Origin of the sequence: Microbispora bryophytorum (genome assembly GCF_043197435.1) — a bacterium.
Classification (GTDB): Bacteria; Actinomycetota; Actinomycetes; order Streptosporangiales; family Streptosporangiaceae; genus Microbispora; species Microbispora bryophytorum.
Map to the genome: position 1 here is coordinate 246,451 of NZ_JBICTF010000010.1, position 56,061 is coordinate 302,511.

Consider the following 56,061-nt stretch of genomic DNA (forward strand, 5'->3'; position numbering starts at 1 on the left):
CGGGGGGCCCCCCCCCGCGGGGGGGGGGGCCCCCCCCCCCCCGCGGGGGGGGCGGGGGGGGGGGGGGGGGGGGGGGGGGGGGGGGGGGGGGGGCCCCCCCCCCGCCCCCCCCCCCCCCCTCCTCCGGTTTTCCGGCCCTTTTCGCCGGAAAACCGGTACGCGGAAAGGGGGCAGCGGGCGGGACACAAGGGACCTTTGGTGACGATCGTGATCTGAGGGAACCGAAACCCGGACTGATCACGTCAAAGAAGGCATGATCTTCCTTGGCTCGCGCGGATGACCGCTGTGAACCATCCGGTGACACAGCCCGTGCGCCAGTCCGCTCCGACCCAGTCCGCTCCGCCCCGGTCCGCTCCGACCCCGGCCGCGCCGAACGCGGTCCCCGTGCGGGGCGCCGCCGCGGCCGTCAGGAGCCGCCGGCTGGTCGAGCTCGACGTCCTGCGCTTCGTGGCCGCCTTCGCCGTCATGTCCTTCCATTTCATGGCGGCCAGTAAATCGCTGTGGGACGAGTACCCCACCAAGCTCTTCGAGCCGGTCGCCCGCCTGACCACGCTGGGCATCCTCGGCGTCGAGCTGTTCTTCCTCATCAGCGGGTTCGTCATCCTGATGAGCGTCTGGGGGCACTCGGTCGGGGAGTTCGCCGTCTCCCGGGTGTCGCGGCTGTATCCGGCGTACTGGTTCGCCGTGCTCATGATCTTCATCATGTACCGCTTCAGCGGGGTCGCCGGCTTCGACCCCAAGCTCGGCGACGGCGAGTATCTGCTCAACCTGACCATGTTCCAGGGGGCCTTCGGCGTGGGCCATGCCGGTGGCGTCTTCTGGTCCCTCTGGGTGGAGCTGCGGTTCTACGTCCTCATGGCGCTGTTCTCCCTTGTGGGGATCACGCTGCGGCGCTGCCTGGTGTTCCTGACCGCCTGGGTCGGCCTGGCGCTGCTGGCCGAGTTCACCCAGAACGAGACCCTGGTCTTCGTCTTCATGCCGAGGCAGGCGCCGTACTTCATCGCGGGCATGGCCTTCTTCCTGATCCACCGCTTCGGGGTGCGTTCGGGGGCGTTCGTCCCGTGGCTGCTCGTGGCCGCGGGCTACGGAATGTCCCTGTACGCGGCCATGGAGCGCGTGGGGGAGCGGGTGCGCCTGGTCGGCATCAAGCACTACCCGGCGCCTCCCGAGGCCGTCGTCGTCGCGATCACGGTCGTCTACCTCCTGATGGCCGCGGTCGCCCTCGGCTGGCTGCGGTGGGTGCGCTGGCGTCGCCTCGTGACGCTCGGGGCACTCACGTATCCCCTCTATCTCGTGCACCAGACGGTCTCGGCCGTCGTCATCCCCGCGTACCGGGACGTGATCGACCCGTGGCCGCTGGTCGCGATCACGATGGGGATCTCGATCGGACTCGGCTACCTGATCTACCGTATGGTGGACAAGCCTGGTCAGCGCTGGCTTCGCGCCAGGCTGGGGGCCCTGCTCGAACGCTTCCGGGGGTCGCGTCCCCGGGGTCGCGGGGGTAGTTCTCGGACTACGGCGGCCATTCCGGCGCAAAGTCCCGAGGCATCTGTGCCGTAACTGTTCGGTAGCAGGGCATAGAGAAAGGGCTAGGCTCGGATATGACTACGACGGCCTGAAGCAGGCGGGGTGCGAATGACGGTTCGGCGGGTGATGGGCATCGAGACCGAGTACGGCATCGCCGTGCCCGGTCAACCGGGAGCGAACGCGATGGTGACCTCCTCACAGGTCGTCAACGCGTACCTGGCGGCGTCGGCCGCCCGGGCTCGCCGGGCTCGGTGGGACTTCGAGGAGGAGAACCCGCTCCGCGATGCCCGAGGATTCGACCTGGCCCGTGAGGTGGCCGACCAGAGCCAGCTCACCGACGAGGACCTCGGGCTCGCCAACGTGATCCTCACCAACGGCGCGCGCCTCTACGTCGACCACGCGCATCCGGAGTACTCCACACCGGAGTGCACCAACCCCCGGGCCGCGGTGATCTGGGACAAGGCGGGCGAGCGGGTGATGTACGACGCCGCCGTGCGGGCCTCCTCCGTGCCCGGCAACGCCCCGATCCAGCTGTACAAGAACAACACCGACGCCAAGGGCGCGTCGTACGGCTGCCACGAGAACTACCTCATGCGCCGCGCGACGCCGTTCGCCGACATCGTCAGGCACCTCACGCCGTTCTTCGTGTCGCGGCAGGTCGTCTGCGGCGCGGGCAAGGTCGGCATCGGCCAGGACTCGCGCAGCGAGGGCTTCCAGATCAGCCAGCGGGCCGACTTCTTCGAGGTCGAGGTCGGGCTGGAGACCACGCTCAAGCGGCCGATCATCAACACTCGCGACGAGCCGCACGCGGACCCGGAGAAGTACCGGCGGCTGCACGTGATCATCGGCGACGCCAACATGTCGGAAATTTCGACATATTTGAAGCTGGGTACGACGGCGCTGGTCCTGGCGATGATCGAGGAGGGGTTCCTCACCATCGACCTGACCCCCGAGTCGCCGGTCGCGGCGCTGCGCGCGGTCTCCCACGACCCGACCTGCAAGTACGAGATCGCGCTGCGCAACGGGCGGAAGATGACCGCCGTGCAGTTGCAGATGGAATACCTGGAGCAGGCGCGCAAGTACGTCGAGGACCGTTTCGGCTCAGGCGTGGACGACCTCACCAAGGACGTGCTCAACCGCTGGGAGTCGGTGCTCACCCGGCTCGCGGAGGACCCGATGCAGTTGTCCCGGGAGCTCGACTGGGTCGCCAAACTGGAGATCCTGGAGGGCTACCGCACCCGCGACAACCTGCCGTGGTCGCATCCGCGGCTGCAACTGGTCGACCTGCAGTACTCCGACATCCGCCCCGACCGCGGCCTGTACAACCGGCTGGTCGCCCGGGGCCGCATGCAGCGCCTGGTGACCGACGAGGACATCGACCGGGCGGTCGAGATGCCGCCCACCGACACCCGGGCCTACTTCCGCGGGCGGTGCCTGCGGCAGTACAGCGAGTCGGTCGCCGCCGCCTCCTGGGACTCGGTCATCTTCGACATCCCGGGCCGCGAGTCGCTGCAGCGCGTGCCGACCCTGGAGCCGCTGCGCGGCACCAAGGCGCATGTGGGCGATCTGCTCGACCGGTGCCGTACGGCCGCCGACCTCGTCGCCGCCCTCACCGGCGAGAGCTGAGCGAGATCGGCCACTGACCGGGTCATGACCCGCCATGACCCGGTCAGTCGTCGTGCCGGCTGATCCGGGGGACCGGCACGCCGCCGGCGCAGCGCACCTCGATCTCGAGACCGCTCTCGTCCGACTCGAACTTCACCCGGGCGCGGTCGTCCGGCCCCGGGTCGACGTCGTCCACCTCGAAACCCTGGGCCGGGGTCCACGACTGGAGCCGGACCAGCCCGCCGTCGCACCGGGCGATCAGGCTGCCCGCCCCCGTGGAGATGAGCCTGCGTCCTGTCGCGGGCACGGCGCCCGGCGTCTGGCCGCCGGAGACGTCCACCGGCGCCGCGTCGGCGGGAGCGGGGGAGGGCGGGACCGGGGTGTCGCGGGCGAGCGCGAGGCGGATCTCCTCGGCCGTCATCGGCCGCTCCGCCGGGCCCGTCAGCGGCCGGCCGAGCAGGCCGAGCACGGCGACGCCCGTACCGATGGCGAGGGCGGCGGCCAGAAGCCACCCGGCGACGGCGAGTACGAGGCGGCTGTGCACGCCGCTACTGTTCCACCCCGAACGCTAAGGGATTGCTAAGGCCCGGATAACGGACTTATGCCGGTTCCGCCGGGCGGCTACCGTAACGCTCAAATGCCAAGCGTGCTGCTCATCGAAGACGACGCCCCCATCCGCACCTCCCTCACCCGGAGCCTGCGTGATCGCGGCCATGCCGTCTCCTCCGCCCCCACCGCACTCGACGGCCTGCGGTCGGCCGTCGAGGACCGCCCCGACCTGATCGTGCTCGACCTCGGCCTGCCCGACATGGACGGCGCCGACCTGCTGCGCATGCTCCGCGCGGTGAGCCGCGTCCCGGTCATCGTCGCCACCGCCAGGGACGGGGAGGCCGACATGGTCCGCCTGCTCGACGCCGGCGCCGACGACTACGTGGTCAAGCCCTACAGCGCCGCGCAACTCGACGCACGCATCCGCGCCGTGCTGCGCCGGGTCGGCACCGGGCGTACGGACACCTCCCTGTCGGTGGGGACGCTGCGGGTGGACGCGGGCACCAGGGAGGCGACGCTCGACGGCGCGGCGCTGGACCTGACGCCGCGGGAGTTCGACCTGTTGCACTATCTGGCGGCCCGCGCCGGGCAGGTCGTCACCAAACGCGAGCTGCTCACCGAGGTCTGGCGCCTCCCCTACGGAGGCACCGACAAGACGGTCGACGTCCATCTTTCCTGGCTGCGCCGCAAACTCGGCGAGACCGCCCAGCGACCGCGCTATCTCCAGACGGTCCGCGGGGTTGGGGTGCGCCTGACCGCGCCGTCCTCGCCCGGGGAGTGAGCCGATGAGGCGCTGGCTCGCGGTCCTCGTCGCGGCGACCACGTCGCTCGTCCTGGTGTCGCTGCTGGTGCCGCTGGCGTTGCTGGTGCGGTCGGTGGCGCGCAGCGAGGCCGTCGCCTCCGCGAGCCGGGCCGCCGAGTCCGTCGCGGTGGCCGTCGGCGCGATGGACGCCGACGCGGCGGACGAGGAGACGCTGCGGCTGACCGCGGAGCAGGCGGGCGCGTCGAGCGGACATCCCGTCACGGTCTTCCTCGCGGACGGCCGTGTGCTCGGGGCCGCGGCGGCCCGCACCCGCGCCGTCGATCTCGCCGCGCGCGGCCGGAGCCTGACCGCGGCGGCGCCGGGCGGCCGGGAGATCCTGGTGGCGGTCCAGGGGGCGCCGGGCGGCACCGCCGTCGTCCGCGCCTTCCTCGGGGACGGCGACCTCGACCGCGGCGTCCACCGGACGTGGCTCGCGCTGCTGATCCTCGGGGTCGCCCTGGTCGGGCTCGGCATCCTGGTCGCCGACCGCCTCGCCCGCGCCGTCGTGCGGCCCACCACGGCGCTCGCCCAGGTCTCCCACCGCCTCGCGAAGGGCGACCTGACCGCCAGGGCGACCCCGCAGGGTCCGCCCGAGGTCCGTACGGCGGGCCTGGCCCTCAACCACCTCGCGGGACGCATCTCCGACCTGCTCGCGGAGGAGCGCGAGACGGTGGCGGACGTCTCGCATCGGCTCCGCACCCCTCTGACGGGCCTGCGGCTCGAAGCGGAGTCGCTGACCGATCCCGGCGAGGCGGCCAGGATGGAGGCCCGCGTGGACGCGCTGGAGCGAGCGGTCACCGCCGTCATCAACGATGTGCGGCGGCGGTCGCGGGAACGGGCCTCCTGCGACGCCGTCGCGGTCGTGCGCGACAGAGCGGAGTTCTGGTCGGTGCTGGCGGAGGACCAGTCCAGGACCTTCGCACTCGACCTCGTGCCCGGCCCGCTGCCGGTGGCGGTCCCGGCCGAGGACCTGGCCGGCTGCGTCGACGCTCTCCTCGGCAACGTCTTCGCGCACACCCCCGACGGGGCGTCCTTCCGCGTGCGCCTGACCTCCCGGCCGGGTGGCGGGGTGTCCCTGACGATCTCGGACGCCGGGCCCGGCTTCGGCCCGGGCGATCCACCGCGACGCGGGGAGAGCGGCGCGGGCTCGACCGGACTCGGGCTGGACATCGCCCGCCGTGCCGCCGAGGATTCGGGCGGTTCGCTGGCCGTCGGCCGATCGGACCTCGGCGGCGCCGAGGTGCGCCTGCTCCTGGGCAGCCCGGTCGCGCGGGGCGAGCAGCGGCTCGACGGCTGAAGTGCGCGGCCGGCAGGTGCGAGCCAAGCGTTAGGGACCGCTTAGCGCGGCCATAGCATGATCGCCGCGAACCTCGGGGCATGAGACAGACAATCAAGATCGCTCTCACCGCCGCCGTCACCCTCGCCGCCCTGCCCGCAGGGGCAACCGCCGTCGCCGCCGCCCCCGCCGCTTTCTCCTCGACCGCCTCGGCTTCCGTCTCCCAGACCTCGGTCACCCGGAGCCAGGCGATCGCGATCGCGACGAGGCGGGTGCCCGGCGCGCGGGTGACCGAGGTCGAACGCGAGTGGGAGCACGGCTACCGCACCTGGGAGGTCGAGCTGCGCAAGGGCCACAGGGAGTACGAGGTCCACGTCGCGATCGCGACCGGGCGGATCGTCAAGTTCCGCGTCCACCACGACGACTGATCAAGACGGCTGATCGCAGGAAGGCGCGCACGGGCGGCGCCCCGGCCGCGTACCCCGGGGAGTCGTCCGGCGAGTCCCGTCCGTCCCTCGACGCCGCGAACCCGGCCGGCCCGGGGGCCACGGGGGGGCTACGGGGTCTACGGGAGGCGCGGAGGCCCGGGCCGGCGGGGCCCGGTCGTGAGGGCCGGCAAGTAGGGATTGTCCCGGCGGCGGGACTCCGCGTCGTGGAAGTGCCCGGTCGTGAGCTCCCCGGGCGCCAGGGGCCATCCGTGGCCGGAGGAGCGGCCGTGGGGGTGCGCCCCGCTCGGCTTGGGCGCGGTGCGGCTGGGCAACTCGCCGGCGGCCGTACGGCCCGGTGCCGCCGCCGGGATGCCCTGCCGCCGCAACACGTCCACGAGCACGGGCATCGCCTGCTCGACGGTGAGCCGTTCGTCCGGGTCGTGGCGCAGCAGGCCCTCGATCAGGGGTCGCAGGATCCCCGCCCGGCGCGGCGGCTCGGGCTCGCGGCCCAGCAGCGCCGCGTCCGGCAGCGACTCCGTCGCCGGATACGGAGACCGCCCCTCGACACCGCAGTACAGCGTGGCGCCGAACGACCACAGGTCGGCGGCGGGGGCCAGGCCCTTCCCACGCAGCCGCTCGGGGGCGAGGTAGGCGCCGGACCGCCCCACGGGCACGGTCGCCGACCCCCCGGAATCCCGGTCGAAGGCGGCGATGCCGAAGTCGGTCAGGACCACCCGGTCCTCGGTCAGCATGACGTTGGCGGGCCGGATGTCCCCGTGGACGACGCCCATCGCGTGCGCGTGCCGTACGCCCGACAGGAGCTGGAAGCCCACCCAGGCGGTCCAGTGGACCGGCAGCCGGCCGAGGTGGCGGACGGTGGCGCCCAGCGTGAGGCCCCGCAGGAGCTCTGTCACGATCCAGAGCCGGCCCTTGTCCTCCAGCAGGTCGTGCACGGTGATGACGGCCGGGTGACTGAGCCGGGCCGCGGAGCGGGCCTCTCCCAGCGCCTGCCTGCGGGCGGCCGGCAGGTCGGCCACGTCCACGCGGTACGGCGGCTGCACTTCCTTGATCGCGACGTCGCGCTTGAGGCGCAGATCGTGTGCCTGCCACATGATCCCGCCGCCGTCGCGACGGAAGGGCGTCAGCAGCTTGTACCGATCCGCCAGCAGTTGCCGTGCGTGCGATGCCATCGACCACCCGTGCGCTAGGTCGTGCCGTGATCCATCAATTGTCGTCCCGGACGCGGTCGCTCTGCGCCGAAAGGCGGCCACGGGGAGTGTGAGGTCGATAACGATCCGGTCTAACGACGACGGTTCCCGCGGGCCGGTATGCCCGCCGCAGGGCCGCGATCCCCGCGCGTTTGCCTTCCCGGCGCCCACCGGGTTGTGTGGCCACAGGGGTCCGGCCGAAGATCGCACGCTCTTTCGCGCGCATTGTCGGTCGGTTCGGGGAAGATATGGGGAGAGGCGTCCCCCCGAGCAGCGGAGGTGTCAGGGATGGCGACCAAGGAGACCGGCGGCCAGAAGCAGACAGGGCGCCAGGAGCACGAAGTCGAAGAGACCGAGGCGCAGGCGTCCCCGGACGTTCAGGAGCGTCAGGAGAAGCTCACCGACGACGTGGACGCGATCCTGGACGAGATCGACGAGGTCCTCGAGGAGAACGCGGAGGAGTTCGTCCGTTCCTACGTGCAGAAGGGCGGGCAGTAGCCCGGGCGGAAGGCGTCCGGGCCGGTGGCGGCCACGCCGGGGGGAACTTCCCCCGGCAGGGCCGTCGTCGGGCGCGGGAACGCCGTTGAGCGCACTCGCCGCCGCACCGCGATGGCGGGCGCACAAAGCCGCCCTCGGCGACGATGCGACAGACGAGCGCCAGACGACTGATAGCCGAGCGACAGACGAGCGACAGACGAGCGGTAGACGACGCGGCAGACGATGACCCGCTGGGCGACGCCGGCGGGCGGTCCGGTTCCACCGGGCCATGAAGCGGGGCCCCTGAACTGGGCGCGTGAAGTGGGGAGCGGTGCCGGTGAAGCGGTGCCTGTGATGGGGTGCCGTGAAGTGGCCTTATGACTGACCTCGTGACCGCCTCGTCGAGGCGGGGCCGGGCGTCAGGCTCTGCCGAGATGAACGGTCACGATCTCGAAGGGAGTCAGAGGGACGCGCACCGTCCGCCACGACCTTGGGGACCCCGGGCAGCTCGCAGCGCTTGGGGAGTCCGGAGCGTTCGGGGAGCCTGGAGCGCCCGGGGAGTCTGGCGGCCCCGTGGATTCCGCGGGCCCCCGCCCGTCCGCCCCGTCGCCGGGGAACGGCGCGTCGCCGAACAGCTCGTCGCGGGACACCTCCAGAGGGCTCAGGGGAGAGCCCGGCACGCCGGCCGTCCAGGCCGCGGTGAAATCTCCCCGGATGACCGCCTCGGTGGCCCTGGGATGCTCGGCCACCAGGCGGACCTCCAGCCGTCCGTCCCGCTCGCGCAGAGCGGCCATCATGACGCCGTCCCCGCTGATCGCGAGGCGACCGCCTCCGTCCGGGCCGTCCCCGTTCACGTCCATGTCCCCGTTCACGTCCCCCGCCGTGGCGGGGCCGGTGCCCGGTATGCCCGGCAGGTCGTGGCGGAACTCCTCGGCGAGCCTCGGCAGCCCGGCCTCGTACCACTCGCCCGCGTACGGCAGGACGGCGAAGCGCACGGTCAGCGGCCCCTGGCACTGGGCCGCCGGAGTGGGCACCTCGGGCCCGGCGGGCTCGTCCCGGTAGGGGTTGCGGTTCCTGGACAGGTAACCGACGGACCGCACGAGCGTGAGCGCCATCTCGGTCCCGTCCCCGCTGATCTCGTCCCCGCTGACTTCGTCCCGGACGATCTCGTATTCGGTGACGTGGTCGAGCAGCGCGGCCAGGCCGCCGGCGGCGGCGAAGGACTCGGCGGGGAAGGTCGGGATCGGGCGTTCGCCGCCCCCGTTCTCGCCCCCGCCCCCGCCCCCGTTCTCGCTCACGCCCTCGGCCGTCAGGCCGCGCCGCACCACGGCGAACTGCCCTTCGGCGTACGACTCGGCCGCCGCGCGTGGCAGCGGCGCGTGCCAGCGGACGCGGTGGTCGCGGCAGCGCACGTCCATGGTGATCTCACACCGCGCGAACGGCTCGCCCGCCCTGAGCTCCACCAGGGTCGTGACCGCCGTCGGCACGGTCTCGTCGCCGTCGCCTTCGAGGCCGGCCGGCCAGTCGTACACCCGCATGATCTCGTACGCCCCGGTCAGCGGGCCCGCGCAGATCTCCTCGACGACGACCCGGGAGGGCCGGTCGAGGAGCCGGTCGTCCGGTGGGGGCGCGTGGTTGTAGGTGTCCCCGATGTCCCCGCCGTGGACGATCCGACCGACGCCGTGGACCTCCACCCCGTCCGCGCCGCGCAGCGAGAGCGTCCCGTCGTCGGCCACGCGCACCCGCAGCAGCCCGTTGTCCAGCACCGGCTCGAATCCGTACGGGTCGGTCCGCAGGGCGTTCGCGACGGGAGCCGGCCGGGCGGGCGCCGGCGGACGGGGGGTGAGGACGGCACGGCCGAGCGGCGGCACGGTGACCAGCGCCGCCACGGTGACCACGGGCTCGGCCACCGTACGGACGACCCACGGCCCGGGACCGGCGTCGAGGACCGCCCGGCGCAGGTCCTCGTAGGAGTACGCGCCGGAGGCGTGCCTGCTCACGGTGACGGTGAACACGCCGTCCCCGGCGTGCCAGGACACGATCTCCTGGCCGTACAGTTCCCGCTCGTGGACGCGCCCGAGAAGCCGGGAGAGGTCGTCCATGACGGTCTCGTCGAGCAGGGTCGGAGCGTGTTCGAGCCGCTGCACGGGGACGACCCGCCCGGAGGCGTCCACGAGGGACGTGCGGTCCTCCGGCAGGTCGGCGAGCACCAGGCCGGTCCGCTCGAACGGGGACGGGTTGACGACCACCAGCGCGCCCTTCGGCGCGGCCTCGGCGAGGGACGCCGCGACCAGGTCCACGACCGCCTGGGCCGTCTGCCCGGCCTCGGCGATCCTCGCGGCCACCTGCTGGGCCGTCTCGTCCGAACCGCACCCCGTGATCGAGTCGTGCCCGCTGCAGGCGATGACCGACCGCCAGGCCATGTCGATGAGGCGTTCACCGGCGGACCGGTCGGCGAGCCACAGCGCGGACAGCGGTTCCGCGTAGCGGGTGAGGGTCCGCTCGGTGCGGGCCATCGCCTGCTTCAGCGGCACCCGGGCCGAGACCACGCCGGGCAGGATGCAGGCACGCGCGTGTGAGCGCAGCTCGCCCGCCACCCGCGGCACCTCTCCCTCCGCCGGATCGGCGGTCAGGGCCTCGGCGAGGGTGGCGACGCGGAGCCCCGACGCGGTGATCTCGCGGGCCGGCGCCGAGTGGTCCGCGCCGTACATCGCCAGCAGGGTGTCACCGGACGCCCAGCCCTCCGCCGTGGAGACGAAGGCCGCCACGCGGCCGGGCATGCCCTCGGCCGGGCCGGTGAACAGGCCGAAGGCGTTGCCGTAGCCGCCGGGCAGATACCGGGTCCTGATCGTGGTGCCGTCGGCGCCGGTCCAGTCGAAGGCGTCCCGGTCCACGTGCGCGGGCACGCCGCGCCACAGGCACGCCAGGCGCAGCCCCGCCAGCGCCAGCATCTGCGGCATCTGGGCGCAGTGGCCGAACTGGTCGGGCAGATAGCCGATGGGCATCGCGCCGCCGAGCGCGGCGGCGCCCCGCATGCCGTACTCCAGGTTGCGCAGCAGGGTCTCGCCCGAGCACAGGAACTCGTCGGCGAGGATCAGCCAGGGCCCGACGGCCAGCCGTCCCTCGGCGACGAAGCGGGCGACGTCGCCGCGCCGCGCGGGCCGGATCTCCAGGTAGTCCTCGATCGGCGCGAGCTGGCCGTCCATCGTGAAGCGGTAGGCGGGGTCGGCGGCCATGGCGTCCAGGACCTCGTCGAGCACCCGCACCAGCCCGACCCGGAACCGCTGGAAGGGCAGATACCACTCCCGGTCCCAGTGCGTGTGCGGGACCACCACGATCCTGTCGCTATCTGCTGAGGCTCTCCTCGGCGTGACCGCTGGCTCCACTCCCGTCCTCCTCGGCGTAGCCGCTGCCGGTCCCAGTGGCCCGCTCCCGCAGGGCGCCGTCGACCTCCTGGGCGCACTCGCCGCCGATGGGGATGCCCGCCCACCGCGCGTACCGGTGCACGATTCGCTGCGCCGTGACGATATCCTCCAGGGCCCCGCCGAGTCCGGTGAGCGGCGGTTCTTCCTGGGTGACGAAGCGGTGGAAGGCGCGCAACTGGCGTTCGAACGCCTCGGCGACGTCCTCGTTGACGACCGTCCGCTCGGTCGTGCCGATCCGGGAGGTGACCGTCAGCCGGGTGGGCGCGTTCAGCAGATAAGGGGAGGGGAAGCGCAGCTCCAGCGAGCCGTGCTCATGGTGCAGCGTCATGACCTCGTGGTAGGCCGGGTAGCTCGGCAGGTAGTGCCAGCGGATGCCGTACCTGCCGGAGCACTCGCCTCCGAGCGTCCCGCTCACCTCCAGAGACGGCGGGAACGCCTCCACCGGCCACACCGCCACGTGGTCCACCGTGTCGGGAGACCCCGTGAACAGCCGTATCAGCGACAGTTCGTGGCACAGGCTGCTCAGCAGCACCTCGGCGTACAGCCGCCGCAGCCGCTCCGACGAGGTGCCGAGCGCGGCGGTGAGGGCCCGCTCGTCGGCCTCCGCGTAGGGGGCCATCCGCTCGGGCGCGGGATGTCCGGCCCGCGCCCGGGCGAACAGCAACTGCGACTCCTCCGACGGGTGCAGCACGGTGGCGTCCAGATGGCGGACGACCTCCGGCCCGCCGGCCTCGTGCAGCGCCTCCAGCAGTCGCTGGGAGGCCGGGTCGTACTGCTTCATGTAGCCGGTCATCAGCCGTTCGCCGGAAAAGCCGCTCAGCTCGGCCCGGCTGTAGGCGAGGGGCTTTTCGCACAGCACCCACAGGCCGCGTTCGAGTGCGGCCCGCACCAGCGGCCCGTGCGACCCCGGTGTGAGCACGATCAGCGCGTCGAACCCGCCCTTGTCGAGCATCGCCGACGGGTCGTCGTACGCCGGGACGCCCGCCTCCCGGCCGACCGTCTCCGCGTGGCCGCGGTCGAGGTCGCACACGGCCGCGATCCGGAACAGGTCGCGCCGCCGCGCCAGCAGGGGCAGGTAGACGACCTGTGCGACCACGCCGAGCCCGGCGATCCCCACCTTCACCGTCTCCACGTCCTCACCCTCCTCCGCTCGGCGACCTGCCCTGCACCTCCCCATCGGTGGTGGAGCGCAACCCCCGCCACATGCGGCCGGCTACACGTGCCGGCCACACGGCGTCAGCTACACGCTTTCAACTACACGCTTCTAGCTACACGCTTCTAGCTACACAGGGCGACCACCTCGTTGGCGTGCGTCTCCAGCCGGTGCACCCCGGGATGGGCGGGCAGGAGGGCGAGGTCCCCCCTGACCATCCGCCGGGTCTGCGGGCCCCACAGCACCAGCCCGTCGGCGTCAACGGCGAGGAACTCGTCCTCCAGCCGCAGCAGCAGCGGGGCGCCGGGGGAGGCCGACACCGCCGTCCGCCCCTCCGCCACCGCCCGCACGACCGCCCCGGCCGCCTCGGGACCGCGGCCGTCGCCCTCGGCGAGCACCCACGTGGTCGGCGCGCCGGGCAGATGACCCTCCTCGGGCCGGTGGTAGTCGCCGCCTCCCACCACCACCAGATCGCCGTCCGGGTCGCCGGCGAGACCGTGCGTCCAGGCCTGCGCCCAGGCCAGTGGCGCGCCCCGGCTGCGGTCCCACCAGCTCCAGTGCCACAGCTCGACGACCCGCGGCCGGTCGGCCATCGGGTGCCGCCAGGCGCAGTCGGCCGCCACCGGATGATTGACCGACAGCACCCCGCCCCGGTCGCGCACGGCCTTCGCCCACTCGTCGGGGGGCCGCCGGAAGTCGATCCAGCCGACGTCCCCGAGCGCGCCGGCGTGCCCGAGGTCGGTGGTCACCTCCTGCCCCGGCACGAGCACGAGACCGGCCAGCGCCGAGGCCGCCGCCAGCTCCAGGTGGTGGCTGACGGTGTTGTGGTCGGTCACCGCGAGGAAGTCCAGCCCGGCCGCGGCCGCCACACCGGCCAGTTCGTAGACGTTCAGCGTCCCGTCCGAGTGGTCGGTGTGCGCGTGCAGGTCCCCGGCGAGCCAGCGGTATCCCGGCGGCGACGGCAGCCGGCGCCGTACGGCGGCGGGCTCCGGCGGGACGGGCCCCGGCACGCGGGAGAAGCGGGCGCGGCGCCGGCGCGGCCGGGCGGGCGGCCGCACGTGCCTGATCACCCGGATCTCGTACGGCAGGCCGCCGAGGGGCACCCGGTGCAGCCCGACCAGCACCCGCCACACTCCGGGCTCGATCTCGCCGGGCAGGTAGCCGGGGGTGGCCCAGGACGGGGTGATGGTGTATTCGGAGCGCGCGCCACCCGACCAGCCGCGAAACCCGGCAGGCCCGGCGCAGCCGAGGTCGAGCACGCCGGCCGACCGGTCGTAGGACAGGCGCACCGTGAGGGCGGCCGTGCCGGGCCGCACCTCCACCGGCACCTCCGCCACCGGCCCGGCCAGCCGGTCGTCCAGCGTCCACGTCCCGCTGATCGCGGCCCCGGTCGTCACGCGCCACCCACCGGGGCGCCGTCGCGGTGGAGCAGTGCCCGGCCCGGGCGGGGCGCCGCCCGCAGCGGGCGGTCCGTGCACTCCAGCGTGACGAGATGGGCCGTGCCGAGGTTCTCCACCACCGCCACCTTCCCCCGGAAGGCCCCTTCTCTCCGGGCTCCGGGGGTCCGTCACCTCCGGCTCGCACCGCGGGCGCGGCCGTCCGGACCCGACGTACGGACGAACCGACCCTCGCACACGATCATCGACACGTAAAGAAGCGGTTCCGGCGAACGGGCGAGGGACGCGCGCCCGGCCTCTTGCGGGATGTCTGGTTCGCGCTGAGCTGATCGGGAAGAGTGCAAGCAGCGCTGAGACCTGAGTATGGTCGGGCGTAGTGACAACGCATGCTTGGAGGGAGTCGCGTGGCATCTCAGCCAGCCTGGGTGAACAGCCTCTTCACATATACGGGATCGTCGTCGTTCTCGGAGTTCCTAGGCGTGCACGCGCCGAACCTGCATCCCGCCCGCAACGAGTCGCTGGCGGCGCCGGTGGGTGACGAGATCCCGCACGCGACCACCATCGTCGCGGCGACCTGCGCCGGTGGCGTGGTGATGGCGGGCGACAGGCGTGCGACCTCCGGGAACATCATCTCGCAGCGGGACATCGAGAAGGTGTTCCGCACCGACGACTACTCCTGCATGGGCATCGCGGGCACCGCGAGCACCGGCCTGGAGCTGGCCCGGCTCTACCGGGTCGAGCTGGAACACTACGAGAAGACCGAGGGTCGCTCGCTGTCGACCGAGGGCAAGGCGCACCGCCTGGCCACCATGATCCGCGGAAACCTGCCCATGGCCATGCAGGGCCTCGTGGTCGTGCCGCTCTTCGCGGCCTACGACCCGTCCCACGGCACGGGGCGGATCTTCAGCTACGACGTGGGCGGCGGGCCGTACGAGCAGAGGGAGTTCCACTCGATCGGCTCGGGTTCGATCTTCGCCCGGGGCTCGCTCAAGAAGCTCTACCGGGAGAACTCCAGCCCGCAGGACACCGTCCTGGCCTGCCTGCACGCCCTTTACGACGCCGCCGACGACGACTCGGCGACCGGCGGCCCCGACGTGATGCGGAAGATCTGGCCGGTCGTGTCCGTCATCACCGACGACGGCTTCCGTCGCCTCCCGGACGACGAGGTCGCCGAATTCGTGGAGTCCATGCTGGAGAGGCGGATGACCGCCCCCGAAGGCCCGACCGCGCCGCTGCGCTAACCCAAGAGAGGATCACCCCCGGTGTCCATCCCCTTCGGAGGATATGCCTCGCCCGAGCAGATCATGCGGGACAGGGCGGAGTATGCCCGCAAGGGCATCGCGCGCGGTCGCAGCGTGGTCGTGATGCAGTACGCCGACGGCATCCTGTTCGTGGCGCCCAACCCGTCCAAGGCGCTGCACAAGATCAGTGAGATCTACGACCGCATCGGCTTCGCCGCGGTGGGGCGCTACAACGAGTTCGAGTCGCTCCGCCTGGCCGGCATCCGCTACGCGGACATCAACGGCTACACGTTCAACCGCACCGACGTCACCGGCCGCGGCCTGGCGAACCTGTACGCCCAGCACCTCGGCATGATCTTCACCGAGTCGATCAAGTCGTTCGAGGTCGAGATCGTCGTCGCGGAGGTCGGCGAGGCGGCCGAGGACGACCAGATCTACCGGATCACCTTCGACGGCTCCGTCTTCGACGAGCAGGGCATGGCCGTGATCGGCGGCCAGGCCGAGGCCGTCGGAGGGCGCCTGAAGGAGCGTTACAGCGAGGGACTGCCGCTGCCGCAGGCCCTCGACGCCGCGCTGGCGGCTCTGACCGAGCCGGGCGGCGAGCGTCCCCCGGTGACCCAGATCGAGGTCGCCGTCCTCGACAGGGGCAGGGAGCACCGCAAGTTCCTGCGCCTGACCGGGCCCCGTCTGGAAAAGCTCCTGGAGGCCGCCAAGGAGAGCCAGGGGGGCGCGCGGCAGCCCGCCGCCGAGGAGGTCCAGGCAGAGCAGGCACAGCAGGCACAGGCGGAGCAGGCCCCTGACACCGCCCCGCCGATCGCCCCAGACGGAGACATCGACACGGGCTCCGGCGAGTAGCCCGGCCCCCCGTCCGTACGCACGGCGGCGCCGCGCCCCCGGCAGGGGCGCGGCGCCGCCGTGTCATAGGGCCGGCTCGGGCGTTTCGGTCCAGCCAATCCCCGATTTCGCTACCCTCATCCCGTTATGACGACTTCTGATCTCTTCCGGCGAGCGGGCCTTCCGGCCGCCGCCGTCGCCCTCCTGTCGCTGACCGCATGCTCCGGAGCCTCCGGCACCTCGGCCGCGCCCACGGTGACCGCCACCGTGACGGTGACGGCCCCGGCGTCGCCCGCCGAGCCGTCCGCCGACCCGGTGGCCTCCGGCACCCCGGCGGCGGACACGCCCACCGACTCGGGCACCACCGCGCCGACGCAGAAGCCGGTCAAGGCCGGGCCGCCGATCACCGACAAGACCCCGGCGCCGTTCGGCGGGACCCTCCAGTCGGACCCCGGGCACGACTTCACCAAGGGGCTCAGCCCCAGCAGCAACGGTGTCGTACGCGGCCAGCTGGTCGCCATGCACGACGAGAACGTGGCGGAGTACCGGCCCGTCAAGTTCGTCAAGGAGTACGGCGGCAGCACCAGCGGCCACTTCGAGGGGCCGCCGGAGGGCGACGTCACGGCCTTCGCCGCGCCGATCGCGAAGAACGTCGTGTTCCTCAGCGCGGTCGGCTGCGACGGCAAGGACCAGACCATCGACAGCGAGTACCTCGGCACCCAGCGCTGCTCACGGGACAAGCTGGTCCTGCGGGCCGACGCGGGCGACCTTCGGGCGCTCATCACCGTTCAGGGCGGGCAGATCGTCAAGGTCGCGGAGATTTACGCGGCCTGACCTCTCCTTCTCGGCATTCCCACCGCCTGATCACTGTTCGCCCGCCGGTTTATGGGAATAGTGTGAGGTGATGGATCGACGCATATTCGGGCTGGAGAACGAGTACGGCGTCACCTGCACGTTCCGCGGGCAGCGGAGGCTGTCGCCGGACGAGGTGGCGCGGTACCTGTTCCGGCGAGTGGTGTCCTGGGGCCGATCGAGCAACGTCTTCCTGCGCAACGGCGCACGTCTCTACCTGGACGTGGGCAGCCATCCCGAGTACGCCACCCCTGAGTGCGACAACGTCGTGGAGCTGGTCACCCACGACAAGGCGGGGGAGCGAATCCTGGAGGGCCTCCTCGTGGACGCCGAAAAGCGGCTCCGCGAGGAGGGCATCGCGGGAGACATCTACCTGTTCAAGAACAACACCGATTCGGCCGGCAACTCCTACGGCTGCCACGAGAACTACCTCGTGGGCCGGCACGGGGAGTTCGGGCGGCTGGCCGACGTCCTGATCCCCTATCTGGTGACCCGCCAGATCATCTGTGGTGCGGGCAAGGTGCTGCAGACCCCGCGCGGAGCCGTCTACTGCGTCTCCCAGCGGGCCGAGCACATCTGGGAGGGCGTCTCCTCGGCGACCACGCGGTCCCGGCCGATCATCAACACCCGCGACGAGCCGCACGCGGACGCCGAGCGGTTCCGCAGGCTGCACGTCATCGTGGGCGACTCGAACATGAGCGAGACCACGATGCTGCTCAAGGTCGGCGCCACCGACCTGGTGCTGCGCATGATCGAGGCAGGTGTGGTGATGCGCGACCTGTCTCTGGAGAACCCCATCAGGGCGATCCGGGAGGTGTCCCACGACATGACGGGCAGGCGCAGGGTGCGCCTGGCCAACGGCCGTGAGGCCTCGTCGCTGGAGATCCAGCAGGAGTACCTGACCAAGGCGCAGGACTTCGTCGAGCGGCGCGGCGGGGACGCCATCGCCAAGCGGGTGCTGGAGCTGTGGGAGCGCACGCTCCGGGCGGTCGACACGGGCGACCTCGACCTCGTCTCGCGGGAGATCGACTGGGTGACCAAATACCAGATGATTGAACGTTACAGACAGAAGTACGACCTGCCGCTGTCGTCGCCGCGCGTCGCGCAGCTCGATCTGGCCTACCACGACGTCCACCGCAAGCGCGGGCTGTTCTACCTCCTGCAGAAGCGGGGGGCCGTCGAGAGGGTGGCCGACGACGTGCGCATCTTCGAGGCCAAGTCGGTTCCGCCGCAGACCACACGGGCCAAGCTGCGCGGAGAGTTCATCCGCAAGGCCCAGGAGAAGCGGCGCGACTTCACCGTCGACTGGGTCCACCTGAAGCTCAACGACCAGGCCCAGCGGACGGTCCTGTGCAAGGATCCGTTCCGCAGCGTCGACGAGAGAGTCGAGAAGCTCATCGCGGGTATGTGATCTCTTACACCGCTCTGACAGCGGGTTCGGGTAGCCTAGCCCGGACCCGCTGTCTGTTTGAGGATTCCCATATGCGCCGTCGTACGGCACTCGTCGCCGCCCTGCCCTTGTTGCTCGCCGCCGCGTGCGGAACCGCGCAGAAGACCGCGTCCAGCGCGAGCCCCACCTCGAGTGGCCAGGCCGCCGCCTCGGCCATCAAGGTGACGGGAGAGGTCGGCAAGAAGCCCACCCTGACCTTCCCGGCGGGCAAGCCCTCGCTCACGTCGGCCTCCATCAAGGTCATCGAGGGCCAGGGCACCCCGGCCAAGGACGGCGACGTCCTCACCGCCAACGTCACCGTCTACAACTGGGACGGCAAGGAGAACAAGGCGGCAGGCTCCGACTACGACCAGGGCAAGTCGGAGTTCGTCTCGGTCAGCCCGCAGCTGCCCAAGGCGCTGCACGAGGCGCTGGTGGGCGCCAAGCCGGGCGGCCGGGTGATGGCCGTGGTCGCCAAGGACAACCTGAGCGCGGAGCAGGCCGAGCAGGCCAAGCAGCAGGGCCAGGACTTCGACGCCTCGTCCCAGGTGCTGGTCATCGACGTGGTGTCGGCCGCGATGAAGGCCGTCCAGGGCACCGCCGTCGACCCCGCCGTGAACGGTGTGAAGGTCGGGAGCGCCGGCGGAGACAAGGCCCCGGAGCTGACCACCAAGACCAATGAGAAGGCGCCCAAGAAGCTGGTCGTCAAGACCATGATCAAGGGTGGCGGCCCGGAGGTGAAGGCCGGGCAGACGGTCCTCGCCCACTACATCGGCAAGATCTGGGGCACCGACAAGAAGTTCGACTCCAGCTGGGACCGCGGCCAGCCCGCGACGTTCGCCCTCGACCAGGTCGTCAAGGGCTGGGCGCAGGGCCTCACAGGCGTCCCGGTCGGCAGCCGCGTCCTGATCACGATCCCGCCGGACCTCGGCTACGGCAAGGAGGGCAACGCGCAGGGCGGCATCAAGGGCACCGACACGCTTGTCTTCGTCGTGGACGTCCTCGGCGCGGCCTGACGGCGACGCAACGCCAAGAGCCCCTCTCACCGGGTGGTGGGAGGGGCTCTTGCCGTACGGGCGTTCGCGTACGGGCGTCAGCCGAGGATCTGGTAGCTGTCGCCGTAGACCTTCCAGCGCAGCGGCGGGTCGAGGTCGAGGTCGCCGTTCTTGAGGAACACCCGCTGGGCGGTGTCGACCCGGCTGGTGTCGCCGTGCGCCTCCTCGGTCTTCATCGCGGCCTTGCGGGCGTCGAGGAACGCGTTGAGGTAGGCGACCTCGTCGCCGCCCTGCGCCGGGGTCCTCGCCTTCTTCATGGCCGCCTTCCGGATGCCGCCGAAGCTGACCGGGTCGCTGCCGGGGCCGTGCATCACCATGGCGTCGTAGTAGACGAACTGCCCGAGCGCGCGCAGGCCGTCGGCCCTGGCCTGGGCCACGGCGGGATCGAAGTACACGCGGTCGCGCTCGTCGTTCTGCGCCTGCCGGAACACGGGGTCCGCGGCGGCGGCGCGCCAGTCCTTGGGGAAGTGCGGGTCCAGCCCCCGGTGCGAGTCGGTGCCGTTCACCTTCCGCAGCGCGGGCAGGTACTTCGCCAGCACGTTGCCGGGCCTGCGCGCGGTGTAGAGCTCGACCAGGTCGAGCAGGTCGCCGGTGCCCGAGCAGAAGCCGATGATCCCGGCGGTGTAGCCGCGCCCGTCGTCGATGTCCTCGATGTATTTGTACTGGGCCTTCCAGTCGAGTGAGGAGTTCTCCGCGCTGGAGACCAGCTCCATCGCGATCTCCTTCTTCTCCGGGTACGTGAGGTCGGCGGGCACCGCCTCGACCGCCACCTTCACGGTCTCCCCGGCGGCGGCCGGGCCGCCGGTGCCGGCTACCGCCGCGTTCGCGGGGAGTACGGCCGCGGCGGCCACGAGCAGCAGAGCCGCGCGCCCGGGAGTGCGCCTGGTCAGCGGGTCTTTCACGTGCGTCGCTCCGTTCTCCGCCCGCGGCCGTGCGTCGCGGCGGGAAGGGGGCGCGGGCGGGGGTGAGCCCTCGTGAGGGATTTGGTCAGGAAGGTTTCCTGAGAAAAGCAGGGCCGCACGGCGGTGTCAACGGTCCCGGCGACGGCACGACCTAGACTCCGGCTGTGACGAGCGACGACCTGGAGTCGATGACCGTGCTCGGCGATCCCGTACGGCGGGCGCTGTATCGGTTCGTGGCCGAGCAGGGGCGGGACGTGAGCCGCAACGAGGCGGCCGAGGCGGCCGGCGTCCAGCGCACGCTGGCGGCCCACCACCTGGACAAACTGGTCGAGGCGGGCCTGCTGGAGTCGGGGTTCAAGCGGCTGAGCGGCAAGGCCGGCCCCGGCGGCGGTCGCCCGGCGAAGGTCTACCGGCGGGTGCGCGAGGAGCGGACCGTGAGCCTGCCGCCCCGCGACTACCGCACGCTCGCGCTCGTGCTGGCCGAGACCGTCGACCTGCTGGGCGGAGAGGAGAAGGCCGAGGAGGCCGCCCGGCGGACTGGAGAGCGTCTGGCCGCCGGCGAGGCCGCGGATCTCCCCGAGGTGTTGCGTGCGCGCGGCTACGAGCCGTACGAGGAGGACGGACGGGTGCGGTTGCGCAACTGCCCCTTCCATGTGCTGGCCGAAAGCCACCCGCTGCTCGTGTGCTCGATGAACCTCGCGCTCTGCGAGGGGATGCTGGCCGGTCTGGGCGAGACCGGGGTCGCCGCCACGCTCGACCCGAGACCGGGAGAGTGCTGTGTGGCCTTCACGTCTGCCGGAACGTCTTCTAAAAACAACGTAGATTGACATAGAATCGCGGCATGCATCTCGCCCAGCTCAACGTCGCCCATCTCAGGGAACCCCTCGACTCGCCCGCGCTGACCGACTTCCTCGACGCCCTGGCGCCGATCTACCAGGTGTCGGACGCCGCGCCCGGCTTCGTCTGGCGCATGAAGGAGGGCGATGAGCCCACGGACCTGATCCAGCACGACTACGGACCGATGCTGGTCGTGAACCTCTCGGTCTGGGAGTCCCGCGAGACGTTGTGGAACTTCGTCTACCGCAGCGCCCACCTGGAGGTGATGCGGCGCCGCCGGGAGTGGTTCCATCGGATCGCCGAGCCGTACACGGTGATGTGGTGGGTGCCCGAGGGCCACCTGCCGCCGCTCGACGAGGCCGTGGCGCGCCTGGACCTGCTCCGGGCGCAGGGGCCGGGGCCGGAGGCGTTCACGTTCAAGGACTTCTACGACAGCAGCGACGCCGCGTGCCTCCCGGCGGCGGCGGAGGTCAGGAAGTAGGCCAGGTCCCCCTCCAGCCCCCGGCCCATCGTGGACAGCCGCACGGGTGACGCCTTCAGCGCCTCGTGCAGGCCCTCCACCGGCACGGTCACGATCTCGTGGCGCGTGGCCAGGGGCGCGGCCTGCTCGCGCACCGTCGCTCCGAACGCGCCGGGCAGGTCCGGCACCACGACCCGGGCCGGGGCCAGCGCGACCCGGCCGTACGCGGTGAGCGAGTGGTGCGACACCCCGACGTGCCGCTCGCGGAGGTCGCCCTCGCTGACCCGCAGCGCGGCCACGGGCCGCCCGCCCAGCACGGCGGCGGCGTTGACCGCCTCGCCCGCCGCGACGCCGGAGAACCCCCAGCGGGTGCCGGTGCCGAGGTTGCCCGGCCCCTGCGCGACCACGGCGACGTCGGCGCCGAGCACGTGCCGGGCGGCCAGCAGGCCGGTGTGGAGCGTGACGACCTCGACGTCCCCGCCGAAGGACTGCCCGGTCGTCGCCACCCCGCACAGCCAGTCGCGCTCCCGCAGCGTCGCGCACGACATCGAGAACCAGGCCGGCAGCGCCCCGCCGTCCTGCATCACGTACGCCACCCTGATCCCCGGGGAGTCCGCGTAGAGGCCGCACAGGATCGCGGGCAGGGCGGAGTGCAGGTCGGCGACCACCACGGGCATCCCGTCGACGGAGTCGGCCTCCCGCAGCGCCTCGTGGTGCGGGGACCCCTGCTCGTCCGCGCCGAGCACGGTGGCCTGCAACGGGGTGTAGCGTGCTTTCACCAAGTGGCCGGGGCCGGAAGGATCTTGCGGTAAACGGTCCGGGACGGCCACCACCATGGCGTACCCTCCCGTACCGAGACCCATGGCGAGGGCGGTCGTGTTGAGCAGCACGGTGTCGCCCACCTCAGGGCGTCCCACCAGCGGGGGATAGGCGAGCGCCCGGCACTCGCCCTCGGCGACGGCGACGTCGAGTTCCACCGCCCCCGGCCACTCGCGCCGGACCCGCACCACTTCGCCCTTGCGCCATCTGATCACGCCGAAAAGGGTAGCGTTCTCGACTGGAAGGGAGGCCCGATGTCGCGGCGGAAGACCGAGCGGCTGCTCAACCTGGTTATCTGCCTGCTCGCGACGCGGCGGCCGTTGAGCGCGGAGCAGATCCGGCAGGCCGTCCCCGGGTACGACCCGGACAACGACGAGGCCTTCCAGCGCATGTTCGAGCGCGACAAGAACGAGCTTCGCGAGATCGGCATCCCCATCGAGGTCCACAAGGACCCCTGGGAGGACGACCCCGGCTACCGGATCGTACGCGAGGCGTACGAGCTGCCCGAGATCACCCTGGAGCCCGACGAGGCCGCCGTCATCGGCCTGGCCGCGCAGGTGTGGCAGCGGGCCAGCCTCGCCGAGGCGGCCGGCGGGGCGCTGCTGAAGCTGACCGCGGGCGGCGTGCACGCCGACCTCGCCGAAAGCCCGCTGGAGCTGCGGGTGGACACCCGCGACCCCGCGTTCCCCGCGCTGTGGGAGGCCGTGCGGGACCGGCGCGCGGTCGCCTTCGACTACCGCTCGGCCGGCAGCGAGTCGGTGCTGCGGCGCACCGTCGAGCCGTGGGGGGTCGTCAGCAGGCGCGGCCGGTGGTATCTGGCCGGGCACGACCGTGACCGCGGCGCCGCCCGGGTCTTCCGGCTGAGCCGGATCACCGGGGCCGTGTCCACGCTGGGACGGCCGGGGGCGTTCACCGTGCCGGAGGGGCTGGACCTGCGGGCCATGGTGGGCTACCAGGAACTGCCGAACGAGCGGGTCGCCCTGGTGCGCGTGCGCAAGGGCAGCTGCCTCGGCCTGCGGCACGCCGCCCAGGCCGTGCGCACCGGGCCCGGCGAGTGGGACGAGGCCGAGGTGACCTTCGCCGACCCCGAACGGCTGGCGGGGTGGCTGGCCAGTCTTGGCTCCGACGCCGTCGTGGTGGACCCGCCGGACGCGCGCGAGGCCGTGATCCGCCGTCTGAAGGGGGCGTTGCAGTGAGCTCGGACCGGCTGCCGCGGCTGCTCGCGCTCGTGCCCTATCTCATGTCGCATCCGGGCGCGCAGGTGCCCGAGGTGGCACGGCTGTTCGGCCTGTCGGAAAAGCAGCTCGTCGACGACCTTCAGCTCGTGTGGATGTGCGGCCTGCCCGGGCACACGCCCGGCGACCTGATCGACGTCTCGTGGGACGGCGGCGAGATCCTCATCGACAACGCCGAGGCGATCGCCCGGCCGCTCAAGCTCGGCGTGGACGAGGCGAGCGCGCTGCTCGTCGCGTTGCGCATGCTCGACGAACTACCCGAGTTCCAGGGCCGGGACGTGCTCGGCCGGGTCATCGCCAAGCTGGAGCAGGCGGCGGGCGAGGGCGCGGCCACGGTCAGCAGCCAGGTCCAGGTGGAGATCGGCGCGGCCCCGGACGCCCACGCCGTCATCACCGACGCCGCCCGCAGGAGCCGCAGGCTGTCGCTGCGCTACTACGTGCCGGGGCGTGACGAGATCACCCCCAGGGAGGTCGACCCGCTGCGGGTCGTGCTCGTGGACGGGCGGCACTACCTGGAGGGCTGGTGCTACCGCGCCGAGGCGATGCGGATGTTCCGCGTCGACCGGATCATGGACGTCGAGATCCTCGACGTGCCCGCGGACCCGCCGGCCGGGGCCGAGCCGATGGACGTCACCCGTGGCGTGTTCCGGCCGTCGGACAGCGACGAGCTGGTGGAGCTGGAACTGACCCCGGCGGGCCGCTGGGTGGCGGAGTACTACCCCTGCGAGGAGGTCGCCGAGCTCGGTGAGGGCCGCCTGCGCGTCTCGCTGCGGGCCCGCGACCAGTCCTGGCTGGTGCGGCTCGCGCTCCGGCTGGGCGACAGCGGCCGGGTGCTGTCGCCGGCGTCCCTCGCCGAGCGGGTCACGGCCACCGCCAAGCAGGCGCTGGCCAACTACGAGACCGCCTGACACACGGAGGAGGCCGCGATGACATGGATCTTCGCCCTGTCGGCGGTGGCGGTGGCGGGGCTCGCCGTCCTCGTGTGGCCGGCCGTCCGGGTGCTCACCGCGGCGCGGGAACTGCACGCCGAAGTCACGCGGGCCAGGGGGCGGCTCGGCGTGCCGGAATAAGGGGCTTTGCCCACGATTGATGTGGTTTTGAAGCCCGAGGACAGGTGAACTTTGGCGTGCGGTGCGCGTACGATCGGGGGTAGTACCCACGGCCCTCGCGGTAAGGACACGACATGCCCAACCTCGGACCCATGGAATGGATTCTGATCCTCCTGGTTCTGATCCTTCTTTTCGGAGCCAAGAAGCTCCCGGACACCGCGAGGGCCCTTGGGCAGTCGCTGCGCATGTTCAAGAAGGAGACCAGCAAGATGAGCGAGGAGGACGAGGAGCGGCAGACGGTCAAGGCGCAGGCCGAGCCCGTCGCTCCGCCTGCGGCGCAGATCCCGCCGGCCACCCCGTCCGTCGAGGACCGGCTGCGTGTCCTGGAGGAGGAGAACCGGAGGCTGCGGGAAAGCCAGCAGCCGGTGAGCTCGCAGAACGAGCAGCGCTCCAACTAGGCGCCGCACCCCCACTGACCCCAGGACGAACCAGATGGCCCTGTTGAAACGGTCGACTCCCGCCGTCACGGCGGACGACGGGCGGATGACGCTCATGGAGCACATCCGCGAGCTGCGCAACCGGCTGATCAAGGCCATCCTGGCGGTGGTCGTCGGAACCGCCGTCGGGTTCATCTATTTCGAACCCATCTGGAACTTCCTGAAGCAGCCGTACTGCCGGCTGCCGCAGGCCCACCAGTTGAACGGCGACAAGTGCACGCTGGTGGTGAACGGGGTCTTCGACTCGTTCTTCGTCAACCTCAAGGTCGCCGTGATCTTCGGCGTGGTGGTCTCGGCGGTGTTCTGGATCTACCAGCTCTGGGCGTTCGTGACCCCGGGCCTGTACCGGAACGAGCGCCGCTACACCATGGCGTTCCTCGGGCTCTCCGTCCCGCTGTTCACCGCGGGCTCGGCCCTCGCCTACGTCACGATGGACAAGGGCCTGTCCCTGCTGCTCGGCTTCGCCCCCGAGGGCACGCTGACGCTGGTGAGCATCAACGATTACCTCAGCTTCTCGCTCGCGATGCTGATCATCTTCGGCGTCTCCTTCCTGATGCCGTTGCTGCTGGTGTTCCTCAACGTCATCGGGGTGCTCCGGTTCAAGACGGTGTCCAAGCACACCCGCATGGTCGTGTTCCTGATGTTCGTCTTCGCCGCCGTCGCGACGCCGAGCCAGGACCCCATCACCATGCTGGCCCTGGCGGTCCCGATGGTCGTGCTGTTCTTCGTCGCGGAGGCGTTCATGTACTTCCACGACAAGAAGCGCGACGCCGCCGACGCGGCGCACGCACGGGCGATCGAGGAGGAGCTCGACGGGTCGTCCGCCACCGCGGGTACGGCGGACTCGGTCGACGCGAGGGACTGACCGAATCTTCCTCTGGTGTCGCCCGGTGGGCGGCGGTAGGTTCCGCGTATGGCCGATGAGATCGTCGTCCTGGTGAACCCCACCGCCCGCGGCGGCCGTACGCTGCGCCTGCTCGACCCGGTGCTGCGGCGGCTGCGGACAGGCGGCCGCCCGGTCTCGGTGGTCGTCGGGACCTCGGCGGCGGACGCCCTGGGCCGGGCCCGCGACGCCGTCGCCGCCGGCCCGGCCGCGCTCGTCGCCTTCGGCGGCGACGGTCTGGTCCACCTGGCCGTGCAGGCCGTGGCCGGGACGGCCGTGCCGCTCGGGATCCTGCCGGCAGGGACCGGCAACGACATCGCCGCCGCCCTCGGCATCCCGCGCGGGGATCCGCTCGCCGCCGCGGACATCGTGACCGCGGGCGACTGCCGGGTGATCGACGCGGCCAGGCTGGGGACGGGCGAGTGGTTCGCGGGAGTGCTCGCCTGCGGGTTCGACTCCCGCGTCAACGAACGGGCCAACGCCATGACCTGGCCGCCCGGAATGGCGAAGTACCTGGTCGCGCTCGCACGGGAACTGCGGTCGTTCACCCCGATCCCGTTCCGGATCACCCTCGACGGGGAGGCCGTCGAGCGCGAGGCGATGCTGGTGGCGGTGGCCAACACCCGGTCGTACGGCGCCGGGATGCGGGTGTGCCCGCAGGCCCGGCCCGACGACGGTCTGCTCGACGTGCTCGTGGTCGGGGCGTTGTCCACGGGCGGGTTCCTGCGCATCTTCCCCCGCGTCTACCGGGGCAGCCACACCCGGCACCCCGCCGTGACCCTGCGGCGGGCCCGCCGCGTGGAGATCGAGGCCCTGGCCGGGGACGTCGTCGCGTACGCCGACGGCGAGCGGGCCGGCCCCACCCCGCTGACCTGCGCCGTCGAGCCGGGAGCGGTGCGCGTCCTGGCGCCCTGACCCCCCAGCGCTGCGCTACGCCATGAAGGCGGCGCGTAGAAGGATCACCGATGACGGACGCCCGGAATCCCGTTATCGGTAGGGTTGACGGTATGAGTACGCCAGCGGAACGCTACGCCGCCTTCCGTGAGGGGCAGGCCGGCGCCGGACCCGCTCTCGCCTCGTTCCGCGAGCTTTACGACTTCGAGCTCGACGAGTTCCAGATCGACGCCTGCCAGGCGCTGGAGGCCGGTGACGGCGTGCTGGTGGCCGCGCCCACCGGGTCGGGCAAGACGGTGGTGGGAGAGTTCGCCGTCCACCTGGCCCTGGAGCAGGGCCGCAAGTGCTTCTACACGACGCCGATCAAGGCGTTGTCCAACCAGAAGTACAACGACCTGGTCAGGCGCTATGGCGCGGGCAAGGTCGGCCTGCTGACCGGCGACAACAGCGTCAACGGCGAGGCCCCGATCGTGGTCATGACCACCGAGGTCCTGCGCAACATGCTGTACGCGGGCTCGAACACGCTGACCGGCCTCGCGTACGTGGTGATGGACGAGGTCCACTACCTGGCCGACCGGTTCCGCGGCGCGGTCTGGGAAGAGGTCATCATCCACCTGCCGGAGTCGGTGCGGGTGGCGGCCCTGTCGGCCACGGTCAGCAACGCCGAGGAGTTCGGCGAGTGGCTGGGCGAGGTGCGCGGCGACACCACGGTCATCGTGGACGAGCACCGGCCGGTCCCGCTGTGGCAGCACATGCTCGTCGGCAACAAGATGTTCGACCTGTTCGTCGACGAGGGCGACGGCACCCTGCGGGTCAACCCGTCCCTCATGCGGATCTCCCGCGACGAGATGCGGCTGGCCCAGGCCAGGGGCAGGCGGGGCTACTCGCGGCCCGGCCGGGGCACGACGTCGAGCCGGTCGGACGTGATCGAGAGGCTCGACGCCGAGGGCCTGCTGCCGGCGATCACCTTCATCTTCTCCAGGAACGGCTGCGACGCCGCCGTCATGCAGTGCCTCTACTCGGGGCTGCGCCTCACCACGGAGGCCGAGAGCCACGAGATCCGCCAGATCGTGGACGAGCGCACCGCGCACCTGCCCGACGAGGACCTCGCGGTGCTCGGCTACCTCGAATGGCGCGACTGCCTGGAGCGCGGCCTGGCCGCCCACCACGCGGGCATGCTCCCGGCGTTCAAGGAGGTCGTGGAGGAGCTGTTCACCAAGGGGCTGGTGAAGGCGGTCTTCGCGACCGAGACGCTGGCGCTCGGCATCAACATGCCGGCCAGGTCCGTGGTGATCGAGAAGCTCGACAAGTGGAACGGCGAGACCCACGCCGACCTGACCCCGGGGGAGTACACCCAGCTCACCGGGCGGGCCGGGCGGCGCGGCATCGACATCGAGGGCCACGCGGTGGTGGTCTGGCAGCCGGGGATGGACCCCCTCTCCGTCGCCGGTCTCGCCGGCACCCGCACCTATCCGCTGCGCTCCAGCTTCAAGCCGTCGTACAACATGGCGGTCAACCTCGTCGGGCAGGTCGGCCGGGAGCGGGCGCGGACCCTGCTTGAGGACTCCTTCGCCCAGTTCCAGGCCGACCGGGCCGTGGTCGGGCTGGCCCGCCAGCTCCGCAAGGCGGAGCAGGCCCTGGAGGGCTACGCCGAGGCCATGACCTGCCACCTCGGCGACTTCGAGGAGTACGCCGCGATGCGCAGGCGGCTGTCGGACCGCGAGGCCGAGCTGTCGCGCCAGCGGGGGGCGGCCCGCCGCGCGCAGGCCGTGCAGTCCCTGGAGGTGCTCAAGCCCGGCGACGTCATCCGGGTGCCGGGCGGCCGGCGCGCGGGCATCGCGGTCGTGCTCGACCCGGGCGTCAACGGCCGGGGGCACGAGGGCCCCTCGCCGCTCGTGCTGACGATCGGCAAGCAGGTCAAGCGCCTGTCGGCGGCCGACTTCCCGGTGCCGGTCGAGCCGGTCGACAAGATCAGGATCCCGAAGGGCTTCAACCCGCGCTCACCGAAGGAACGGGCCAACCTCGTCTCGACCGTGCACGCGAAGCTGGGCGACCGCGACCTCGGCAAGCCGCCGCGGGCGCGCGACCACGCCCAGGAGGACGAGGAGGTCACGCGCCTGCGGCGGGAGCTGCGCCAGCACCCCTGCCACGGCTGCGACGAGCGTGAGGACCACGCCCGCTGGGCCGAGCGCTACCACAAGCTGCTCAGGGAGACCGAGGGGCTGCGCCGCCGGGTCGAAGGGCGCTCCCACGTCATCGCCCGCACCTTCGACCGGGTCTGCGGCGTGCTGGACCAGCTCGGCTACCTGGAGGGCGAGTCCGTCACGGAGCAGGGCCGCAGGCTCGCCTCGCTCTACACGGAGCTCGACCTGCTCACGGCCGAGTGCCTGCGGGCGGGCGTGTGGAACCGCCTCGACCCCGCCGAGCTGGCCGCGTGCGTGTCGTCGCTGGTGTACGAGTCGCGGCAGGCCGACGACGTCCGCAGCCCCAAGATCCCGGCCGGTGCCACGCGCGACGCGCTCGGCGAGATGGTGCGGCTGTGGGGCGAGCTGGAGGGCATCGAGGAGGACCACGGGCTGTCGTTCGTGCGCGAGCCCGACGTGGGCTTCGCCTGGGCGGCCTTCCGCTGGGCCAAGGGCCACAGTCTCGACGCCGTGCTGACCGACTGCGATCTCGCCGCGGGCGACTTCGTCCGCTGGATCAAGCAGTTGCTCGACCTGCTCGGCCAGCTCAGGGACGCCGCGCCCAAGGGGAGCAAGGTCGCCGAGAACGCCCTCAAGGCCATCGACGCCATGCGCCGCGGCGTCGTCGCCTACTCGTCGGTGAGCTGAGCCTGCTCACACGGCGGTGAAGCGGACCTCGCGGGTGGCGGGGTCGGCGCGCGTGAGCCGTACGGGCACGCGCTCGCCGAGCGGCAGGCGGTCGCCGTCGCAGCGGGCGATGACGGCGGGCTCGGTGACCTGCACCTGCCCGCCCGGCTTTCCGTCGGTGACGTCGACGACGACCGCCTCGAAGACCTCGCCGATCCTGGGGTGCAGCACGGCCGCCTCGACCAGGTCCACGCAGGCCCGCTCCACCGCGCCGGCCCGCCTGCCGCCCGTGGCCATCTCCTCCGGCAGGCCGGGCAGCGCCGCCGCGACCTGTTCGGGGACCGGGCGGCCCGCCGCCACGGCCAGGCAGACCTCGGTGCCGAACCGGTCGACCAGCCGCCGCAGCGGCGCGGTGACGTGCGCGTACGGCGCCCCCAGGGCGGCGTGCAGCACCTGCGCGGGTGCCGCCGAACCGTCGAAGGCGAGGTAGGCCGCGCCGCGCAGCAGCACCGTCGACTCGTGCAGGAAGGCGGCATGGCCGGGGATCTTCGAATCGAGCCCGTCCACGACCTCGGCGTACGACGTGCCGTCGGGCCAGGGCACGCCGAGCGCGGCGGCGACCCTGCGGACCTTGCCGACGTCCTTCGGGCCCGCCTCGGGCAGGACCCGCAGCACACCGACGCCCGCGTCCAGCATCATCCGGGCCGCCGCCATGCCGGTGAGCAGCGAGATCTGGGCGTTCCACGCCTCACTGGGGAGGTTGGTGCGGAACTCCACCCGGTAGCCGCCGTCTCCGTCGGGGACCACCTGCTGCTCGGGGGTCGGCAGCGACAGCCCGCCCCTGGCCCGCTCCCGTTCCAGGCGCAGCGGCCCCACCTCGGCGAGCAACGCGAGCGTCCCCTCCGCCCGGCCGGTGTCCACGGCGGCCTGGACCGTCTCGTAGTCGAGCCGTTCCCGGCTGCGCACCAGCGCGCGGCGCAGGTCCACCGCCTCGATCTCCCCGTCGGACCCGAGGTCGAGCCGCCACAGGGCCGCGGGGCGGGCCTGTCCGGGCAGCAGGCTGGCCGCGCCCTCCGACAGGACCGGCGGGTGCAGCGGCACGCGCCCGTCGGCCATGTAGACGGTCTCGGCGCGGACCCGCGCCTCTGTGTCGATCGCCCCGCCGGGCCGGACGAACGCCGCGACGTCGGCGATCGCGTACCAGACGCGGTAGCCCGTCCCGCGCCGCTCGATGCACAGCGCCTGGTCGAGGTCCATCGAGCCGGGCGGGTCGATGGTCACCAGCGGCAGGCCGGTCTGATCCTCGTCAGGCGCGGTGGGAGAGGCGGCGGCCCGCTCGGCCTCCTCCCGCACGGGGGCGGGGAACCGGTCCGGCAGGTCGAACTCGCTGCGGATGCGAGCGAACCCTGCTTCTACTGCAGGGCGGAGCCCGTCCGCGGTGTCGTGGAGGTGGATCGTCGTGCGCGGCACGCGATCAACCTACCTGAGTGCGGACATACCGGGCCGTATGCGGCCCTACTGGGTAAGCGCGGCGAGCAGGCGGTTGAGCGGGCTGTCCAGGCCGTGCTTCTCCGACAGCGCGATCAGCCGCTCGGGGTCGCGCGGCGCGGCGGGCAGGGTGATGTCGGCATCCGGGACCGGGGCGTCGCGGGCCACCCGGACCACGGCGGGGGCGACCTCCAGGTAGTCGCGGGCGGCGGCGAGCTTGTTGCGCGCGCCCGCGGGGAAGCCGTCCGCGCCGCCGTCGTCCAGCGCGGCGACCAGCGCGGACAGCGATCCGAAGCGCGTGATGAGGGCCGCCGCCGTCTTGTCGCCGATGCCGGCGACGCCGGGCAGGCCGTCGCTCGGGTCGCCGCGCAGCGTCGCGAAGTCGGCGTACGCCCGGCCCGGGATGCCGTACTTCTCCCGGACGAACGCCTCATCGACGATCTGGAGGTTACGGATTCCCCTTACTGTGTAAAGGGCGCGGCAGGGCTTCTCGTCGTCGACGAGCTGGAACAGGTCGCGGTCGCCCGTGACGATGTCCACGGCGCCGGTCGCGGCGGTCGCGTAGGTACCGATCACGTCGTCGGCCTCGTAGCCGGCGACGCCGACGCGGGCGATGCCGAGCGCGTCCAGGACCTCCTCGATGACCGGGACCTGCGGGGCCAGCGTGTCCGGCACCTCCTCCTCGTCGCCGGTCGCCACCCGGTGCGCCTTGTACGACGGGATCGCGGCCACCCGGAACGCCGGCCGCCAGTCGGCGTCCATGCACGCCACGATCTGGGTGGGGGAGTGCTGCCGGACCAGGGTGGCGATCATGTCGAGGAGCCCGCGCACCGCGTTGACCGGCATGCCGTCCGGCGAGGTCACCGACTCCGGGACTCCGTAAAACGCGCGGAAGTACAGCGACGGGGTGTCGAGAAGCATCAGCACCCTGCCATTGTCACGCCTGTCAGGGGCGCCGCGGACCCTTTCCGGTCACCGCCACGGCCAGCAGGCAGGTGTCGTCCTCGGGGTTGGGGCCGCCGATCGCCTCCAGCAGGCGGTCGAGGCCCGCGTCGAGGTCCGCTCCGGCCGTGCCGAGCCCGGTCGCCACGGCCGCCTCCATGATGAGGGACACCCCGGCGCCGATGTCGCGCGAGCGCCGCTCCACCAGCCCGTCGGTGAACATCAGCAGCAGGTCGCCGGGCTCGAGGCGCACGTCGGCCACCCCGTACGGCAGGCTCGACGTCGCCCCGAGCACGACTCCCCTGGGCGCCCCGAGCTGGCGCGCGCCCCCGCGACGCACCAGGATCGGGGCGAGGTGGCCCGCCTGTGCCCACGTGAAAAGGCGGGTCGCCGGGTCGAAGTGGCCGCACACGGCGGTCGCGGTGGTGTCGTCCAGCCGGGTGAGGACCATCGCGTTCAGCCACGTCAGCAGCCTGCCGGGGCAGGCCCCCGTCATGCTCAGGCCGAGCAGCGCGTGACGCAGCTGAGCCATCTCGGCGATCGCGGGCAGGCCGTGTCCGGACACGTCGCCCACCGCGAGGAACATGCGTCCGTCGGGCAGCGGCGCGGCGTCGTACCAGTCGCCGCCGAGGCTCGACGCCCGGCCCGCGGGGATGTACCGGACCGCGATCCGGGCGTAGGGCAGGTCGATCGACGCGCCGGGTTCGGGCAGGATCGCCTCCCGCAGCGCCAGGGTGACGCGGCGCTCCTCGGCGGCGCGTTCCCGGCGCTCCACCCACCGTCCGGCGAGGTCCTGGACCGTGCCGATGTCCTGGACCATGAGGGGGACGGCGCCGGGCGCCGTGTCCGGGTCGCGGTCGTCCGCGGGGGGAAGGGCGGGCCTTGTGCCGCCCACTACGCCGACCATTTGTCTCGCTCTCGATGCCGCTCTTGCAGTGCCATGCGGACGTTCTGTGCTCGTCCTGACGCGGAGCGTAGCAGCCCTGCATTCCGCAGGGGTTGGTTTTCTTCTATGGCGTGGAATAAGCCAGAGCCTCTCGAAGCTCGCCCGCGTGGCGGCTGTGGTATGCGCACCTGAGTACGTCGTCAGGGCCCGCGCTCGTTAGATTAGGTCGCGTGACGACGATGTCCCCGGAGCCCTCCGGCCTGTATCCCACGACCCGTCCGGCCGCAGTCAGCGAGGCCGTCGACCGCGCCGGCCTCGACGCGCTGCTGCTGACCCCAGGACCCGACCTGCGCTACGTGACCGGCTACGACGCGCTGCCGCTGGAACGCCTGACCTGCCTGGTCGTGCCGGCGTCCGGAGAGCCGTTCCTGATGGTGCCGCGCCTGGAGCTGCCGGCCGCCGAGCATTCGCCCGCCTCCCGGCTCGGCATCGAGTTCGTCGCGTGGGACGAGACCGACGACCCGTTCGCCGAGGTGGCCAACCGCCTGGGCCCGGTCGCCCGGGTCGGGCTCGCCGACCGCATGTGGGCGATGCAGTCGCTGCGCTTCCGCGCGGCCATGCCCGGAGCCGAGCAGGTGCTGGCCGGGAGCGTCCTGCGCGAGCTGCGCATGCGCAAGTCGCCCGAGGAGAAGGCGGCGCTCGCGGAGGCGGGGGCGGCCATCGACGCCGTGCACACCCTGGTGCCCCGGTTGCTGAAGGCCGGTCGCACCGAGCGCGAGGTCGGCAAGGACATCGCGGAGGCGATCGTCGACGCGGGTCACGCCCGGGTCGACTTCGTGATCGTGGGCTCGGGCCCGAACGGCGCCAGCCCGCACGCCGAGCTGAGCGACCGGGTGATCCGGCCCGGCGAGCCCGTCGTGGTCGACATCGGCGGCGTCATGCCCAGCGGCTACTGCTCGGACTCCACCCGGACGTACTGCGTGGGCGAGCCGCCGGCCGATTTCACGGCGTACTACGAGGTGCTCAAGCGCGCCCAGGAGGCCGCCTGCGCCCACGTCAGGCCCGGCGTGAGCTGCGAGTCGGTGGACGCCGCCGCCCGCGAGGTGATCGCGGAGGCGGGGTACGGCGAGTACTTCATCCATCGCACCGGGCACGGCATCGGCCTGGAGACGCACGAGGAGCCGTACATCGTGGCGGGCAACACCGAGGAGATGCGGCCGGGATTCGCCTTCTCCGTCGAGCCGGGCATCTACCTACCCGGTCGGCACGGCGCCCGGATCGAGGACATCGTCGTCTGCGGCGAGACGGCCGGAGAGCGGATGAACGTCACGACCAGGGACCTGGTCGTGGTCGACTGATCCCCGAGGCCGTGCTCTCCGCCGCTCTGGCAGAGTGATGATCACGACTGCCGGATCGGAGGACGAATGACGCACGAGGGCATCGACGAGGGCATGGACGATCCCCGCGCCCAGGCCGAGGGCGAGGTCAGCATGGCGCGGCTGGCCCTGGCCGATGGGGAGACCGGGCTCGCCGCCGCGCACGTCGCGGCGGCGCTGGCCCACGATCCCGCCCTGCCCGAGGCCCACGAGATGCTGGCGCGGCTGCTGGCCGGGCCGGGCGGCGGGCCGGACCTGTTTCCCCTGGACGAGCCGGTCTTCCTCGGCACCGCGCTGGCCCGCGCCCACGCCTTGGCCGCGCGAGGCGAGCACGTGCCCGCGCTGCGCCTGCTGATCTCGGTGCAGCGGCACGAGCCCGCGGGCCGCTGGGCGCACGTCCCGTGGGTGCTCGACCCCGAGCTGCCCGGGCGGATCCCGCCCGACGAACTGGGCTCGCTCGTCTCGCTGCTGGCCTCCGGGCTGCCCGGCACGGTGCCGGAGGACGGCCGCGAGGCGCTGCTGCCGTACGTCGCCCTGGTGCGGGGCGCGCTGCGCGCCCACCCGGACGACGCGGCGCTGCTGTGGCTGGCCTCGCTCCTCCTGCGCCGGGTGGGGGAGGCCGAGGAGGCGGTGGAGCTGGCCGCCCGCTCCTACGCGCTGGCGCCATCCTTCCAGGCCGCCCTGGCCGAGGGATACGCGTGCCGTGAACTGCGGCGGTGGCCCGAGGCCGAGCGGGCGATGGTGCGGGCGCTCGAGCACGACCCCGCCAACCTCGCGTTGTACACCGACATCGGCGAGATGCTGTACAGCAGCGGCCGCCCGGAGGAGGGCCTGGAGTGGGTGGAGCGCGCGCTGCGGCGCGAGCCCCGGCACCCGAACGCCTACCCGACGGCCTGCGGGATGCGGTTCGAGCGGGACGGGGACGTCCGGCACCTGGTCGAGCTGGCCGACCACCTGCGCGACGACCCCGGCAACGAGCACGGTGACGCGGTCCTCGGCGAGCACTGCGCGCTGCGCCTCTGGCTGGGACGCGTCCCGGGCCCGACGGAGTCGGTGATCGACGTGCTCTACCAGATGGCAGAGCAGGAGGAGGTCCCGGCGAGCGTCGAGCTCGCGGTCTCCGCCGTCGAGCCGCCCAGCGCGCTGCTCGCCTTCTCCCAGGTCGTGCCCGGCTTCGCACTGACCATCGCCGGCGCGCCGGAACCCGACGCGCGGCTGACCGTCCCGGAGGTGTACGCCCACGGCCCGGTGCGGACCGTGGCACGCCGGGTGTGGCGTTACGAGGGCCTGACGGCCGTGCCCGCCGTGCCCCCGCCGTCGCGCGAGGCGCTGGAGGCCGTCGCCGCCGTCGCGACTCTGCGCTGGCCGCACCTGCCGGCCGCCTACGACCACGCCGTACGCCTGTCGGGCCTGTCCCTCGGCGACCTGCTCGGCGTGCTCGCCCACCCGCCGCTGTCGCCGTACGGTGAGCCCGCGGCCGTGCCGTTGTGGATCAGGCAGGTCCAGGCGTGGGCCTGCCTCGGCATCGCCCACCACCGGGCCGGTCAGGCGTGGGCGGAGTCCGAGCGCAGGAGCGTGCTGGCCGACCTGGCGTACGGGCCGGAGGACTGGGTGACCGAGGCCGCCCTGCTGGCGATGGTCGCCACGGCCTGGGTGGACCCGGACGCCCGCGACGACGTGGCCGAACTGGTGGCCTGGCGCTACCTGGCCGCCGTGGAGGCGTCGAAGACGAGGCCCGTGACGATCCTCGGCTCGCTGGCCGCCCTCGTGTCGGCGACCCCCGGCATGCACCCCGACGTACGGGCGCTGGCCGCGGATGCGTGATCGCGGAATTGTCGCCCGGGTCTGGTAGGACGGACCCGCCGACACCCCCCGACGAGAAAGTCCGCCCATGATTCCCTACGACCCCTACTTCGGTTACAAGCATCGCTACGAGGAGAACTACGCCGGGCTGCCGGTGATCGAGATCGTCCCCGAGGATGAGGAAATCCCCGACCCGGCTTCGGTGGCGGTGCGGATCAGCTCGGGGTGGGGCCGGGACTACCCCATCGCCGACGCGTTCGACGTGTTGCTGAGGCGTGTGGACACAGCCAGGGTCCCGGCACTCGTGATCGGCGGGTGGGAGGACTGCTACGGCACGTCGTCGGAGCAGATCGTCGGCCTGCTCGCGGACAACGCCGCCCGGTTCCCCGGGCTACGCTCGCTCTTCGTCGGCGCTATCAGCTCCCACGAAGCGGAGATCTCCTGGATCCAGCAGTCGGACGTCACGCCGCTGCTGGAGGCGTTCCCGCGGCTGGAGCGGCTGGAGGTGCGCGGCGGCACGGGGCTGCGACTCCGGCCCGTCAGGCACGAGTCGCTGCGCATGCTGCGGTTCGAGACCGGCGGGCTGCCCGCCGTGGTGGTGCGTGCGGTCGGGGCCTGCGACCTGCCCGCCCTGGAGCACCTGGACCTGTGGTTCGGTGAGGAGAGTTACGGCGGCGACGCCACCGTGGCGGACCTGGCGCCGATCCTGTCCGGCGAGCGGCTGCCGGCGCTGCGCCACCTCGGTCTGCAGGACAGCGAGATCCAGGACGAGCTCGCGGCGGCCGTTGCCTCCGCGCCGGTCGTCGCCCGGCTGGAGTCCCTCGCCCTGTCGATGGGCGTGCTCACCGACGCCGGGGCCGAGGCCCTGCTCGGCGGGCAGCCGCTGACCCATCTGCACACGCTCGACCTGCACCACCACTTCCTCACCGACGCGATGGTCGCCCGGGTGACCGAGGCGCTGCCGGGCGTCGAGGTCGACCTGTCGGAACAGGAGGAGGCCGAGGAGGACGAGGGCGAGATCTGGCGCTATGTGGCGGTGAGCGAGTGACGGCCGCGCCCGACCCCGGCGAGACCTTCGTCCACGAGGACCTCTACCTGTACGGCCTGGAGTGGGAGCCCGGACAGTTCTTCGCCGGCAGGCCGGTGGTGGAGCCGGGAGAGACGGTCGCCGACCCCTCGGCGGTCGCGTGGGCTCTCACCAACGGGCTGTCCGACAACGGGGGAGAGCCGGGACTCGAGCAGGAACTCCGGCGCCTGCTCGACTCGGTGGACGGCGACTCGATCGAGTCGATCGTCCTGGTTCACTACGGGCACGACGTGGGCGAGTTCCTGGCCGCCAACGCGGCACGGCTGCCCCGTCTCCGGTCGGTCTTCCTGGGGTTCGTCAGCGTGGAGCTGTTAGAGATCTCCTGGATCGAGCAGGGGGACATCACCCCGCTGCTCGAGGCGTTCCCGCACCTGGAGCGGCTGGATGTGCGCGGCTCGGACGGGCTGACCCTGCGGCCCGTACGGCACGAGCGGCTGCGGGTGCTGCGGTTCGAGTGCGGCGGGCTGCCCGCCGCGGTGGTGCGTGCGGTCGGGGCCTGCGACCTGCCCGCGCTGGAGCACCTGGAGATGTGGCTCGGGGTCGAGAGCTACGGCGGGGACGCCACCGTGGCCGATCTGGCGCCGATCCTGTCCGGCGAGCGGCTGCCCGCGCTGCGGCGGCTCGGCCTGTGCGACAGCCCGGCGCAGGACGAGATCGCGGCGGCCGTCGCCGCCGCTCCCGTGGTGGCCCGGCTGGAGGAGCTCAGCCTGTCGATGGGCGAGCTTACGGACGCCGGCGTTGAGGCGCTGCTGGGCGGGCAGCCGCTGACCCATCTGCGCCGGCTCGACCTGCACCACCACTACATCAGCGGGGCGATGGCGGCCCGCGTCGCCGCGTCACTGCCGGGCGTCGACGTGGACCTGTCCGAGCGGCAGCCGGACGACGAGCGCTACGTGGCGGTGAGCGAGTGACACCGGGCCTCGCTGTCGTCGGCGTGCCGGGTGACCGGCGGGTGACGATGTTCCGCGACGCCGCCGTGGACAGGGGGCTGCCCGAGCCGCGGGTGGTGCCCTGGCGTGACGTGCTGACCGGACGCGAGATCGGCCTGCCGCCGGGGACGCTCGTGCGGATCGACTCGCCGGGCGAGGACGCGGAGACCGACGCGCTGCTGCGCGGACCGGGGGATCCCACCCGGGTCGGCGGGGGCGCGGCCTGGTATGCCGCCTTCACGGCGGGGCTGCGGAGGATCGCCGCGCTCCCCGGCGTCCGCCTGCTGGGAGACGTCGAGGAGATCGCGGTGATGTTCGACAAACGCCGCTGCCACGCCCGGCTGTCCGCGGCCGGGGTGCCGGTGCCGCCCGCCTTTGAAGCCGGTTCGTACGGCGAGCTGCGCGAGCGGATGGCCGAGCGGGGCTGGGCCCGCGTGTTCGTCAAGCCCGCCCACGGCTCGTCGGCCTCCGGCGTGGTCGCCTTCCAGGCCCACGCGGGCCGGGTCAAGGCGGTCACGTCGGCGACCTGGATCGGCGGCACGCTGTGCAACTCGCTGCGGGTCCGCTCGTACGAGGACGAGGCCGACGTGAAGGCGCTGGTCGAGACGCTCGCACCCGACGGGCTGCACGTGGAGCGGTGGTTCCCGAAGGCGTCGGCAAGCGGCAGGACGTTCGACCTGCGCGTCGTGACCGTGGCCGGGATCCCGACCCACGCGGTGATGCGCACGAGCAGGACGCCGATCACCAACCTGCACCTCGGCGGCCTGCGGGGCGACCTCGGCGTGGTCCGGGCGCGGCCCGGCCTGTGGGAGCGGGTGCTCGACGTGGCCGCCCGGACCGCCGCGTGCTTCCCGGGGAGCCTGACCGCCGGGGTCGACCTCATGGTCGGGGCCGACCGGCGGTCGGTGGCCGTGGCGGAGGTCAACGCTTTCGGCGACCTCCTGCCCGGCCTGGGCGACCTGGCGGGCACGGGCAGGGACACCTACGCCGAGCAGGCCGAGGCGATCTCGGGCCGGCGATGGACATGAACGAGGTCGTGGGGACCCACGACATCCTCCTGGTCACGCTCGACACGCTCCGCTACGACGTCGCGGCCGAGCTGGCCGACGCCGGGCGGCTGCCCGGCCTGCTGCCCGGCGGCCGCAGGTGGGAGCGGCGGCACAGCCCCGGCAGCTTCACCTACGCCGCGCACGCCGCGATCTTCGCGGGGTTCCTGCCCACGCCGGTCACGCCGGGGCCGCACCCGCGCCTGTTCGCCGCCACCTTCCCCGGCAGCGAGACGACCGGGTCGGGCACCTGGGTGTTCGACGCGCCCGACCTGCCCACCGGGCTCGCCCGCGCCGGCTACCACACGGTCTGCATCGGCGGCGTCGGGTTCTTCAACAAGCTGACCCCGCTGGGCTCGGCCCTGCCCGGGCTGTTCGCGGAGAGCCACTGGGAGCCGGAGTTCGGGGTGACCGGCCCCCACTCGCTGGAACGGCAGATCGACCGCGCCGAGGAGGTGCTGGCCCGGCGGGACCGGCCGGTCTTCCTGTTCGTCAACGTGTCGGCGCTGCACCAGCCCAACCACTTCCATCTGCCCGGCGCCACCCGGGACGGCCCGGACACCCACGCCGCGGCGCTCGAATACGTCGACCGGCACATCGTCAGGCTGTACGCGCTGATGCGCTGGCCCTGCCTCGTCATCGTCTGCTCCGACCACGGGACGGCGTACGGCGAGGACGGGCACGTCGGGCATCGCGTGGGCCACGAGGTCGTCTGGACGGTGCCCTACGCCGAGTTCATCCTGGATCATCCCGATGGAGAGCACGATTGACGCCTTATGAGGGATACGTCTACGCCTACCCGCACAAGACCGCCTACCGGCCGCTCGACCCGCGCCCGGCCCTGAGCGAGGTCTGGGCGGGGGAACGGGCGGGCGCGCTGTACGTCCACATCCCGTTCTGCGAGATGCGGTGCGGGTTCTGCAACCTGTTCACCCGCACGGGCGCTCCCGAGGGTCTCATCGGGGCCTACCTGGACGCCCTGGAACGGCAGGCGCGAGCCGTACGGGCCGCCCTTGACGGGCCGCGCTTCACGACGGCGGCCTTCGGCGGCGGCACGCCCACCTACCTCGACGCCCGGGAGCTGACCCGCCTGTTCGACCTCACCGAGCAGGCGATGGGCGTCGGCCTGCGGGAGATCCCGCTGTCGGTGGAGACCTCCCCGGCCACGGCGACGCCCGACCGCCTCGCCGTGCTGGCCGAGCGGGGCGCGAGCCGGATCTCGATCGGAGTGCAGAGCTTCGTGGACGCCGAGGCCCGCGCGGCCGTACGGCCGCAGAAGCGCGCGGAGGTGGAGGCCGCGCTCGACGCGATCCGGGCGTCCGGCATCGCGACCCTCAACATCGACCTGATCTACGGCATCGACGGGCAGACGCCGGACTCGTGGAGCCACTCGCTGGAGGCCGCGCTGACGTGGCGGCCGGAGGAGCTGTACCTCTACCCGTTGTACGTCCGGCCTCTGACGGGGCTGGGCAGGCAGGACCGCGCCTGGGACGACCAGCGGATGGAGCTGTACCGCCTGGGCCGCGACCACCTGCTCGACGCGGGCTACGACCAGGTGTCCATGCGGATGTTCCGGCTGCCCGGGCCGCCCGGGCCGCCCGGCACGACGGAGTCCGCGGATTACTGCTGCCAGACCGACGGCATGGTCGGCCTCGGCTGCGGGGCCCGGTCGTACACGAGCGCCCTGCACCACTCCTTCGAGTACGCGGTCGGGGCCCGCCACGTGCGGACGATCATCGACGACTACGTGCGGCGCGACGACTTCGGCGTGGCCAACGTGGGGTTCGCCCTGGACGAGGAGGAGCGCAGGAGGCGGCACCTCATCCAGTCGCTGCTGCGGACCGAGGGGCTGTCGCGGGACCTCTACCGGTCCAGGTTCGGCACCGACGTGCTCGACGACTACCCCCTGCTGGAGCGCTTCCCGGGCTGGCTGACGGCGGACGCGTCCGCGGTGCGCCCGACCCCCGACGGGCTCGCCCACTCCGACGCCATCGGCCCCGCGCTGTTCTCACCGCGTGTGCGGGCCCTCATGGAGGGATACGCCGCATGCTGAGCATCCTGTATCGAGGGCCGCTGGCGAGCTGCGACTACGACTGCGGCTACTGCCCGTTCGCCAAGCGCAGGGACACCCCGGAACAACTGCGCGCCGACCGGGCCGCTCTGGAGCGGTTCACGGCCTGGGTGGCGGCCCAGGACGCCGAGATCTCGGTGCTGTTCACCCCGTGGGGCGAGGGGCTGGTGCGGTCCTGGTATCGCGAGGCGCTGGTGCGGCTGTCCTGGCTCGGCAACGTGCGCCGGGTGGCCATCCAGACGAACCTGAGCTGCCGCACCGGCTGGCTCGCGCAGGCGTCGGACCGGGCGGCGCTGTGGGTGACCTACCACCCCACCCAGGTGCCCTACGAGCGGTTCCTGCCCAAGGTCCGCTCGCTGCCCGTACGGCACAGCGTCGGCATCGTCGGCGACCCGGCGCATCTGGCGGACGCCCGCAGGCTCCGGGCGGACCTGCCGCCCGAGACCTACCTGTGGGTCAACGCGCAGGAGGGCCGGGTCTACAGCGACGCCGAGGCCGCGGACTGGACGGCTATCGACCCGCTGTTCGGTCACAGCCGACACGCGCACCGCAGCCTGGGCCTGCCGTGCCGTACGGGGGACAGCGTGATCTCGGTGGACGGCGACGGGACGGTCAGGCGCTGCCACTTCGTGCCGGAGGTCCTGGGCAACCTCTACGACGGCTCCTTCCGCCCCGCCCTGCGGCCCCGCGCCTGCCCGCTGCCCGTCTGCGACTGCCACATCGGGTACGTCCACCTGGAGCCCCTCGGCCTCTACGACGTCTTCGCGGGAGGCGTGCTGGAACGCGTCCCCGCCTCCTGGAACACTGGCTGGAACACTGGCTGGAATGCCGCCGGGGATCAGGTCTCCCGCTCGGGGCGGTAGTCCTTCTCGGGCACGCCGAAGGTCCACGCCACCCCCTCGCGGGCCCTGGTCACCCACGGCGGGACCCGCAGGAAGTAGGTGCGCCGGGCGCCGTCCGGCTCCGGCGTCGAGTTGACCACCTCGACCATCACCACCGGCTCGTCGCCCGGCAGGTCGATCCGCCACAGCACGCCGGTCTCGTCGGAGTGCCGCGGCCGGGCGCCCGACTCGGCGAGGTAGCGGTCGAGGCCGAAGTGCTCCAGCATGACCCGGCGCAGCTCCGCGTTGTCCTCCGCGCGGATGCGCTCGGGGGTGAGCGCGGCCATGGTCGCGCCGAACCCCGCGGGGACCGGCATCCCGTGCCAGGCGTGCAGCGCGAAGCCGTCGGCGTACGCTAGGGCCGGGGCCTCGGTCCCGGAGCCGGAGCCGGAAGGCCCGGAGCCGAAAGGCCCGGAGTTGAAAGTAGAGTGCAGCCGTCCCGCGTCGTCCAGGTGCAGCTCCACCGGCCGGTCGGTGACGATCGCGACCCGCTCGTACGGCCACCACCAGCCCGCGTGCCGCGCGGCCCGCTTGAGCCCCTCCAGCCCCTCGAAGGCCGACAGCCAGGGCGCGTCGTGCTGGCCGAGCACCGCGTCGAGTGTCGCCTGGCGCAGCACGTCGCCGCCGAGGTCGCCGATCGCCCTGCGGATCTCGGTGACCAGCCGGTCGACGCGGGGCCACAGCCGGCCGCCCGTGTCCTCCCACCACCGGGCCCAGCCGGCCGGCCCGGCGGCGGCGCTCGCCTCCGCCCTGGCGCTCTCCCAGGGCACGGTGCGGACCTCGTAGCGCACCGAGACCCCGGGGTCGATGCCGTCGAGGGCCCGAAGCCGCCCGAAGCCGATCTCCTCCATCGCCGCGCGGACCTCGTCGGTGCCGAGCAGCCACACCGCCGCGATCGCCCCGGCGGCGGGGGAGGCCAGCCGTACGATCACCTCGGGCTCACGCAGGCCCGCCTCGCGGTAGGCCAGCCGCACACCCGCCGACGCCTCGTCGTGGTCCCCTTCGCCGGTGGCGAAGGCCACCTGGTCCCAGACCGCCGTCTCCACCGTCTCTGTCGTCTCCATCGGTCGGCCCATCGGTCGGCCCATCAGTCGGCCACCGTCCGGAACGAGCCGGGCACGTACTCCCGCTGGCGGATCACCCGGAACCAGCCCTTCGGCAGCGGGATCGGGTCGTGCTCCTCGTGGACGAGGCGTCCGCCTGCGGGCAGGTGCAGGAAACCGGGGTACAGCGTTCCCGGGCCCGGGATCGCGTGACAGTGCCCGGTCGCCTCGCCCTCCGCCAGCACCAGCCGCCCGCGCGGGTCGCGCGGCACCGGGCGAAGCCCGCGCGGCACCGACTCCTCCGTCACGGGCACGATCAGCACGTCTCCCTGTCGATACATCAGTCGACCTCCGGTCTCGGCGATGATCGCAAGCTAGCCAGCCCGACCGACAGTTCCGGCAAAGCGGCAATTCGGTGGCTTCGGGACGAGACAGTCTCGGGCGGCGCTACCGTTGCTGAGATGGAGGAGATCGATCGCCGAATCGTCACCCTGCTGGCGACTGACGGCCGGATGAGCTTCACCGATCTGGCCAAGGAGACCGGGCTGTCGGTCTCCGCCGTGCACCAGCGGGTACGCAGGCTGGAAAAGCGCGGTGTCATCCGTGCCTACGCCGCTCTCGTGGACTACGACGAGATCGGTCTTCCGCTGACCGCGTTCGTCTCGATCAAGCCGATCGACCCCTCCGCGCCGGACGACGCGCCGGAACGGCTGAGGTATCTGACCGCCATCGAGGCGTGCCACAGCGTCGCGGGCGATGAAAGTTACATCCTCAAGGTCCGCGTCGCCTCTCCTCTGGCGCTGGAGGAGCTCCTCCAGCACATCCGCGCCTCGGCCAACGTGAGCACGCGCACGACCGTCGTCCTCAGCACGCCGTACGACTACCGATCCCCGGTGATCGAGAAGGAGCCGGAGCCGGACGCCGCCGAGGGCTGAGCGCCGTCCTCCTCCCGGAGGAAGTGCGCACGCACCCGGGCGTACGCCTCGGGGGGCGCGCCGAGGCGGTCGAGGCCGAGCAGGGCGGCGCCCACGATCGGCGGAACGCCGGCGACGACGAGCCGGGCGAGTGGCGCGCGCTCGGCGTACCGCCGCTCGACCAGCGACGTCAGCAGGGGATGCCGGGCGGTCAGCACGCCGCCGCCGAGCACGACGTCGCAGGGCGCGGCGAGCAGGCCGAGCCGCCGCATGGCGACGACGCCGAGCAGCGCGATCTCCTCGGCCTGCCGCTCCACCAGCGACCCGGCGACCGCGTCCCCGTCCTCGGCGGCCGCCAGCAGGGGCGGCACCAGGGCGTGCAGCCGGTCGGCCGGCAGGTCGCCGAAGTGCAGCCCGACCACGGCCTCCTCGACCGTGGCGGCGCCGAAGCAGGCGCGCACGACGTCGGTCAGCGCGGTCGCGGGGCCGCGGCCGTCCTCGGCGCGTACGGCGTGCCAGAGGGCCTCCTCGCCCAGATGGTGCCCGCCGCCCCAGTCGCCGCTGAGGCGGCCGAGCGCGGGGAAGCGGGCGATCCGCCCGGTGGGGGAGACGCCCACCGCGTTGATCCCGGCGCCGCAGACGACGGCCACACCCCATCCGGTGGACGACCCGGCGCGCAGCAGGGCGAAGGTGTCGTTGCCGACGACCACGCTCGCGCCGTAGCCGCGGGCCAGCAGTTCGGCCCGCAGCCGCTCCTCCTCGACCGGCAGGTCCGCTCCCGCGACGTACGCCGCGACGTGGTCGGCGTACGGCGGCGCGGCGGTCTCGTCGGCGAGGGCACGCCGCACGGTCCGGCCGATCACGTCGACGGCGGCTTCGGCTCCGGCGCTCTGCGGCAGGAACGCGGGCCCCCGCGCGGCGGCGAGCACGGTGCCGTCCTCGCGGACGAGGGCGACGTCGGTCTTGCTGTTGCCGCCGTCCACCGCCAGGACCCTCCGGGAGGGGGTCACCGGGTCACCGCCCACGGCAGGAAGGCGCGGTTGGCCTCCACGAGGCGCGCGGCGAGGTCGTCGCCGAGGGATGCCTGACCGACCAGCGGATGGGCCAGCAGGGCGTCCCTGACGCGGTCCTCGCCGCCGTGCAGGGCCGCCTCCAGGGCGAGCGACTCGTACGCCGACACGTGGGCGATCAGGCCCCGATACAGCGGCTCCAGGGGGTCGACGGGCAGCGGCACGGCCCCGGCGGCCCCGACGGTGGCCGGCACCTCGATCACCGCGTCGTCGTCCAGGAACGGCAGCGTGCCGTCGTTGCGGGTGTTGACGACCTGCACGTCCCCGCGGTCGCCCATGAGCGAGGCGACCAGGGCGACGGCGGCCTCCGAGTAGAAGGCGCCGCCGCGCCTGTTCAGCAGGTCGGGCTTGGTGTCCACGGCCGGGTCCGCGTACATCTCCAGCAGCGCCGACTCCATCGCCGCCACCTCGGCCGCCCGCGACGGCGAGGTCCGCTGCTCGGCCACCACGCGGTCGTGCTCGTAGAAGTAGCGCAGGTAGTACGACGGCACGGCGCGCAGGTGGCGGACCAGCCGCACCGGCAGGCCGACGGACTCGGCGATGCCCTCGCCGTGCTCGTCCAGCAGGCGGGGCAACACATCCACGCCGTCGAGCAGCACGGACCGCTCCCAGGTGAGGTGGTTGAGCCCGGCGTGGCCGAGCGCGATCCGCTCGGGGGTCACGCCGAGGAGGGCGGCGAAGCGGCGCTGGAACCCGATGGCCACGTTGCACAGCCCGATGGCCCGGTGCCCGGCGCCGAGCAGCGCCCGGGTGACGATGCCGACGGGGTTGGTGAAGTCGACGATCCACGCGCCGGGCGCGTGCGCGCGCACCTTCTCCGCGATGCCGAGCACCACCGGCACGGTCCGCAGGGCCTTGGCGAGGCCCCCGGCGCCCGTGGTCTCCTGCCCGACGCAGCCGCACTCCAGCGGCAGGGTCTCGTCGACGTTCCTGGCGGCCTGGCCGCCGACGCGCAACTGCAGCAGCACCGCCGCGGCCCCGGCGACGCCGTCCTCCACGCGGGTGGCGGTGGTCAGCGCGGCCGGGTGCCCGGCGCGGGCGAGCATCCGCCGGGCCATCCCGGCGACCGTCGCGAGCCGTCCCTCGTCGGGGTCGACGAGCGTGATCTCCGACAGCGGCAGTTCGCCGCGCAGGCGGGCGAAACCGTCGATCAGCTCCGGCGTGTACGTGGAACCGCCCCCGACAACGGCCAGCTTCATTTGACTCCCGTCAGCTTGACGCCCTCGATGAAGACCTTCTGGGCGAAGAAGAACACGATGATCACCGGGGCCATGGCCAGCAGCGTGGCGGCCATCGTCAGGTTCCACTGCACGCGGTGCACCGACCGGAACGCCGCCAGGCCCAGCGAAAGCGTCCAGTTGTCCAGGTCGGTCCCCGCGTACAGCAAGGGCCCGTAGTAGTCGTTCCAGCAGTAGAAGAACTGGAAGAGCGCGACGGCGGCGATGGCCGGGCGGGCCATCGGCAGGATCACCCGCACGAGCGTGCGGAACTCGCCGCATCCGTCGACCTTCGCCGCGTCGGAGTACTCACGCGGGATCGTGACGAGGAACTGGCGCAGCAGGAAGATCGAGAACGCGTCCCCGAGCAGCATCGGCAGGATCAGCGGCCACAACGTGCCGGTCAGGTGGAAGCGGGCCCAGATCAGGTAGATCGGCACCGCCACGACCTGCGGCGGCAGCATCATCGTGGTGATCACCAGCAGGAACGCCAGCCGGCGCCCGCGGAAGCGGAACCGCGCCAGCGCGTACGCCACGGGGATCGACGACACCAGCATGAACGCGGTGGCGAGCACCGAGTAGAGCAGCGTGTTGCGGATCCAGGTCAGCAGCGGCGCCTTTTCGAAGATCTCGGCGAAGTTGCCCCAGTTCCAGGTGTGCGGCCACAGGTCGGAGGTGAGCGCCTGCCGGTCGCTCATCAGGGCCGTGAGCGCGATGAACACCAGCGGGCCGAGGAACATCAGCGCGAGCGCGATGGACAGCGCGTGCCGGGCCACCCACAGCAGCGCGGTCCGGGTCGCGGTCCGTCTCGCTGCCGGGGTCACGACTCCTCCTCGGCGAAACGGAACTGCCGCAGCAGGACGAGCGTGAACGCCATCGCGACCGCGAACAGCACCAGCGCGAGCACGCAGGCGTAGCCCATCGCGTAGTCGCGGAAGCCCTGCTGGAACAGCCACTGGGGGAACGTCAGCGTCGACTGGTCGGGGTAGCCCGGGGTGAAGACCGACCCGGCCGAGTCGGTCGCCCCGGACGCGACCCGCGCGGCCACCTCGGCCTGGGTGAAGTACTGCAGCGTCTGGATCACCCCGGTGACGAGGGCGAACATCAGCACCGGCCGGATCACCGGCAGCGTGATCGAGGTGAACTGCCGCCAGCCGTCCGCGCCGTCGATGGCGGCGGCCTCGTAGAGCTGTTTCGGCACGTCGAGCAGGGCCGCCATGAAGATGACCATCACATCGCCGATCGACCACAGGCCCAGCAGCGTCAGCCCCCACTTCGACCACGCCGGGTCGCCGAACCAGTCGGGGGCGGGCAGCCCGACCGCCGACAGGATCGCGTCCACCGGCCCGGTGCCGGGGTTGAGCAGGAACACGAACCCCAGCGTCCCGGCCACCAGCGGCACCAGGGCCGGCAGGTAGAAGATCGTGCGGTAGACCCCGGCGCCGGCCTTCAGCCGGGTCACCAACTGGGCGACGCCGAGGCCGAACAGCACCCGCAGGGGGACCATCACCACGACGAGCCACAGCGTGTTGCGGATCGCCGTCCAGGCCGCCTGGTCCTTGAAGAAGTACTCCCAGTTGAGCAGCCCGACGGGCTCCAGGGTGAACAGGTCGTACCGCTGGAAGGAGAAGTAGGCCGTGGACACCAGCGGGTAGACGAAGAAGATCGCGAACCCGGCGAGCCAGGGGGACAGGTAGAGCAGGGCGCGCAGGTTTCCACGCATCGGGGGCTCAGCCGCCCGCCGTCAGCTTGAGCTTCTCGTCGATCTTCTTGTCGACCTCGGCGAGCAGGGCGTCCAGGTCGGACGCGCGGCCCGACTCCCACTTGATCTGCGCCTCCTGCAGCGTCTGCTGGTTGAAGACGGAGTTGACGTGGGCCGGCAGTGTCGTGCTGTTCGGATTCGCGAACACGTCGAGGAAGGTCTGGAAGTTCGGGTCCTTCTTGAGGTCCGGCGACTGCAGCGCGGGCAGCGTGCTCGGCACGTTCCCGATCGCGTTCGACAGCGTCACCAGCGTGCCGGTGTCGGTGGTGAGGTATTTCACCAGCTCCCAGGCGGCCTCCGGGTGCTCGGCGCCGCGCGGGATGCCGATGACGGTGCCGGTGATGAAGCCCGCGCCGTACCGCTGGGGCTGGTCGTCGGCCACCGGCAGCGGCGCGGTGCCGTAGCCGAGGTCCGGAGCGTCGGAGGCGAGCATCGCCGTGCGCCACTCGCCGTCGATGGCCATGGCGACCTTGCCGGCGGTGAACGGGTTCTCGGCCGACCACTCGTCGCCGAAGCTCTTGCGGAACTTCTCGATCCTGTCGTAGCCGTACCAGCCGGTGAGCTCCTTCTGCCAGGTCATCAGCTTCTTCCACTGCGGGTCGGAGCCGATGGCCGAGGTGCCGTCGGGGTTGGTCCACTTCGCACCGACCATCACGCCGGTGTGGATGGGGGCGTTCTCGTACATCTGGCTCGTCGGGACGAACCCGGCGACCTTGATGTCGCCCTTGTCGTCCTTGACGGTCAGCTTCTTGGCGAGGTCGGCCAGCTCGCTCATCGTCTTCGGGGGCTGGTGGCCCTTCATGAGCGCCTTGTTGTAGTAGAGGCCGTACGCGTCGGCCAGCATCGGCATCACGCAGCGCTTGCCCTGATACTGCGTATATTCGGCGATCACCTTCGGGAACAGCGCCGCCGGGTCGATGCCGCTCGCCTCCAGGTAGGGGTTGAGGTCCTGGAAGATGCCGGCCTTGCAGAACTCGGCGACGCTGTCGGTGGTGAACGACAGGGCCACGTCGGGCGGATTGCCGCCGCGCACGGACTGGAGGATCTGGCTGTCCTGGACGGCCTTGGTCGCCTTGACCGTGATCCAGGGAAACTTCGTCCGGAAGCCCGCGAGAGTCTCGTCGAAGGCCTTGAGCTCGTTGTCGGCGCTGAAGCCGTGCCAGAACTCGATGGTGACCGGGGCATGACTCGCCCCGCTCTGGGCCACCTTGGGCGGCCCGCTCTCGGTGCCGGCCGTGCAGGCGGTGAGCGCGGCCAGCCCGGCCGCGGCGGAGACGAGGAGAAGGCGTTTCATGGGGGTGCCTCTCTAGCGCACAGAGGGGGATGTGTTCACCGCGCCGAACAGCTCCTCGCGTACGGCGCCGAGCGCGAGGTCGAGGGCCCCGGCGAGGACCGGGTTGCCCTCCAGGGCGGACAGCAGCACGCGGGGCCGGGGGATGGTCAGCATGTGCAGCTCCCGCTCGACCGTCTCCCGCAGGACCTCGCCGCCCGCGAGCAGCACGCCGCCGGACAGCACGACGATCTCGGGATCGACCACGGCCGTGATCGCGGCCAGCCCCAGCGCGAGGCGGCCGGCGAGGTCGCGGAGCGCCTCGCGCGCGCTCTCGCCGTCCGGGCCGCCGCGTCCGGCCAGGGCGACCGCGTTGCGGACGGCGCGGCTCGGCGTGGAGCCGCGCACGCCGTGCGCCCGCAGGAGGGCCAGCACGGCCGGGCCGCCCGACAGCGCCTGGAACCCGTGGTTGGCCCGCCTGCCGACGTCCCGGGCGGTGGGGGCGCCCGCCACGGGCATGTAACCGACCTCGCCCGCGCCGCCGGTCGCCCCGCGATGGAGGCGGCCGCCGATGACGAGGGCCGCGCCGATGCCCTCGTCGGCCCACAGCAGCACGTAGTCCTGGTGGCCCCGGGCGCTGCCCCTGGACCGTTCGGCCTGGGCGACGAGGTTGACGTCGTTCTCCACGTCGATCGGCACGCCGATCCCGTCGCGGAGGGTCCCGATCAGGTCGGGGATGTGCCAGCCCGGGATGTGCGCGGCGTAGCCGAGCCTGCCCGTCGAGGGGTCGACGGCGCCGCCGATGCCGACGACCACCCGGCTCAGCTCCGTCGGGTCGAGCCCGGCCGGGCCGCACGCCCCTGTGAGCGCGGCCCGGACCCGCTCCACCACGTCGCCTCCGGTACGCCCGGGGGTGGTCAGGCGGTGCTCGGCGACGACCGCCCCGGTGACGTCCGCGACCGCCGCGTTGATGCGCGCCGGCGTGACGTCCAGCGCCGCCACGTGCGCCGCGCGGGGGTTGATCCGGTACAGCTCGGCCGTACGGCCCGGCAGGCCCTCGCGGATGCCGTCCAGGACGACCAGGCCGGCCTCCTGGAGCCGGGCCAGCAGCTGGGAGGCGGTCGGCTTGGACAGGCCGGTGAGCACCCCCAGTTCGGGCCGGGTCAGCGGGCCGCGTTCGAGCAGGACCATCAGCGCGGCACGGTCGTTGATCGCGCGCAACAGGCTCGGCGTCCCCGCGATGGGGCGGGTCATGCGTTCTCCCACACAGCCGGTTACCACAGCCGGTTAGGAAAGTTTCCTAACTTTTGATGCGACCGTACGAACGGGCCCCGGCGCCGTCAATACCGTCGTCCGCGCCGAGATCCACCTGTGACCGCACCCCGTGATTGCGCCCTGCGATTGCGCCGTGCCCGATGCGGGAGAAGAGCGGGACGGCACGTAGAATCTGGCGGCCTATGCCAGAGTCTTCGACGGGCGAGCTGGCCCGGGAGCAGAAGTACGTCGCCGCGCTGTACGAGCGCCTCGACGTGCTGCGGGAGCGCACGCGCGGGCAGCTCGACGCCGTGCTGGCCCAGGGGGCCTTCGGCACCCATCAGAACCGCTCGGAGCGCGACAATTTCGCCGTCATGTACACGCAGCGGCTGGCCCGCCTGTGGGCGGTGGAGAACGGCCTGTGCTTCGGCAGGCTCGACCACTCGGAGGGTGAGCGGCTGTACATCGGCCGCATCGGGCTGTCGGACGACGACCAGCACCGGCTGCTGATCGACTGGCGGGCCCCGGTGGCGCAGCCGTTCTACCGGGCCACCCCGGCCGCCCCGATGGGCGTCACCCGGCGGCGTCACCTGCACACCCGGGGCCGCAGGGTCACCGCGATCGACGACGACCTGCTCGACCTCGACAGCCTCACCGACGCCGACCGGGCGTCGCTGAACGGCGAGGCGGCGCTGCTGGCCGCGCTCGGCGAGAAGCGCACCGGCCGCATGCGCGACATCGTCGCCACCATCCAGGCCGAGCAGGACAAGATCATTCGGAGCGACCTGAACGGCGTGCTCGTCGTCCAGGGCGGCCCGGGCACCGGCAAGACCGTGGTGGCCCTGCACCGCGCGGCCTACCTCCTCTACACCTACCGTGAGCGGCTGGAACGCCGGGGCGTGCTGATCCTCGGGCCCAACCCGACCTTCATGCGCTACATCGAGCAGGTGCTGCCGTCCCTCGGCGAGACCGACGTGATGCTGTCCACCGTGGGCGAGCTGTACCCCGGCCTGACCGCGACCCGGGAGGATCCGCCCGAGGCCGCCGCGGTCAAGGGCAGGATCGCGATGGCCGACGTGATCGCCCGGGCCGTACGGGGGCGCCAGCGGATGCCGCGCACGCCCGTGGAGATCAAGCTCGACAAGTTCACGCTGAAGCTCGACCGGCAGACACTGGAGGCGGCCCGATCGAAAGCCCACCGCTCGCGCCGGCCGCACAACCAGGCCAGGGCCGTGTTCGTACGGCACCTGCTGACCGTGCTCACCCGGCAGGCGGCCAGGCACCTGGGGCGTGGCGCGCTCGACGAGGCCGACTTCGCCGACCTGCGCGAGGACCTGCGCACCGAGGAACCGGTGCGGGTGGCGCTCAACCGGCTGTGGCCCTACATCACGCCGCAGCAACTGCTCATCGGCCTGTTCACCGACCGCGACCGGATGGCGGCGGCCGGGCTGGGCGCGCCGGAGCGCGACCTGCTGCTGCGCGAGCCGCCCAGAGCGAGGGAGAACTGGTGGAGCGCGGCCGACGTGCCGCTGCTCGACGAGGCCGCCGAGCTGCTGGGAGACATCGACGAGGGGGTGCTGCGGGCGGCGCGCAGGGCCGAGCAGGAGCGCGAGGAGCGCATCGCCTACGCCCGCGAGGTGCTCGAGCTGACCGGCCTGGCCGACGTCATGGACGCCGAGCGCTTCGCCGAACGGCAGCAGGCCGAGGAGACCTATCTCACGACGGCCGAGCGGGCCGCCAGGGACCGCACGTGGGCCTTCGGCCACGTGATCGTGGACGAGGCCCAGGAGCTGTCCGAAATGGCGTGGCGGATGGTCATGCGGCGCATCCCCGGCCGGTCGATGACGATCGTCGGCGACATCGCGCAGACCGGGTCGGCCGCGGGCGCGGCGAGCTGGGCCCGGGTCCTCGATCCGTACGTCGCGGGCCGCTGGCGCGAGGAGCACCTCAGCGTCAACTACCGCACCCCCGCCGAGCTGATGGAGGTCGCCGCCCGCGTGCTCCAGTTGGTCGGCGCCGACCTCAAGGCGCCGGAGTCGGTGCGGGAGACGGGTGAGCGGCCGTGGTCCCTGCGGGTCGCCACCCTAGCGGAGGCCGGTCCGGTGGTCGCGGCCGAGGTCGTCGGAGAGGGCCGCCTCGTGGTCATCGCCCCGGCCGGGATGATCGAGGAGGTCGGGGCGATCGTCCGGGCCGCCGTGCCCGGCGCGGCCACCGGGCCCGGCCCGGCCGCGCTGGACGCGCCCGTGGCGGTGCTGTCGGTGACCGAGGCCAAGGGGCTGGAGTTCGACTCGGTGATCGTGGTCGAACCCGGCCGCATCCTGCGTGAGTCGCCGCGCGGCCCGAGCGATCTCTACGTCGCCCTCACCCGGGCCACGAGCCGCCTCGGCGTCGTCCACACGGAGGAGCTGCCCGAGGTCCTGAACGGCCTGGAACGACGTTGACTGGAACCAGACCGAACGGGCACCGCTCCTACCTGCGGAAATGCGGTATTTCCGCTGATCGGGACGCGGTTGACATCTGCGCTGAGGTCGGTAGTTTGCTGCGCAGTCCAGCACGGGACTGACCGGTTGGCCGCTCTATGGCGCCGCTGACCTCTGCGTCGATGACGGAGCGTGACTCCGTCAGCACACCAGGCGCAGGGTGGCGTTCCGCCGAGGCGGGGCACCCCATCCGGCCGGGGGGTTGGACCCAGGAGGGGCCCGGGCACCCAGTAGACAACGGAGCTCCGCGCCCGCCGCCGACGGGACGGAACCGGTCCGAAGGGCCGCCCGGGCCTTCTTCCCTTTCTCTGTTCTCCTCCACCTGCTTCTCACCGCCGTACAGTGGCTGAAGCCGGTTTGGCGGCCTGCGCCGCCGTCTGCGACTCTGACCTGGAAAGATTTTTGGCGTCAGGAGCATCGACATGCGAGGAGAGACTGCCCTGTGGCACTGAAGACGGCACAGGACGCGGCTTCGCCCGCTGCCGCGGCGCCGACGCCACGAGTGCCGGGCGTCCTGATCCGCCTCACCGCCTCCGTCGTGGGCGGCCTGGTGCTCTACCTCGCCTTCCCGCCCATCGGCTGGTGGTTCTGCGCGCCGGTGGGCGTGGCGCTGCTCGCCCTCGCGCTGTACGGCCTGCGCCTGCGCCGGGCGGCGTGGATCGGGTACGCCGGGGCGCTGGCGTTCCTCCTGCCGACGCTGGCGTGGGTCCGCCCGATCGGGGACGACGCCTGGCTGGCCCTGTCGGGCATCGAGAGCCTGTTCTGGGCGGCGCTGGCCTGTATGGCCGTCCTCGTCATGCGGCTGCGCCTGTGGCCGTTGTGGGTGGCCTGCCTGTGGGTCGTGCAGGAGTGGGCCCGTGGCCTGTTCCCCGTCGGGGGCTTCCCCTGGGCCCGGCTGGCCTTCAGCCAGGGCGAGTCGCCGTACACCGGGTTCGCCGCGCTGGGCGGCGCTCCGCTTGTAAGTTTCACGGTCGCCCTCACCGGGGCCCTGCTCGCCGCGCTGGTCACACGGCGTCCGCTGAGGTGGCGGGGCGACCGGGTGCTTGCCGGGACGCTGCTCGCCGCGATAGCCGTACCAGTACTGGGGCTGGTCGTGCCCCGGCCCGGCGGCGAGGACAAAACAGTGCGGATCGGTGTCATCCAGGGCAACGTCCCTGGGCGGGGGATGGACTTCCTCGGCGACGAGCCGGCCGTCGTGCTGCGCAACCACGCCGACGAGACGCACCGGATGGCCGAGGCCGTGCGCGCGGGGAGACTCCAGCGGCCCGACATCGTGGTGTGGCCGGAGAACTCCACCGACATCGACCCCTACACCAGCACGTACGCCCGGCAGGTGATCGACTCCGCCGCCAAGGACATCGGCGTGCCGATCCTCGTCGGTGCGGTGGCCAAGATCGGCACCGAGAACCGGGCCACGCGTGGCGTGGTCTGGGACCCGGTCACCGGCCCCGGCGCGTACTACGACAAGCGGCGGCTGGTGCCGTTCGGCGAGTACACGCCGATGAAGGACCTGTTCCTGGCGCTGTCGTCGCGGGCCCAGCTCGTCGGCAGGCAGTCGGTCGCCGGAGACAAGCCGGGGGCGCTGCGGATAGGGCCGGTGACGATCGGCACCGTGGAGTGCTACGAGGTGGCGTTCGACAGCACGGTGCGTGACGCGGTGCTGGCCGGCGGCACGCCGCTGGTGGTGCAGACCAACAACGCCAGTTACGCGCTCACCAATCTGCCGCCCCAGCAGCTCGCGATGTCGCAGCTGCGCGCGGTGGAGTTCAACCGGGCCGTGGTCACCGCGGCGACGACGGGCATCTCCGCGTACGTCGGTCCCGACGGCCGGGTCGGATGGCATACCGGCGAGCTGGTCCCAGCGATGAACGTCCTGGATGTCCCCGTCAGGACGAAGAACACGGTGGCGGCGGAGCTGGGCGCATCGCCGGAGTGGATCATGGTACTCATGGGAGCCGGAGCGACGGTGGCGGCCATCTGTGGGCGGAGGAGAGGCTGATGGAGCGGATCCCGGGACGGGTGCTCGTGATCGTCCCCACGTACAACGAGCGGGAGAATCTCCCGATGATCACGCGGCGGCTGCGTGAGGCGCTGCCCGACGCGTACCTGCTCGTGGCGGACGACAACAGCCCCGACGGCACCGGCCGGATCGCCGACGAACTGGCCGAGGCGGACGACCACATTCACGTCCTGCACAGGACGAGCAAGCAGGGGCTGGGCGCCGCCTACATCGCCGGATTCCACTGGGGCCTGGCCGAGGGCTACGACGTGCTGGTGGAGATGGACGCCGACGGCTCCCACCAGCCCGAGGAGCTGCACAAGCTGCTCGACGCGCTGACCGACGGCGCCGACCTGGCGATCGGCTCCCGGTGGATGCCCGGCGGCAAGACCGTCAACTGGCCGTTCTCACGTGAGCTGCTGTCCCGGGGAGCCAACACCTACGTCCGGCTGGTGCTCGGCATCCCGGTGCGCGACGCCACGGCGGGCTTCCGGGCCTACCGCGCGGCCACCCTGCAGAAGATCGGGCTGGACGACGTGGAGTCGCAGGGCTACTGCTTCCAGGTGGACCTCACGCTCCGCACCGTACGGCAGGGCCTGCGGGTGGCCGAGAAGCCGATCACGTTCGTCGAGCGCACCGTGGGAAGCAGCAAGATGAGCCGCAAGATCATCCTTGAGGCCTTCTGGCGCGTGGCCGTCTGGGGGGTCGCCGGTCTCGGCGAGCGGTTTCGCCCGCGGCGATAGCCACGATCCACAGGAACCCCCGGGGCCGCGGGAACGTTGACGCAGACGTACGAGTGCCGGGGTGAGTGGGGCGTGACATGGTGCGGATCGGGCTGTTTCTCGGGTTCCTCCTGGTTCCCGTCCTGGAGATCTGGATTCTGATCCGGGTGGGGTCCG

Annotated in this window: 52 protein-coding genes (1 of these 52 only partly in view); 33 read left to right on the top strand and 19 right to left on the bottom strand. The window is 72.3% G+C overall.

Annotated elements, in window-relative coordinates:
- Window positions 1-276 precede the first annotated feature (276 nt).
- Together ACGFIB_RS29980 and dop are read left to right on the top strand one after the other, a co-directional pair.
- Entirely contained in the window at window positions 277-1,560 is a 1,284-nt protein-coding gene (locus tag ACGFIB_RS29980; RefSeq protein WP_393376471.1) for an acyltransferase family protein, read from the top strand.
- A gap of 75 nt (window positions 1,561-1,635) precedes the next feature.
- Window positions 1,636-3,153 (top strand): depupylase/deamidase Dop, encoded by a 1,518-nt coding sequence (gene dop, locus ACGFIB_RS29985; protein ID WP_142572519.1) that lies wholly within the window; start codon window positions 1,636-1,638, stop codon window positions 3,151-3,153.
- Window positions 3,154-3,196: 43 nt separating this feature from the next.
- Here dop and ACGFIB_RS29990 read toward each other — a convergent pair whose 3' ends face one another.
- Window positions 3,197-3,676, bottom strand: a complete 480-nt coding sequence (locus ACGFIB_RS29990; RefSeq protein ID WP_393376473.1) for a hypothetical protein — start codon at window positions 3,674-3,676, stop codon at window positions 3,197-3,199.
- Window positions 3,677-3,769: 93 nt separating this feature from the next.
- Between ACGFIB_RS29990 and ACGFIB_RS29995 the strand changes: the two genes are divergently transcribed.
- The 3 genes from ACGFIB_RS29995 to ACGFIB_RS30005 all read left to right on the top strand — a co-directional run bounded on the left by ACGFIB_RS29995 (window position 3,770) and on the right by ACGFIB_RS30005 (window position 6,187).
- The gene (locus ACGFIB_RS29995; protein WP_191052862.1) at window positions 3,770-4,462 is read left to right on the top strand and encodes a response regulator transcription factor; all 693 of its coding nucleotides are present in this window, start codon (window positions 3,770-3,772) and stop codon (window positions 4,460-4,462) included.
- A 4-nt stretch (window positions 4,463-4,466) separates the two neighbouring features.
- Window positions 4,467-5,780, top strand: a complete 1,314-nt coding sequence (locus ACGFIB_RS30000; RefSeq protein WP_393376475.1) for a sensor histidine kinase — start codon at window positions 4,467-4,469, stop codon at window positions 5,778-5,780.
- Between the two features lie 80 nt (window positions 5,781-5,860).
- Window positions 5,861-6,187 carry a PepSY domain-containing protein gene (locus ACGFIB_RS30005; protein ID WP_393376477.1) on the top strand — a complete coding sequence of 109 codons (327 nt, stop codon included), beginning with the start codon at window positions 5,861-5,863 and terminating at the stop codon, window positions 6,185-6,187.
- 137 nt (window positions 6,188-6,324) lie between these two features.
- On the opposite strand, the gene ACGFIB_RS30010 is transcribed toward ACGFIB_RS30005, so the two are convergent.
- A complete protein-coding gene (locus ACGFIB_RS30010) occupies window positions 6,325-7,377 on the bottom strand; it encodes a serine/threonine-protein kinase (protein ID WP_142572550.1) in 1,053 nt (350 codons plus the stop codon).
- A 306-nt stretch (window positions 7,378-7,683) separates the two neighbouring features.
- Here ACGFIB_RS30010 and ACGFIB_RS30015 point away from each other — a divergent pair, with 306 nt between their 5' ends.
- Complete coding sequence (locus ACGFIB_RS30015) at window positions 7,684-7,893, top strand: ubiquitin-like protein Pup (RefSeq protein ID WP_142572552.1); 210 nt, start codon at window positions 7,684-7,686, stop codon at window positions 7,891-7,893.
- Window positions 7,894-8,291: 398 nt separating this feature from the next.
- Here ACGFIB_RS30015 and ACGFIB_RS30020 read toward each other — a convergent pair whose 3' ends face one another.
- The 4 genes from ACGFIB_RS30020 to ACGFIB_RS30035 form a co-directional block, all read right to left on the bottom strand.
- A complete protein-coding gene (locus ACGFIB_RS30020) occupies window positions 8,292-11,207 on the bottom strand; it encodes a glycoside hydrolase family 38 N-terminal domain-containing protein (RefSeq protein ID WP_393376479.1) in 2,916 nt (971 codons plus the stop codon).
- 10 nt (window positions 11,208-11,217) lie between these two features.
- Window positions 11,218-12,429, bottom strand: a complete 1,212-nt coding sequence (locus tag ACGFIB_RS30025; protein ID WP_393376481.1) for a Gfo/Idh/MocA family protein — start codon at window positions 12,427-12,429, stop codon at window positions 11,218-11,220.
- 146 nt (window positions 12,430-12,575) lie between these two features.
- Window positions 12,576-13,847 (bottom strand): CehA/McbA family metallohydrolase, encoded by a 1,272-nt coding sequence (locus ACGFIB_RS30030; RefSeq protein ID WP_393376483.1) that lies wholly within the window; start codon window positions 13,845-13,847, stop codon window positions 12,576-12,578.
- Window positions 13,844-13,969 carry a hypothetical protein gene (locus tag ACGFIB_RS30035; RefSeq protein WP_393376485.1) on the bottom strand — a complete coding sequence of 42 codons (126 nt, stop codon included), beginning with the start codon at window positions 13,967-13,969 and terminating at the stop codon, window positions 13,844-13,846. Before ACGFIB_RS30035 ends, ACGFIB_RS30030 begins: the two co-directional genes overlap by 4 nt.
- Window positions 13,970-14,251: 282 nt before the next feature.
- On the opposite strand from ACGFIB_RS30035, the gene prcB reads away from it, so the two are divergent.
- From prcB to ACGFIB_RS30060, 5 genes are all read left to right on the top strand, one after another.
- Entirely contained in the window at window positions 14,252-15,088 is an 837-nt protein-coding gene (gene prcB / locus ACGFIB_RS30040) for a proteasome subunit beta (RefSeq protein WP_229689875.1), read from the top strand.
- A 21-nt stretch (window positions 15,089-15,109) separates the two neighbouring features.
- Window positions 15,110-15,943 (top strand): proteasome subunit alpha, encoded by an 834-nt coding sequence (gene prcA, locus ACGFIB_RS30045; RefSeq protein WP_189105040.1) that lies wholly within the window; start codon window positions 15,110-15,112, stop codon window positions 15,941-15,943.
- Between the two features lie 126 nt (window positions 15,944-16,069).
- Window positions 16,070-16,756, top strand: a complete 687-nt coding sequence (locus tag ACGFIB_RS30050; protein ID WP_393376487.1) for a hypothetical protein — start codon at window positions 16,070-16,072, stop codon at window positions 16,754-16,756.
- 70 nt (window positions 16,757-16,826) lie between these two features.
- Window positions 16,827-18,185, top strand: coding sequence for a Pup--protein ligase (gene pafA / locus ACGFIB_RS30055; protein WP_142572558.1), 1,359 nt, complete (start codon window positions 16,827-16,829; stop codon window positions 18,183-18,185).
- A gap of 71 nt (window positions 18,186-18,256) precedes the next feature.
- Complete coding sequence (locus tag ACGFIB_RS30060; protein WP_357266569.1) at window positions 18,257-19,219, top strand: FKBP-type peptidyl-prolyl cis-trans isomerase; 963 nt, start codon at window positions 18,257-18,259, stop codon at window positions 19,217-19,219.
- 77 nt (window positions 19,220-19,296) lie between these two features.
- Here the strand turns inward: ACGFIB_RS30060 and ACGFIB_RS30065 are convergent, their stop codons facing one another.
- Window positions 19,297-20,160: a chitosanase gene (locus ACGFIB_RS30065; protein WP_393376489.1), complete on the bottom strand. Its 864-nt coding sequence runs from the start codon at window positions 20,158-20,160 to the stop codon at window positions 19,297-19,299.
- A 164-nt stretch (window positions 20,161-20,324) separates the two neighbouring features.
- Here ACGFIB_RS30065 and ACGFIB_RS30070 point away from each other — a divergent pair, with 164 nt between their 5' ends.
- Both ACGFIB_RS30070 and ACGFIB_RS30075 read left to right on the top strand, forming a co-directional pair.
- Window positions 20,325-20,987 (top strand): helix-turn-helix transcriptional regulator, encoded by a 663-nt coding sequence (locus ACGFIB_RS30070; protein ID WP_357252454.1) that lies wholly within the window; start codon window positions 20,325-20,327, stop codon window positions 20,985-20,987.
- Window positions 20,988-21,001: 14 nt separating this feature from the next.
- Window positions 21,002-21,478, top strand: a complete 477-nt coding sequence (locus ACGFIB_RS30075) for a DUF3291 domain-containing protein (protein WP_142572564.1) — start codon at window positions 21,002-21,004, stop codon at window positions 21,476-21,478.
- Here the strand turns inward: ACGFIB_RS30075 and ACGFIB_RS30080 are convergent.
- Window positions 21,424-22,491 (bottom strand): DUF3866 family protein, encoded by a 1,068-nt coding sequence (locus ACGFIB_RS30080; RefSeq protein WP_393376492.1) that lies wholly within the window; start codon window positions 22,489-22,491, stop codon window positions 21,424-21,426. The genes ACGFIB_RS30075 and ACGFIB_RS30080 overlap by 55 nt on opposite strands.
- A gap of 39 nt (window positions 22,492-22,530) precedes the next feature.
- On the opposite strand from ACGFIB_RS30080, the gene ACGFIB_RS30085 reads away from it, so the two are divergent.
- The 7 genes from ACGFIB_RS30085 (at window position 22,531) to ACGFIB_RS30115 (ending at window position 29,665) form a co-directional block, all read left to right on the top strand.
- Window positions 22,531-23,472 carry a helix-turn-helix transcriptional regulator gene (locus ACGFIB_RS30085; RefSeq protein WP_142572568.1) on the top strand — a complete coding sequence of 314 codons (942 nt, stop codon included), beginning with the start codon at window positions 22,531-22,533 and terminating at the stop codon, window positions 23,470-23,472.
- Window positions 23,469-24,419, top strand: coding sequence for a helix-turn-helix transcriptional regulator (locus ACGFIB_RS30090; protein ID WP_357252458.1), 951 nt, complete (start codon window positions 23,469-23,471; stop codon window positions 24,417-24,419). The genes ACGFIB_RS30085 and ACGFIB_RS30090 overlap by 4 nt, the downstream gene beginning before the upstream one ends.
- 18 nt (window positions 24,420-24,437) lie before the next feature.
- Window positions 24,438-24,581 (top strand): hypothetical protein, encoded by a 144-nt coding sequence (locus ACGFIB_RS30095; protein WP_393376494.1) that lies wholly within the window; start codon window positions 24,438-24,440, stop codon window positions 24,579-24,581.
- Between the two features lie 113 nt (window positions 24,582-24,694).
- On the top strand, window positions 24,695-25,018 hold the full coding sequence (tatA, locus tag ACGFIB_RS30100) for a Sec-independent protein translocase subunit TatA (RefSeq protein WP_142572569.1): 324 nt from the start codon (window positions 24,695-24,697) through the stop codon (window positions 25,016-25,018).
- A 34-nt stretch (window positions 25,019-25,052) separates the two neighbouring features.
- The gene (tatC, locus tag ACGFIB_RS30105) at window positions 25,053-25,922 is read left to right on the top strand and encodes a twin-arginine translocase subunit TatC (RefSeq protein ID WP_357252463.1); all 870 of its coding nucleotides are present in this window, start codon (window positions 25,053-25,055) and stop codon (window positions 25,920-25,922) included.
- A gap of 48 nt (window positions 25,923-25,970) precedes the next feature.
- Window positions 25,971-26,855, top strand: coding sequence for a diacylglycerol/lipid kinase family protein (locus ACGFIB_RS30110; protein WP_357266558.1), 885 nt, complete (start codon window positions 25,971-25,973; stop codon window positions 26,853-26,855).
- Between the two features lie 92 nt (window positions 26,856-26,947).
- Window positions 26,948-29,665, top strand: a complete 2,718-nt coding sequence (locus tag ACGFIB_RS30115) for a DEAD/DEAH box helicase (RefSeq protein ID WP_142572575.1) — start codon at window positions 26,948-26,950, stop codon at window positions 29,663-29,665.
- 6 nt (window positions 29,666-29,671) lie between these two features.
- Here ACGFIB_RS30115 and ACGFIB_RS30120 read toward each other — a convergent pair whose 3' ends face one another.
- Genes ACGFIB_RS30120 through ACGFIB_RS30130 form a run of 3 tightly spaced genes read right to left on the bottom strand, consistent with a single transcriptional unit; the run spans window position 29,672 to window position 32,969 of the window.
- Window positions 29,672-31,114, bottom strand: coding sequence for an RNB domain-containing ribonuclease (locus ACGFIB_RS30120; RefSeq protein ID WP_393376497.1), 1,443 nt, complete (start codon window positions 31,112-31,114; stop codon window positions 29,672-29,674).
- Between the two features lie 45 nt (window positions 31,115-31,159).
- Entirely contained in the window at window positions 31,160-32,053 is an 894-nt protein-coding gene (locus ACGFIB_RS30125) for a 5'-3' exonuclease (RefSeq protein WP_142572878.1), read from the bottom strand.
- A gap of 25 nt (window positions 32,054-32,078) precedes the next feature.
- Window positions 32,079-32,969, bottom strand: a complete 891-nt coding sequence (locus ACGFIB_RS30130; RefSeq protein WP_393376499.1) for a PP2C family protein-serine/threonine phosphatase — start codon at window positions 32,967-32,969, stop codon at window positions 32,079-32,081.
- 230 nt (window positions 32,970-33,199) lie between these two features.
- On the opposite strand from ACGFIB_RS30130, the gene ACGFIB_RS30135 reads away from it, so the two are divergent.
- The 8 genes from ACGFIB_RS30135 (at window position 33,200) to ACGFIB_RS30170 (ending at window position 42,135) form a co-directional block, all read left to right on the top strand.
- Window positions 33,200-34,318 (top strand): M24 family metallopeptidase, encoded by a 1,119-nt coding sequence (locus ACGFIB_RS30135; protein WP_357266572.1) that lies wholly within the window; start codon window positions 33,200-33,202, stop codon window positions 34,316-34,318.
- Window positions 34,319-34,384: 66 nt separating this feature from the next.
- Window positions 34,385-36,160 carry a tetratricopeptide repeat protein gene (locus ACGFIB_RS30140; protein ID WP_393376500.1) on the top strand — a complete coding sequence of 592 codons (1,776 nt, stop codon included), beginning with the start codon at window positions 34,385-34,387 and terminating at the stop codon, window positions 36,158-36,160.
- Between the two features lie 67 nt (window positions 36,161-36,227).
- Window positions 36,228-37,187, top strand: a complete 960-nt coding sequence (locus tag ACGFIB_RS30145; RefSeq protein WP_393376502.1) for an STM4015 family protein — start codon at window positions 36,228-36,230, stop codon at window positions 37,185-37,187.
- The gene (locus ACGFIB_RS30150) at window positions 37,184-38,137 is read left to right on the top strand and encodes an STM4015 family protein (protein ID WP_393376504.1); all 954 of its coding nucleotides are present in this window, start codon (window positions 37,184-37,186) and stop codon (window positions 38,135-38,137) included. The genes ACGFIB_RS30145 and ACGFIB_RS30150 overlap by 4 nt, the downstream gene beginning before the upstream one ends.
- Window positions 38,134-39,183 carry an STM4014 family protein gene (locus ACGFIB_RS30155; protein ID WP_393376505.1) on the top strand — a complete coding sequence of 350 codons (1,050 nt, stop codon included), beginning with the start codon at window positions 38,134-38,136 and terminating at the stop codon, window positions 39,181-39,183. Before ACGFIB_RS30150 ends, ACGFIB_RS30155 begins: the two co-directional genes overlap by 4 nt.
- Entirely contained in the window at window positions 39,180-39,971 is a 792-nt protein-coding gene (locus ACGFIB_RS30160; RefSeq protein WP_393376506.1) for an STM4013/SEN3800 family hydrolase, read from the top strand. The genes ACGFIB_RS30155 and ACGFIB_RS30160 overlap by 4 nt, the downstream gene beginning before the upstream one ends.
- Window positions 39,968-41,254 carry an STM4012 family radical SAM protein gene (locus tag ACGFIB_RS30165; RefSeq protein WP_393376507.1) on the top strand — a complete coding sequence of 429 codons (1,287 nt, stop codon included), beginning with the start codon at window positions 39,968-39,970 and terminating at the stop codon, window positions 41,252-41,254. The genes ACGFIB_RS30160 and ACGFIB_RS30165 overlap by 4 nt, the downstream gene beginning before the upstream one ends.
- Entirely contained in the window at window positions 41,248-42,135 is an 888-nt protein-coding gene (locus ACGFIB_RS30170) for an STM4011 family radical SAM protein (protein ID WP_393376509.1), read from the top strand. Before ACGFIB_RS30165 ends, ACGFIB_RS30170 begins: the two co-directional genes overlap by 7 nt.
- On the opposite strand, the gene ACGFIB_RS30175 is transcribed toward ACGFIB_RS30170, so the two are convergent.
- Complete coding sequence (locus tag ACGFIB_RS30175) at window positions 42,111-43,217, bottom strand: DUF6745 domain-containing protein (RefSeq protein WP_393376510.1); 1,107 nt, start codon at window positions 43,215-43,217, stop codon at window positions 42,111-42,113. The genes ACGFIB_RS30170 and ACGFIB_RS30175 overlap by 25 nt on opposite strands.
- A 23-nt stretch (window positions 43,218-43,240) precedes the next feature.
- The gene (locus ACGFIB_RS30180; protein WP_142572591.1) at window positions 43,241-43,537 is read right to left on the bottom strand and encodes a hypothetical protein; all 297 of its coding nucleotides are present in this window, start codon (window positions 43,535-43,537) and stop codon (window positions 43,241-43,243) included.
- Window positions 43,538-43,657: 120 nt separating this feature from the next.
- Here ACGFIB_RS30180 and ACGFIB_RS30185 point away from each other — a divergent pair, with 120 nt between their 5' ends.
- Complete coding sequence (locus ACGFIB_RS30185; protein WP_357252490.1) at window positions 43,658-44,131, top strand: Lrp/AsnC family transcriptional regulator; 474 nt, start codon at window positions 43,658-43,660, stop codon at window positions 44,129-44,131.
- Here ACGFIB_RS30185 and ACGFIB_RS30190 read toward each other — a convergent pair.
- From ACGFIB_RS30190 to ACGFIB_RS30215, 6 genes are read right to left on the bottom strand one after another with little or no spacing between them, the layout of a single operon-like run.
- Window positions 44,077-45,120 (bottom strand): N-acetylglucosamine kinase, encoded by a 1,044-nt coding sequence (locus ACGFIB_RS30190; protein ID WP_393376512.1) that lies wholly within the window; start codon window positions 45,118-45,120, stop codon window positions 44,077-44,079. The genes ACGFIB_RS30185 and ACGFIB_RS30190 overlap by 55 nt on opposite strands.
- Window positions 45,117-46,379: a 6-phospho-beta-glucosidase gene (locus ACGFIB_RS30195; RefSeq protein WP_393376513.1), complete on the bottom strand. Its 1,263-nt coding sequence runs from the start codon at window positions 46,377-46,379 to the stop codon at window positions 45,117-45,119. Before ACGFIB_RS30195 ends, ACGFIB_RS30190 begins: the two co-directional genes overlap by 4 nt.
- The gene (locus ACGFIB_RS30200; protein WP_393376514.1) at window positions 46,376-47,221 is read right to left on the bottom strand and encodes a carbohydrate ABC transporter permease; all 846 of its coding nucleotides are present in this window, start codon (window positions 47,219-47,221) and stop codon (window positions 46,376-46,378) included. Before ACGFIB_RS30200 ends, ACGFIB_RS30195 begins: the two co-directional genes overlap by 4 nt.
- Window positions 47,218-48,120, bottom strand: coding sequence for a carbohydrate ABC transporter permease (locus ACGFIB_RS30205; protein ID WP_393376516.1), 903 nt, complete (start codon window positions 48,118-48,120; stop codon window positions 47,218-47,220). The genes ACGFIB_RS30200 and ACGFIB_RS30205 overlap by 4 nt, the downstream gene beginning before the upstream one ends.
- 7 nt (window positions 48,121-48,127) lie before the next feature.
- Window positions 48,128-49,453 (bottom strand): ABC transporter substrate-binding protein, encoded by a 1,326-nt coding sequence (locus tag ACGFIB_RS30210; protein ID WP_357252502.1) that lies wholly within the window; start codon window positions 49,451-49,453, stop codon window positions 48,128-48,130.
- Between the two features lie 12 nt (window positions 49,454-49,465).
- On the bottom strand, window positions 49,466-50,683 hold the full coding sequence (locus tag ACGFIB_RS30215; RefSeq protein WP_357252505.1) for an ROK family transcriptional regulator: 1,218 nt from the start codon (window positions 50,681-50,683) through the stop codon (window positions 49,466-49,468).
- A 203-nt stretch (window positions 50,684-50,886) separates the two neighbouring features.
- On the opposite strand from ACGFIB_RS30215, the gene ACGFIB_RS30220 reads away from it, so the two are divergent.
- The 4 genes from ACGFIB_RS30220 to ACGFIB_RS30235 form a co-directional block, all read left to right on the top strand.
- The gene (locus ACGFIB_RS30220; RefSeq protein ID WP_357252508.1) at window positions 50,887-53,124 is read left to right on the top strand and encodes a HelD family protein; all 2,238 of its coding nucleotides are present in this window, start codon (window positions 50,887-50,889) and stop codon (window positions 53,122-53,124) included.
- A 481-nt stretch (window positions 53,125-53,605) separates the two neighbouring features.
- Entirely contained in the window at window positions 53,606-55,162 is a 1,557-nt protein-coding gene (lnt, locus tag ACGFIB_RS30225) for an apolipoprotein N-acyltransferase (RefSeq protein ID WP_393376518.1), read from the top strand.
- Window positions 55,162-55,905, top strand: coding sequence for a polyprenol monophosphomannose synthase (locus ACGFIB_RS30230; protein ID WP_393376520.1), 744 nt, complete (start codon window positions 55,162-55,164; stop codon window positions 55,903-55,905). Before lnt ends, ACGFIB_RS30230 begins: the two co-directional genes overlap by 1 nt.
- A gap of 77 nt (window positions 55,906-55,982) precedes the next feature.
- Window positions 55,983-56,061, top strand: the 5' portion of a protein-coding gene (locus ACGFIB_RS30235; RefSeq protein ID WP_393376522.1) for an FxsA family protein. It continues 440 nt past the right edge of the window; 79 of the gene's 519 nt are visible here — the first part of the coding sequence; the start codon lies at window positions 55,983-55,985; the stop codon falls past the right edge of the window.

Excerpts from the sequence above, each read along its gene's own strand:
- ACGFIB_RS30185 (WP_357252490.1), top strand. The coding sequence starts at position 43,658 with ATGGAGGAGATCGATCGCCGAATCGTCACCCTGCTGGCGACTGACGGC.
- ACGFIB_RS30135 (WP_357266572.1), top strand. The coding sequence starts at position 33,200 with ATGTCCCCGGAGCCCTCCGGCCTGTATCCCACGACCCGTCCGGCCGCA.
- ACGFIB_RS30140 (WP_393376500.1), top strand. The coding sequence starts at position 34,385 with ATGACGCACGAGGGCATCGACGAGGGCATGGACGATCCCCGCGCCCAG.
- tatC (WP_357252463.1), top strand. The coding sequence starts at position 25,053 with ATGGCCCTGTTGAAACGGTCGACTCCCGCCGTCACGGCGGACGACGGG.
- ACGFIB_RS30160 (WP_393376506.1), top strand. The coding sequence starts at position 39,180 with ATGAACGAGGTCGTGGGGACCCACGACATCCTCCTGGTCACGCTCGAC.
- ACGFIB_RS30010 (WP_142572550.1), bottom strand. The coding sequence starts at position 7,377 with ATGGCATCGCACGCACGGCAACTGCTGGCGGATCGGTACAAGCTGCTG.
- ACGFIB_RS30175 (WP_393376510.1), bottom strand. The coding sequence starts at position 43,217 with ATGGAGACGACAGAGACGGTGGAGACGGCGGTCTGGGACCAGGTGGCC.
- dop (WP_142572519.1), top strand. The coding sequence starts at position 1,636 with ATGACGGTTCGGCGGGTGATGGGCATCGAGACCGAGTACGGCATCGCC.
- ACGFIB_RS30180 (WP_142572591.1), bottom strand. The coding sequence starts at position 43,537 with ATGTATCGACAGGGAGACGTGCTGATCGTGCCCGTGACGGAGGAGTCG.
- ACGFIB_RS30210 (WP_357252502.1), bottom strand. The coding sequence starts at position 49,453 with ATGAAACGCCTTCTCCTCGTCTCCGCCGCGGCCGGGCTGGCCGCGCTC.
- ACGFIB_RS30230 (WP_393376520.1), top strand. The coding sequence starts at position 55,162 with ATGGAGCGGATCCCGGGACGGGTGCTCGTGATCGTCCCCACGTACAAC.
- ACGFIB_RS30005 (WP_393376477.1), top strand. The coding sequence starts at position 5,861 with ATGAGACAGACAATCAAGATCGCTCTCACCGCCGCCGTCACCCTCGCC.
- ACGFIB_RS30220 (WP_357252508.1), top strand. The coding sequence starts at position 50,887 with ATGCCAGAGTCTTCGACGGGCGAGCTGGCCCGGGAGCAGAAGTACGTC.
- pafA (WP_142572558.1), top strand. The coding sequence starts at position 16,827 with ATGGATCGACGCATATTCGGGCTGGAGAACGAGTACGGCGTCACCTGC.
- ACGFIB_RS30095 (WP_393376494.1), top strand. The coding sequence starts at position 24,438 with ATGACATGGATCTTCGCCCTGTCGGCGGTGGCGGTGGCGGGGCTCGCC.
- ACGFIB_RS29995 (WP_191052862.1), top strand. The coding sequence starts at position 3,770 with ATGCCAAGCGTGCTGCTCATCGAAGACGACGCCCCCATCCGCACCTCC.
- ACGFIB_RS30170 (WP_393376509.1), top strand. The coding sequence starts at position 41,248 with ATGCTGAGCATCCTGTATCGAGGGCCGCTGGCGAGCTGCGACTACGAC.
- ACGFIB_RS30115 (WP_142572575.1), top strand. The coding sequence starts at position 26,948 with ATGAGTACGCCAGCGGAACGCTACGCCGCCTTCCGTGAGGGGCAGGCC.
- ACGFIB_RS30110 (WP_357266558.1), top strand. The coding sequence starts at position 25,971 with ATGGCCGATGAGATCGTCGTCCTGGTGAACCCCACCGCCCGCGGCGGC.
- ACGFIB_RS30195 (WP_393376513.1), bottom strand. The coding sequence starts at position 46,379 with ATGAAGCTGGCCGTTGTCGGGGGCGGTTCCACGTACACGCCGGAGCTG.
- ACGFIB_RS30215 (WP_357252505.1), bottom strand. The coding sequence starts at position 50,683 with ATGACCCGCCCCATCGCGGGGACGCCGAGCCTGTTGCGCGCGATCAAC.
- ACGFIB_RS29980 (WP_393376471.1), top strand. The coding sequence starts at position 277 with ATGACCGCTGTGAACCATCCGGTGACACAGCCCGTGCGCCAGTCCGCT.
- ACGFIB_RS30050 (WP_393376487.1), top strand. The coding sequence starts at position 16,070 with ATGACGACTTCTGATCTCTTCCGGCGAGCGGGCCTTCCGGCCGCCGCC.
- ACGFIB_RS30075 (WP_142572564.1), top strand. The coding sequence starts at position 21,002 with ATGCATCTCGCCCAGCTCAACGTCGCCCATCTCAGGGAACCCCTCGAC.
- ACGFIB_RS30205 (WP_393376516.1), bottom strand. The coding sequence starts at position 48,120 with ATGCGTGGAAACCTGCGCGCCCTGCTCTACCTGTCCCCCTGGCTCGCC.
- ACGFIB_RS30015 (WP_142572552.1), top strand. The coding sequence starts at position 7,684 with ATGGCGACCAAGGAGACCGGCGGCCAGAAGCAGACAGGGCGCCAGGAG.
- tatA (WP_142572569.1), top strand. The coding sequence starts at position 24,695 with ATGCCCAACCTCGGACCCATGGAATGGATTCTGATCCTCCTGGTTCTG.
- ACGFIB_RS30085 (WP_142572568.1), top strand. The coding sequence starts at position 22,531 with ATGTCGCGGCGGAAGACCGAGCGGCTGCTCAACCTGGTTATCTGCCTG.
- ACGFIB_RS30125 (WP_142572878.1), bottom strand. The coding sequence starts at position 32,053 with ATGCTTCTCGACACCCCGTCGCTGTACTTCCGCGCGTTTTACGGAGTC.
- ACGFIB_RS30145 (WP_393376502.1), top strand. The coding sequence starts at position 36,228 with ATGATTCCCTACGACCCCTACTTCGGTTACAAGCATCGCTACGAGGAG.
- ACGFIB_RS30000 (WP_393376475.1), top strand. The coding sequence starts at position 4,467 with ATGAGGCGCTGGCTCGCGGTCCTCGTCGCGGCGACCACGTCGCTCGTC.
- ACGFIB_RS30060 (WP_357266569.1), top strand. The coding sequence starts at position 18,257 with ATGCGCCGTCGTACGGCACTCGTCGCCGCCCTGCCCTTGTTGCTCGCC.